This is a genomic window from Nonomuraea sp. NPDC050202 (assembly GCF_040656115.1).
Classification (GTDB): Bacteria; Actinomycetota; Actinomycetes; order Streptosporangiales; family Streptosporangiaceae; genus Nonomuraea.
The window spans coordinates 1-56942 of sequence record NZ_JBFALF010000056.1; the positions used below are offsets into that span (position 1 = coordinate 1).

The 56942-nt window shown below is 68.7% G+C and carries 49 protein-coding genes and 7 pseudogenes (1 of these 56 running past the window's edge); 19 read left to right on the forward strand and 37 right to left on the reverse strand.

Annotation, left to right across the window (positions count from 1 at the left end; genetic code table 11):
• Positions 1–79: 79 nt before the first annotated feature.
• The 9 genes from AB0I79_RS58415 to AB0I79_RS58455 all read right to left on the reverse strand — a co-directional run bounded on the left by AB0I79_RS58415 (position 80) and on the right by AB0I79_RS58455 (position 6038).
• Positions 80–703 (reverse strand): hypothetical protein, encoded by a 624-nt coding sequence (locus AB0I79_RS58415; RefSeq protein ID WP_357893856.1) that lies wholly within the window; start codon positions 701–703, stop codon positions 80–82.
• Positions 704–957: 254 nt separating this feature from the next.
• Positions 958–1278, reverse strand: a complete 321-nt coding sequence (locus AB0I79_RS58420) for a DUF6458 family protein (protein WP_357593738.1) — start codon at positions 1276–1278, stop codon at positions 958–960.
• Positions 1279–1345: 67 nt separating this feature from the next.
• On the reverse strand, positions 1346–1642 hold the full coding sequence (locus AB0I79_RS58425) for a GlsB/YeaQ/YmgE family stress response membrane protein (RefSeq protein WP_357893858.1): 297 nt from the start codon (positions 1640–1642) through the stop codon (positions 1346–1348).
• A 227-nt stretch (positions 1643–1869) separates the two neighbouring features.
• Positions 1870–2841, reverse strand: a complete 972-nt coding sequence (locus AB0I79_RS58430) for a LysR substrate-binding domain-containing protein (protein WP_357893860.1) — start codon at positions 2839–2841, stop codon at positions 1870–1872.
• An 88-nt stretch (positions 2842–2929) separates the two neighbouring features.
• Positions 2930–3127, reverse strand: coding sequence for a hypothetical protein (locus AB0I79_RS58435; protein ID WP_357893862.1), 198 nt, complete (start codon positions 3125–3127; stop codon positions 2930–2932).
• 156 nt (positions 3128–3283) lie between these two features.
• Complete coding sequence (locus tag AB0I79_RS58440; RefSeq protein ID WP_106248606.1) at positions 3284–3457, reverse strand: CsbD family protein; 174 nt, start codon at positions 3455–3457, stop codon at positions 3284–3286.
• Between the two features lie 252 nt (positions 3458–3709).
• Positions 3710–4705 (reverse strand): TerC/Alx family metal homeostasis membrane protein, encoded by a 996-nt coding sequence (locus AB0I79_RS58445; protein WP_357893865.1) that lies wholly within the window; start codon positions 4703–4705, stop codon positions 3710–3712.
• Between the two features lie 3 nt (positions 4706–4708).
• Positions 4709–5707 carry an acyl-CoA desaturase gene (locus AB0I79_RS58450; protein WP_357893867.1) on the reverse strand — a complete coding sequence of 333 codons (999 nt, stop codon included), beginning with the start codon at positions 5705–5707 and terminating at the stop codon, positions 4709–4711.
• A gap of 19 nt (positions 5708–5726) precedes the next feature.
• Positions 5727–6038, reverse strand: coding sequence for a UBP-type zinc finger domain-containing protein (locus tag AB0I79_RS58455; protein WP_245956320.1), 312 nt, complete (start codon positions 6036–6038; stop codon positions 5727–5729).
• A gap of 249 nt (positions 6039–6287) precedes the next feature.
• Between AB0I79_RS58455 and AB0I79_RS58460 the strand changes: the two genes are divergently transcribed.
• Positions 6288–7952 (forward strand): tetratricopeptide repeat protein, encoded by a 1665-nt coding sequence (locus tag AB0I79_RS58460; RefSeq protein ID WP_357893870.1) that lies wholly within the window; start codon positions 6288–6290, stop codon positions 7950–7952.
• Here the strand turns inward: AB0I79_RS58460 and AB0I79_RS58465 are convergent.
• The 5 genes and pseudogenes from AB0I79_RS58465 to AB0I79_RS58485 all read right to left on the reverse strand — a co-directional run bounded on the left by AB0I79_RS58465 (position 7927) and on the right by AB0I79_RS58485 (position 12200).
• Positions 7927–8733, reverse strand: coding sequence for an alpha/beta hydrolase (locus tag AB0I79_RS58465; RefSeq protein WP_357893872.1), 807 nt, complete (start codon positions 8731–8733; stop codon positions 7927–7929). The genes AB0I79_RS58460 and AB0I79_RS58465 overlap by 26 nt on opposite strands.
• A gap of 207 nt (positions 8734–8940) precedes the next feature.
• Complete coding sequence (locus AB0I79_RS58470) at positions 8941–9771, reverse strand: alpha/beta hydrolase (RefSeq protein WP_357893874.1); 831 nt, start codon at positions 9769–9771, stop codon at positions 8941–8943.
• Between the two features lie 256 nt (positions 9772–10027).
• Positions 10028–10753, reverse strand: a complete 726-nt coding sequence (locus AB0I79_RS58475; protein WP_357893876.1) for an alpha/beta hydrolase — start codon at positions 10751–10753, stop codon at positions 10028–10030.
• A 22-nt stretch (positions 10754–10775) separates the two neighbouring features.
• Positions 10776–11714, reverse strand: a complete 939-nt coding sequence (locus AB0I79_RS58480; RefSeq protein ID WP_357893938.1) for an alpha/beta hydrolase — start codon at positions 11712–11714, stop codon at positions 10776–10778.
• Between the two features lie 28 nt (positions 11715–11742).
• Positions 11743–12200, reverse strand: a pseudogene (locus AB0I79_RS58485) (RidA family protein).
• A gap of 610 nt (positions 12201–12810) precedes the next feature.
• Between AB0I79_RS58485 and AB0I79_RS58490 the strand changes: the two are divergent.
• A complete protein-coding gene (locus AB0I79_RS58490; protein ID WP_357893878.1) occupies positions 12811–15588 on the forward strand; it encodes a hypothetical protein in 2778 nt (925 codons plus the stop codon).
• 338 nt (positions 15589–15926) lie between these two features.
• On the opposite strand, the gene AB0I79_RS58495 is transcribed toward AB0I79_RS58490, so the two are convergent.
• The 4 genes and pseudogenes from AB0I79_RS58495 to AB0I79_RS58510 all read right to left on the reverse strand — a co-directional run bounded on the left by AB0I79_RS58495 (position 15927) and on the right by AB0I79_RS58510 (position 20839).
• Positions 15927–16298, reverse strand: coding sequence for a hypothetical protein (locus AB0I79_RS58495; protein WP_357893880.1), 372 nt, complete (start codon positions 16296–16298; stop codon positions 15927–15929).
• 265 nt (positions 16299–16563) lie between these two features.
• Positions 16564–17074: pseudogene (locus AB0I79_RS58500) on the reverse strand (transposase); the annotation flags it as partial.
• Between the two features lie 211 nt (positions 17075–17285).
• The gene (locus AB0I79_RS58505) at positions 17286–19991 is read right to left on the reverse strand and encodes a PQQ-binding-like beta-propeller repeat protein (protein ID WP_357893882.1); all 2706 of its coding nucleotides are present in this window, start codon (positions 19989–19991) and stop codon (positions 17286–17288) included.
• Entirely contained in the window at positions 19985–20839 is an 855-nt protein-coding gene (locus AB0I79_RS58510) for a hypothetical protein (RefSeq protein WP_357893884.1), read from the reverse strand. Before AB0I79_RS58510 ends, AB0I79_RS58505 begins: the two co-directional genes overlap by 7 nt.
• 593 nt (positions 20840–21432) lie before the next feature.
• On the opposite strand from AB0I79_RS58510, the gene AB0I79_RS58515 reads away from it, so the two are divergent.
• Both AB0I79_RS58515 and AB0I79_RS58520 read left to right on the forward strand, forming a co-directional pair.
• On the forward strand, positions 21433–22569 hold the full coding sequence (locus AB0I79_RS58515; RefSeq protein ID WP_357893886.1) for an IS30 family transposase: 1137 nt from the start codon (positions 21433–21435) through the stop codon (positions 22567–22569).
• Between the two features lie 118 nt (positions 22570–22687).
• Positions 22688–24289 carry an IS4 family transposase gene (locus AB0I79_RS58520; RefSeq protein WP_357893888.1) on the forward strand — a complete coding sequence of 534 codons (1602 nt, stop codon included), beginning with the start codon at positions 22688–22690 and terminating at the stop codon, positions 24287–24289.
• A gap of 44 nt (positions 24290–24333) precedes the next feature.
• Here AB0I79_RS58520 and AB0I79_RS58525 read toward each other — a convergent pair.
• Positions 24334–24711: pseudogene (locus AB0I79_RS58525) on the reverse strand (DDE-type integrase/transposase/recombinase); the annotation flags it as partial.
• 393 nt (positions 24712–25104) lie between these two features.
• Here AB0I79_RS58525 and AB0I79_RS58530 point away from each other — a divergent pair.
• The 5 genes from AB0I79_RS58530 (at position 25105) to AB0I79_RS58550 (ending at position 27187) form a co-directional block, all read left to right on the forward strand.
• Entirely contained in the window at positions 25105–25482 is a 378-nt protein-coding gene (locus tag AB0I79_RS58530; RefSeq protein WP_357893890.1) for a hypothetical protein, read from the forward strand.
• A 145-nt stretch (positions 25483–25627) separates the two neighbouring features.
• Complete coding sequence (locus tag AB0I79_RS58535; protein WP_357893892.1) at positions 25628–25981, forward strand: hypothetical protein; 354 nt, start codon at positions 25628–25630, stop codon at positions 25979–25981.
• On the forward strand, positions 25962–26237 hold the full coding sequence (locus AB0I79_RS58540; protein ID WP_357893894.1) for a hypothetical protein: 276 nt from the start codon (positions 25962–25964) through the stop codon (positions 26235–26237). The genes AB0I79_RS58535 and AB0I79_RS58540 overlap by 20 nt, the downstream gene beginning before the upstream one ends.
• A gap of 211 nt (positions 26238–26448) precedes the next feature.
• Positions 26449–26739, forward strand: a complete 291-nt coding sequence (locus AB0I79_RS58545; RefSeq protein ID WP_357893896.1) for a hypothetical protein — start codon at positions 26449–26451, stop codon at positions 26737–26739.
• A gap of 97 nt (positions 26740–26836) precedes the next feature.
• The gene (locus tag AB0I79_RS58550) at positions 26837–27187 is read left to right on the forward strand and encodes a hypothetical protein (protein ID WP_357893898.1); all 351 of its coding nucleotides are present in this window, start codon (positions 26837–26839) and stop codon (positions 27185–27187) included.
• A 172-nt stretch (positions 27188–27359) separates the two neighbouring features.
• Here the strand turns inward: AB0I79_RS58550 and AB0I79_RS58555 are convergent, their stop codons facing one another.
• From AB0I79_RS58555 to AB0I79_RS58570, 4 genes are all read right to left on the reverse strand, one after another.
• A complete protein-coding gene (locus AB0I79_RS58555) occupies positions 27360–28040 on the reverse strand; it encodes a hypothetical protein (RefSeq protein WP_357893900.1) in 681 nt (226 codons plus the stop codon).
• Positions 27974–28393, reverse strand: a complete 420-nt coding sequence (locus AB0I79_RS58560) for a hypothetical protein (RefSeq protein ID WP_357893902.1) — start codon at positions 28391–28393, stop codon at positions 27974–27976. The genes AB0I79_RS58555 and AB0I79_RS58560 overlap by 67 nt, the downstream gene beginning before the upstream one ends.
• A gap of 433 nt (positions 28394–28826) precedes the next feature.
• Positions 28827–28970, reverse strand: a complete 144-nt coding sequence (locus AB0I79_RS58565; protein WP_357893904.1) for a hypothetical protein — start codon at positions 28968–28970, stop codon at positions 28827–28829.
• Positions 28971–29371: 401 nt separating this feature from the next.
• A complete protein-coding gene (locus AB0I79_RS58570; protein ID WP_357893906.1) occupies positions 29372–29800 on the reverse strand; it encodes a hypothetical protein in 429 nt (142 codons plus the stop codon).
• Between AB0I79_RS58570 and AB0I79_RS58575 the strand changes: the two genes are divergently transcribed.
• A complete protein-coding gene (locus AB0I79_RS58575; protein ID WP_357893908.1) occupies positions 29799–30098 on the forward strand; it encodes a DUF4193 domain-containing protein in 300 nt (99 codons plus the stop codon). The two genes, AB0I79_RS58570 and AB0I79_RS58575, sit on opposite strands and share 2 nt — an antisense overlap.
• 304 nt (positions 30099–30402) lie before the next feature.
• Here the strand turns inward: AB0I79_RS58575 and AB0I79_RS58580 are convergent, their stop codons facing one another.
• Complete coding sequence (locus AB0I79_RS58580) at positions 30403–30528, reverse strand: hypothetical protein (RefSeq protein WP_357893910.1); 126 nt, start codon at positions 30526–30528, stop codon at positions 30403–30405.
• 630 nt (positions 30529–31158) lie between these two features.
• A pseudogene (locus tag AB0I79_RS58585) lies at positions 31159–32531 on the reverse strand (IS1380 family transposase).
• Positions 32532–32745: 214 nt separating this feature from the next.
• Between AB0I79_RS58585 and AB0I79_RS58590 the strand changes: the two are divergent.
• Positions 32746–33423 (forward strand): aminoglycoside phosphotransferase family protein, encoded by a 678-nt coding sequence (locus tag AB0I79_RS58590; protein WP_357893912.1) that lies wholly within the window; start codon positions 32746–32748, stop codon positions 33421–33423.
• A 137-nt stretch (positions 33424–33560) separates the two neighbouring features.
• On the opposite strand, the gene fxlM is transcribed toward AB0I79_RS58590, so the two are convergent.
• Positions 33561–34979: a methyltransferase, FxLD system gene (fxlM, locus tag AB0I79_RS58595; protein WP_357893940.1), complete on the reverse strand. Its 1419-nt coding sequence runs from the start codon at positions 34977–34979 to the stop codon at positions 33561–33563.
• Between fxlM and AB0I79_RS58600 the strand changes: the two genes are divergently transcribed.
• The 3 genes and pseudogenes from AB0I79_RS58600 to AB0I79_RS58610 all read left to right on the forward strand — a co-directional run.
• Positions 34876–35382, forward strand: coding sequence for a phosphoribosylaminoimidazolesuccinocarboxamide synthase (locus AB0I79_RS58600; RefSeq protein ID WP_357893914.1), 507 nt, complete (start codon positions 34876–34878; stop codon positions 35380–35382). The genes fxlM and AB0I79_RS58600 overlap by 104 nt on opposite strands.
• Positions 35379–36185, forward strand: coding sequence for a 3'-5' exonuclease (locus AB0I79_RS58605; RefSeq protein ID WP_357893916.1), 807 nt, complete (start codon positions 35379–35381; stop codon positions 36183–36185). The genes AB0I79_RS58600 and AB0I79_RS58605 overlap by 4 nt, the downstream gene beginning before the upstream one ends.
• 6 nt (positions 36186–36191) lie before the next feature.
• Positions 36192–36305, forward strand: a pseudogene (locus AB0I79_RS58610) (disulfide bond formation protein DsbA); the annotation flags it as partial.
• A gap of 528 nt (positions 36306–36833) precedes the next feature.
• Here the strand turns inward: AB0I79_RS58610 and AB0I79_RS58615 are convergent.
• The gene (locus AB0I79_RS58615) at positions 36834–36959 is read right to left on the reverse strand and encodes a hypothetical protein (RefSeq protein ID WP_269433553.1); all 126 of its coding nucleotides are present in this window, start codon (positions 36957–36959) and stop codon (positions 36834–36836) included.
• A gap of 249 nt (positions 36960–37208) precedes the next feature.
• On the opposite strand from AB0I79_RS58615, the gene AB0I79_RS58620 reads away from it, so the two are divergent.
• Together AB0I79_RS58620 and AB0I79_RS58625 are read left to right on the forward strand one after the other, a co-directional pair.
• Entirely contained in the window at positions 37209–37838 is a 630-nt protein-coding gene (locus AB0I79_RS58620) for a class I SAM-dependent methyltransferase (RefSeq protein WP_185110958.1), read from the forward strand.
• A 453-nt stretch (positions 37839–38291) separates the two neighbouring features.
• On the forward strand, positions 38292–38921 hold the full coding sequence (locus AB0I79_RS58625) for a class I SAM-dependent methyltransferase (RefSeq protein WP_185110958.1): 630 nt from the start codon (positions 38292–38294) through the stop codon (positions 38919–38921).
• Between the two features lie 357 nt (positions 38922–39278).
• Here the strand turns inward: AB0I79_RS58625 and AB0I79_RS58630 are convergent, their stop codons facing one another.
• The 10 genes and pseudogenes from AB0I79_RS58630 to AB0I79_RS58675 all read right to left on the reverse strand — a co-directional run bounded on the left by AB0I79_RS58630 (position 39279) and on the right by AB0I79_RS58675 (position 53664).
• On the reverse strand, positions 39279–39767 hold the full coding sequence (locus tag AB0I79_RS58630; protein WP_326628196.1) for a DUF4265 domain-containing protein: 489 nt from the start codon (positions 39765–39767) through the stop codon (positions 39279–39281).
• Positions 39768–39774: 7 nt separating this feature from the next.
• Positions 39775–42279, reverse strand: a complete 2505-nt coding sequence (locus AB0I79_RS58635) for a site-specific integrase (protein WP_357893941.1) — start codon at positions 42277–42279, stop codon at positions 39775–39777.
• Entirely contained in the window at positions 42276–43520 is a 1245-nt protein-coding gene (locus tag AB0I79_RS58640) for a tyrosine-type recombinase/integrase (RefSeq protein WP_357893942.1), read from the reverse strand. Before AB0I79_RS58640 ends, AB0I79_RS58635 begins: the two co-directional genes overlap by 4 nt.
• A 325-nt stretch (positions 43521–43845) precedes the next feature.
• Positions 43846–45153, reverse strand: a pseudogene (locus AB0I79_RS58645) (site-specific integrase); the annotation flags it as partial.
• A 632-nt stretch (positions 45154–45785) separates the two neighbouring features.
• A complete protein-coding gene (locus AB0I79_RS58650; RefSeq protein WP_357893919.1) occupies positions 45786–47075 on the reverse strand; it encodes a tyrosine-type recombinase/integrase in 1290 nt (429 codons plus the stop codon).
• A gap of 9 nt (positions 47076–47084) precedes the next feature.
• Positions 47085–47369, reverse strand: coding sequence for a hypothetical protein (locus tag AB0I79_RS58655; RefSeq protein WP_357893921.1), 285 nt, complete (start codon positions 47367–47369; stop codon positions 47085–47087).
• Between the two features lie 519 nt (positions 47370–47888).
• The gene (locus tag AB0I79_RS58660) at positions 47889–50126 is read right to left on the reverse strand and encodes an alpha/beta fold hydrolase (RefSeq protein WP_357893922.1); all 2238 of its coding nucleotides are present in this window, start codon (positions 50124–50126) and stop codon (positions 47889–47891) included.
• Complete coding sequence (locus AB0I79_RS58665; protein ID WP_357893924.1) at positions 50123–51037, reverse strand: ATP-binding cassette domain-containing protein; 915 nt, start codon at positions 51035–51037, stop codon at positions 50123–50125. Before AB0I79_RS58665 ends, AB0I79_RS58660 begins: the two co-directional genes overlap by 4 nt.
• A 916-nt stretch (positions 51038–51953) precedes the next feature.
• Positions 51954–52340: pseudogene (locus AB0I79_RS58670) on the reverse strand (transposase); the annotation flags it as partial.
• A 382-nt stretch (positions 52341–52722) separates the two neighbouring features.
• Positions 52723–53664: an MBL fold metallo-hydrolase gene (locus AB0I79_RS58675; protein ID WP_357893926.1), complete on the reverse strand. Its 942-nt coding sequence runs from the start codon at positions 53662–53664 to the stop codon at positions 52723–52725.
• A 101-nt stretch (positions 53665–53765) separates the two neighbouring features.
• Between AB0I79_RS58675 and AB0I79_RS58680 the strand changes: the two genes are divergently transcribed.
• The 3 genes from AB0I79_RS58680 to AB0I79_RS58690 form a co-directional block, all read left to right on the forward strand.
• Positions 53766–54707 carry an AraC family transcriptional regulator gene (locus AB0I79_RS58680; RefSeq protein WP_357893928.1) on the forward strand — a complete coding sequence of 314 codons (942 nt, stop codon included), beginning with the start codon at positions 53766–53768 and terminating at the stop codon, positions 54705–54707.
• 804 nt (positions 54708–55511) lie between these two features.
• Positions 55512–55679: a hypothetical protein gene (locus AB0I79_RS58685; protein ID WP_357893930.1), complete on the forward strand. Its 168-nt coding sequence runs from the start codon at positions 55512–55514 to the stop codon at positions 55677–55679.
• 26 nt (positions 55680–55705) lie between these two features.
• Positions 55706–56942 carry the 5' portion of an FAD-dependent oxidoreductase gene (locus AB0I79_RS58690; protein WP_357893932.1) on the forward strand. It continues 179 nt past the right edge of the window, so the window shows 1237 of its 1416 coding nt (coding positions 1–1237); the start codon lies at positions 55706–55708; the stop codon falls past the right edge of the window.

The following is a 56942-nucleotide window of genomic DNA, read 5'->3' on the forward strand; positions in this document are numbered from 1 at the left end:
CCTAGAGAAACGCCCTCCAGGCGCCCACACCCATGTCACCCCAGGCCAGACCCCGAATCCGAGCCTCCAGCCCGCTGAATTACGCGGAACGCAGGTCGGTGAGTGCCGGTTCCTTCTCGCGGGCTTCGGCCGGTTGAGGGTGGTGCTCGTCGCCGTCGTCGAGAAGTTCCTCGAACAGGACGCGGTAGTGCACCATGGCCTGCCGGAGATCCTCGGTGGAGGTTTCACCCGGAGCGACGCGCCTGCTGATCTCGTGGGCTTGGCGGTAGTGGTGCAGGGTACGGCCGTGCACCACCGACAGGTCCGCCAGCTGCTGCTCGAAGTCTTCGGTGGGATATCCACGCTCGGCCATGACGGTGATGACCAGCTCGTCGGCCTCGGTGACGGCGGGACCCGGCGCGTCGACGAACCGCTCCTGGAGCTTGGCCCACTGCTGGGCATAGGCCTGCCGGGAGGCGGGGGCGAGCGGCGTGATGTCGAGGGTGGCGAAGTGTTTCTCCCGGGCGCGCAGTTCCTGCTCGGCCTCGCCGCGGCTGTCTTGTTCGTTCAGGGTGCGTTCGTATTCGGGGCCGAAGCGCCGGCGCAGGCCTTGCCGGCGACGGCGCAGGCCTTGCCGGCGACGGCGCAGCAAGACGTAGCCGATGGCCGACGCCAGGACCACCGCCACGGCGACGGCCACCCAGAGGATGGTCACGATGGACATGTCTGCCTCCTGCAGATGTCGATGCCTTCGCACGGGCCGGTGAGCACGGGGCAAAGGCGGCGGGTTGGAACGTAGGTCGGCGTCGGCGCTCGACGGCCGACGTCGGCCGCGGCACGCCGATACCGATGCCCCGGCCGGTCCGCTGCGGACCTTCGATCGAGACCGCGTGGCGGGCCGCCGCCAGTACGCGGGCGGGCCGTCACGTGCGGCCTCAGACCGGGATGCAGTCACCGTACGGACGTGGCGCTTCCCTTTCAGAGACGACGATCATCCGGAGCCCGGCGGGTACTCTGCCTGCCGTCGTAGCCAGGAAGGTCGACCAGGGTGGGCGGTGGCCGATCGTCGATGCGGCCGTTGACGCGGTCGTCGATGACGTCCTGGCGGCTGCGGACGCTCGACCTGCTCCAGCGTGACCTGGTGCGCAGCAGCAGGGGCAGCAGCAGCCCGGCGGCGCCGCCGAGCATCAGGATGACGCCAACGATGCGCAGGTCGAAGCCGCCCACCGAGCCGTCCGCCAGGGCGAAGGCGAGGATGGCGCCGACGACGATGACCACGATGGCCACGGCGACGGGCATCACCCATCACCCCCGCCGCGCCAGGCGCGTGAGCTCTGGGATGGGTTGCCGGGCGTGCTGGGCGGGATCATCGGCGGCCGGCCCAGCGGCCGGTTCTACGGCCGGTGCGCCGGCCGGTGATGAGGTTGTAGGCGAGCAGCAGGACGGCCGCGCCGACGATGGCGCAGAGCCAGGTGGACAGGTTGAAGAAGCCCTGGATGCCGGAGACGTGGAACACCTGGGTGGCCACGAAGCCGCCCAGCAGCGCGCCGGCGATGCCGAGTACGAGGGTGATGATCAGACCTTGCGAGTCTTTACCGGGGACCAGCATTCTGGCCAGCAGTCCGGCGACCAGTCCGAGGATGATCCAAGCGATGATGCCCATGGCCGTACTCCCTGTGGCGGTGCATCGATGTCTGCGCGGGATCGGTCTTCCGGACCGGTCGAAGCAGGGGGCCGGCCGCCGACCGATTGCCGGCGCCGACGGTCACACTTGTTCGTCTCCAGCCGACACCCGCGCGTGCCGTACCGAAACAGGCGATCCGGGAAGGATCCATCTCCAGAACCGATCACCAGGTTTTCGCGGTGCGCACAGCGGTCAGAGCGCGTGCATCAGACGGCCTCGTCGCTGTGGCTGGCGGCTGTCGGGACGTCTTCGCCGGGTGCTGGTTCGGTGGGCGGGGCGGCGGGTTCCAGCCAGCCAAGCCGCTCGGCGAGCTGTCGGGCGCTGTTGATGACGGTGGCGATGTGGGGCGAGGGGTTGGCGTCGTGCCACAACAGTGACCAGGGATAGTGCGTGGCAGGTTCGATCAGGGGCCGCCAGGTGGTGCCCGGCCGGTTGGAGGTGCGGAAGGAGGAGGGGACGCAGTGCACGCAGCGGTGCTGCAGGACCAGGTCGGCGGCGGCCCGGGTGCTCTCCACGGTGCCCTCATAGATGGCGGGCGCGAACCCTGCCGAGCGGCACAGCGCGATAACGAACTGGTTGAGCTCCGGCGTCTGCGACTCCTCGCCGAGCAGCAGGAGTTCGTCGGCCAGGGCGGTCACGGGCACGCCGTCGAGGTCGGCGAAGCGGTGGTCGTCGGGCACCAGCACGCCGAGCGGATCGAGCCTGACCAGCTTGGAGGTCACCTCGGCCGGGGTTTGGGAGGCGTGTCCGATGGCGATGTCCAGGCGGCCGTCGGCCAGTTGCCGGTACTGCTCGGGGGTGCCCGCTTCGACCTGATGAATGGTGATATCGGGATGGGTGTGCTGGAGTTCGCGCAGGATCTGCGGCATGGTGTCGTAGCCGGCGTCGATGATGCCGGCGCGCAGCGTGGGCACCGACGCGGCAGCGTTACGTGCGGCCTGCACGGCCCTGCTGACGTGGTCGAGGATCTGGCGCGCCTCGATGAGGAAGGCGGCGCCCGCGGGGGTCAGATCGACGTGGTGGGTGCTGCGATCCAGCAGCCGCACCCCCACCTCGCGTTCCAGCCGCTGGACCTGCTGGCTCAGCGCGGACTGCACGATGTGCTCACGGGCCGCAGCCCGGCCGAAATGCAACTCCTCGGCCAGGGTCACGAAATAGCGCAACTGCCGTAACTCCATGCCCGCCAACCCTCCCTAACCGGGCGGCGCCGATATGAACCGTCTTCCTGCACTGTAGACCCTCGCACGGCTTTGACTGCCCCTGCGCTTACTTGCTGGGCTGGGGAGTCTGGCAGGCGATCTTCGGGTTCATGCCGAGGTAGTTGAGTGGGCCTGCCAGGATCGTCACCGCGATGGTGGCCACCTGATTGCAGTTGTCCACCGGTCCTGTGTAGTAGTTGCGCTGGCCCGCGGCGACGGCGCCGGCGATCAGCCACAGGATCAGCACTACTGATGCGATGCGCATCGGTCCTACCTCCATCTTCGTCATTGCGCGGGAGTGGCGGAGACGATGGGGTCGTCGGGCGGGATCGCCGGGCGGGGTGCATCGTGGAGTTCGCCGGCGTCCGGGCGGGATCCAGCTCGGGACCTGGACCCACCAGGAGGTCTGCCGAAGAGGGGATCAGCGCTTGAAGGCGTCCCTGGCCTTCCGGCCGGCCTGCTTCAGATTGCCTGCGACCCGATCGCTCTTGCCCGCGATCTGCTGGCGCCGGTTGCCGGAGACGCGGCCGAAGCGCTGCCTGGCCCAGCCCTTGAGGACCTGGACCTTGTTGCTGATTTCCCAACGCAGACTCATCGCGATTTCCCTTCACCGCTCCGCATCCCGTACGCCCGACCTGCCGGGCAGACGGTTGATCCGTATGCCCGTCTGCCATGACTTCGTGCAGCAGGCGGATACTCCGCCGCGGTCAGGCGGCTTGGAGCTCCAGTGTCCGCCCCGGCCTGATCGGGGGAAACGAGCAATGGCGGCGCCGGTCATCACCAGAACCGATGAGCGCGGGCCGTACCAGAGCATCGAGGGGTCGCGATCTTGGAATGTCTTTCTTGCCTACGGCACGGGCTGTGCAGGTGGCTGGATGCCGGATGCCGGGCCGTCCGGGTCTTGCCTTCTCGTGCGCCGGGACGCGGCCAGGCTGGCGATCGTGGTCGTGGCCAGAACCGTGACGATCACTGTCAGCGACAGCCACAGCGGGATCTGCGGCACGTTCGGGAAGCTGTCGTGGGCTGCTTGGGCGATGAGTTTGACCCCGATGAAGGCCAGGATGAGCGCCAGCCCGTGGGAGAGGTAGACCAGCCGGTCGAGCAGGCCGCCGAGCAGGAAGTACAGCTGGCGCAGCCCCATCAGGGCGAAGGCGTTGGCGGTGAAGATCAGGTAAGGCTCTTGGGTCAGGCCGAAGATGGCCGGAAAGGAGTCCAGAGCGAACATCACATCGCACAGCGCGATGGCCACGATGACCATCGCCATCGGGGTGAGCAGCCGCCGACCCGCCACCCGGACCGTCCATGCGCCGCCGTGATAGTCGGGGGTGGTAGGCAGTATCCGCGCGGCCAGGCGCAACACCGGATTGCGAGCGATGTCGGGCTGAACTCCACGATGGCGGACAAGCTGCACCGCAGTGAAGATCAGAAAAGCGCCGAACACGTAGAAGGTGGCGGAGAAGCGGTCAATGGCGGCGGCTCCGGCCAGGATGAACAACCCGCGCAGGACGAGCGCGGCGGCGATGCCGATGAGCAGCACGCGGGCCTGCTGGGAGGCCGGTACGGCGAAGGCCGTCATGACGACCCCGAAGACGAACAGGTTGTCGACCGACAGGCTGTATTCGGTGAGGTAGCCGGCGAAGAACTGCACCGCCAGGTCCATACCGGCGACCAGTCCCAGTCCGATGCCGAAGCCGATGGCCAGGGTGAGGTAGACGCCCACCCACACGCCGGCCTGCAGAGGGCTGGGGCGACGGCCGCGCCCGGCCACCAGGTCGGCGACGATCACCACAGCCACCGCCACACCGGTGAGCAGCCATCCCAGCGGTGACACCGCAAGAGACATCGGTCAGTCTCCGGCAAGGACGCGGGCCTGCTGGGGGTGGTCGGCTCGGCGGCGCTGGCGGTCGGCGTCGGGCCAGTGCACGTCGCCGGCCCAGCCCAGCCGCTCGAACAGGCGGATCACGGCGGCGGACGGGTCGAGCTGGCCTCGGTCGAGGCCGTGGCGGGCGCAGCTGGGTTCGCTGTGGTGGCCGTTGTGCCAGCTCTCGCCGAACGACAGCAAGGCCAGCGGCCACACGTTGGTGGAGCGGTCGTGGCGGCGGGTCTTGAACGGCCTGCTGCCGATCACGTGGCACAGGGAATTGACGCTCCAGGTGACGTGCTGCAGCAGCGCGACGCGGATCAAGCCGGCCCACAGGAACGCGGTCAACCCGCCGTACAGGGTGCCGGTGATCGCCCAACCGGCCAGGAACGGCAACGCCAGCGACAGCGCACACAACGCGGGAAAAGCGCGGGCCACCCGGACCATGGCCGGATCGGCCAGCAGGTCCGGGGCATAGCGCTCGGCCGAGGTCTGGTCGTCGGTGAACAACCAGCCCAGGTGCGCATGGGCAAGCCCCCGAAGCTGCCCGCGCAGGCCGGTGCCATACCGGTAGGGCGAGTGCGGATCGCCCGGCCGATCAGTGAAGGCGTGATGGCGGCGATGCACCGCCACCCAGTCGATCACGTTGCCCTGAAAACCCATCGACCCGGCGATCGCGAGCACCACGCGCAACCATGGCCGCGCGGCGAAGGAGCCATGAGTGAGCAGCCGATGGAACCCGACCGTCACCCCCAGCCCGGTCACCACATACAAGCCCGCAGCCAGCAGCAGATCGGTGAGCGCGACTCCCTGTCCCCACGCCAGGACGATCGCGACACCGAGCGCGAAGAACGGCAGGATCACGATCGCCGCCGTCAGCCCCACCTGAGCTCTGCCGGCCGGAGGGTGCTCCTTTGCCCCGGGAAATGAGGATGCGCCGTCATAGTCCAGCCGATCTTTCACCGGCCGTTCGAAAATGGTCATGATGTCTCTTCTGTCGTGTCTATACGGTTCGCCGGTGCACATAGCACCAGCGCCAGGTCGAGCCTGGGTCCAGGACGGCGACCACCGGGTGGTCGGTCTCCCGGTAGTGGGCGCGGGCATGACTCCCGCGCGAATCGTCGCTGCAGGCCACCCACCCGCAGGTCAGGCACACCAGCAACCGCGTCCAGGTCTGGCCGAGGGCCAGACATTCCTTGCATTCGGGCAACCCGGGCTCCACGGCCGGGAGCAGGTCGATGTGATCGCAACGCGGCGCCTGACCGTTCAGACCGGCACGCGCGGTCACGTTCATTCCTTCGGCGTCCAGGGTCATCACGACCCCCTCACGGTGACAGCGACGCAAGCTGCGCCGGCTGATCAGTCCCCAGTCAAGGTGCTCAGCGAGCCGGTGGAAACGCCCAATCCCAGCAAGTCTCATCACCTGCGGCGATAGCGAGCCTGCGGGCGCGTTGCCGACGCGCCATATCTGACACGAGCCGGCTCGATCCCGCGTTTCCGCAGACCGCCACCAAGCGATGGACCGGGATCCCGGCGTACTTCGCGGACTTCCTCGCTGATCATCTTGGACAACGCGGCGCACGAGAGCCAGGTGCGCCCGCTGCTGCCCTCGGCCGGTCCCGTGATGACGCTGATCACCAGCCGCCGGCCACTGGCCGGGCTGGAGGGCGTGCACCGGCTCCCGCTGGCGCACCTGGCCGACGAGGAGGCCGCCGTGCTCCTACGCTCGATCGTGGGCGCCGAACGTGCCGAGGCCGATCCTGACGGAGTGGCGCGGGTGGCGAGTCTGTGCGGGAACCTGCCGCTGGCGCTGCGCATCGCCGGGAACCGGTTGCAGAGCAGGCCCGGCTGGACGGCAGGGCACCTGGCCGAGCGACTCGGCGACGAGGGACGGCGGGTGGAGTCCCTGGCCGCGGGCGACCTTTCCGTGGCCGCCGCCTTCGCCTTGTCGTACCGGCAGCTTTCCCTGCCCGCGCGGCAGAGCTTCCGTCGCCTGGCGCTGGCCGCGGCCCCGGATTTCGGGGTGCCGATGACGGCGGTCCTCACCGAACTGGGCCTGGCCAACGCCGAGGACGCCCTGGAGGAACTGGTCGACCTCGGCCTGCTGCAGTCGCCGTACCCCGGCCGATACCGCTTCCACGACCTGGTGCGGCTGTTCGCCCGTTCCCGGCTGTCGCAGGAGGAGCCGATCGAGGACCAGCGGATGGCGCGACGGCGGATGGACGACTGGCTGCTGGAGGTCGCGACGGTCGCCGGACGCTGGTTCGAGCCCGACTACGGGGCGCCGCCGCCGGACTGGAGCTCGCTGGTCGAGCTGGACGACCAGCAGCAGGCCCGGGAGTGGCTCATGGCGGAGGGCGAGGCGTGGTTCGCGGCGCTGCGCGCCGTGGCCCGCCTCGGCGAGCACGCCCGGGTGATCGAGGTCGCCGAGGCGATGCACTGGTTCTCGGACCAGTGGATGCACTGGGGGCACTGGCCCGAGGTGTTCGGCCTGTCCTCGGCCGCCGCCCGCGCGATGGGCGACCGCGCGCAGGAGGCCGTCCATCTCAACTACCTGTCGTGGGCGCAGACCTACTGCCTGGCGAGGTACGGCGAAGCCGAGGCGACCGCCCTGCGCGCTCGCGACCTGGCCCGCGAGACCGGCGACGTGCGCCAGCAAGGCTGGTCGCTGGTCTACGCGACCTGGGCGCTGTGGGGCCGCGACGCTCGGGTGAGCGACGAGACGGCGCTCGGCTACACCCGGCAGGCGGCGGAGTTCTTGTTGGAGGCCGGGGACAGGGAGGGCTACGCCCAGGCGATGCTCGGTGTGGGGCACTGCCTGAACCGGCTGGGGCGCGTGGAGGAGGCCGTCCGGCACAACCTGGCGCTGGCGGATCGGCTGCGCGATCCCGCCTTCGGCGGCTCTCCGGACCTCGTCGGCCAGGCGCTGGCGATGGTGCTGGACCAGGTGGGTGACGGCTACCGGGCGCTCGGACGCTGGCAGGAGGCCGCCGACCATTACCGCGAGGCGCTGCGGGAGATGCGCGTCCCGATCGGCCGGGCCGTGGCGTACTCGCTGACCAAACTGGGCCACACGCTGGTCCAGTTGGAAGAGGTGGAGGCGGCCCGTGAGGCGTTGCACGAGGCGCTAGAGCTGTACAAGGCCGCCGGCGACACCGGCCGGGCGGCCCGGGTGCTCAAGGAGCTCGACGCGTTGGCGCCCCTCACGGATCCACAAAGCGCTGGATGAACGTCAGGGCAGTGCCGCAGACCTCGCGCCACCCGCTGTCGACGGTCAGCGAGTGGCCGCGGCCGGGCAGCTCGACGATCTCGGTCAGGTGCTGCTCGTTGCGGGCCTGGACCTTGTAGGAGTCGTGGACGGCGGCCCAGGGGACGATGAGGTCCCTTTCCCCGGAGATGAGCAGCAGCGGACCCCGGTCCTTCGCGGCGACGTCGGGCTCCGGCTCGCTCCACGGGGCGAAGGCCGCGCCGGACGTCTGAAGCGGTGGCACGCCCGGTGCGGGCACGGCGAACATCTCATACAGTCGCCCGGCCTCCTCCTCGCCGACGGCGTTGGCGAAGGCGTGGCGGAACTGCTCGTAGGTGAGCGGGATCGCGCCGCTGACGTCGGCCGGACCGGCCGGGGCGCGTGGCGGGGAGAGCGGTAGCGGCAGCACCCCGTGGAAGGGTGCCGGGCCGATGGCCACGCTGGCGCTGGCGAGGCCGCGCCCGGCGATGATCTGCGCCAGCAGGCCGCCGGTGGAATGGCCGACGACGGCGGGCTTGTGCTCCAGTCCGCCGATCAGTCCCGCGAAGTGGTCGGCCACCTCGCCGGCCGTCCAACCGGCGGCCCTGGATGGGGACCCGGCGGGCCAGGCCGGGATGACGGGCGCGAATCCCGCCTCGTCGAACACGCCGGCCCAGCGCTCCCAGCTCGTGGGCAGCAGCCACGGGCCGTGGAGGAACACGACGGGGATCGGGCCGATGGCGTTGGCATGGCGTACCTGGGCGAGGTCGGAGGTGGAGGGCATGAATCCGTCCTGGGATCGGGGAGTCGGTCCGTACAGGAGTGGCTGTCCCGTACGGACCGAGGGCAGGTTCAGCTCGTGGCGTGGGCCCGGCGGAGCGCGCCGATGGCCGGCTCGATCATCGACTCGGCCGCGTGGGTCTCGCCTAGTGCGTAGAGCCTGACGAAGCGTGGATGATCCCCTGGTGGCGCATTGCGGTGATGGGTGGGATCAGCGCGTGGCGCGCGCGGCCTTGTCGATGAACCCGGCGGTCTTGTGCGGCCGGGATACCGACACCGCGTGCGAGGCCTCGACCTCGACCGTCGATGCGTGCGCACGCCGCGCCATCCACCGCTGGGCGGCCGGCGGGATGTTCTTGTCGCCGGTGGCGATCAACGACCAGGTCGGGATGGTCTTCCAGGCCGCGGCCGTCGCCTTCTCCTCCAGCGCCGCAACCGCGACCGGCCGCTGGGCGGCCGCCATCGTCGCAGCCTGGCGAGCCGGGACGTCGGCGGCGAACTGCTTGCGGAACTTGTCCTGCTTGATCGTCAGCTCGACCCCCGTACCCCCACCCGGCAGCCGGTAGGTCCACTGCTGCGTGTTCGGCCCGAGCGTGCTGCCGGGGTACTTGTTCGACAGGGCCAGCGCGCTCTCACCCTTGTCCGGCAGAAACGCCGCGATGTAGACCAGCGCCTTGACCGAGGAGTTACCCACGGCGGCCTTGCTGATCACCGCGCCGCCGTAGGAGTGGCCGACCAGGACCACCGGCCCCTTGACGTTCTTGAGCACACTCTTGAGATAGGCGGCGTCCCCTGTCAGGCCGCGCAGCGGGTTCGCCGTCGCAAGCACTGGATAGCCGTCCCGCCTCAACTCCATGATCACGTCGTTCCAGCTGGAGGCGTCGGCGAACGCCCCGTGCACCAGCACGATCGTCGGCTTCGACCGGGTCGCCGCCTCGGCCTGCGCGGGCAAGGGCGCCACCAGCAGCGCGCCAACAGCGGTGGCCAGCCCGACGGTGAGCGTGGCCTTGTGCCGCATCCGGTGAACTGCGAAAGTGGTCATGATCTTCTCCTTTAGAGTGATTCAGCTCGGCGGGACTCCGAGCCACAGCCGCGACGCCAGCGCCGCGGCAGGACACAAAGATTTGACGCGCACTGGCCCTGCTCTCCGCTGGACAAGCAGGGCTGGTCAGCAGGGCTGGTCAGCAGGGCTGGTCAGGCAGCCGGACTACTGAAACGGCGCTGGCGGCGCCGATGGCACTGATGGCGCTGATGGCGCTGATGGCGCCGCCGAGGGAATCGCCGTACCCCGGCTGAGGTCAGCTGATTGTCTTCGCCGCGGCGATGATCACGGCTGCCACGGCCTCGGGCTCCGAGGCCGGGATGGCGTGCGAGGCGCCGGGCAGTTCGACGCTCTGGCGTGAGCCGGCGCGCTCGGCCATGAAGCGGTGCGCGGCCAGCGGGATGTTGCGGTCCAGCTCCGGATAGACGAACCAGGACGGAATCGTCTTCCACGCCGGTTCGCCGGAGCCCTCGTTCAGCGCGACCGTGTTCAACGGCCGCTGAGCCGCGGCGTCGAGCGCGGCGAGCTCAGCTGGGATGTCGGCGGCGAACTGCTGGTGGAACAGCTCCTGCCGGATGTACAGGTCGACGCTTCCGTCGGGCAGCGGCACCTCGGTCAGGGTCTGTCCGAGCGTGCCGCCGGGGAACTTGCCGGACAGCTCCCCGATGCTCTCGCCGGCCTCGGGCGCGAACGCGGCAACATAGACCAGAGCCTTGATGTGGTCGTGGCCGACGGCGGCGTTGGAGGCGACCGCGCCGCCGTAGGAGTGCCCGACGAGCACGACCGGCCCGCTGACCGTGGCCAGGACTGCGGAGACGACGGCGGCGTCACCGGACAGGCTGCGCAGCGGGTTGCCTGCGGCGATGACCGGGTAGCCGTGCGCGTGCAGGCGCTGGATGACGCCGCTCCAGCTGGCGGACTCGGCGAACGCGCCGTGGATGAGCACGATGGTCGGCTGGGCCGTACCGGCTGTGAATGTCATGATCGTTTCTCTCTGGTCGGGTTCAGCGGCTGGACAGGACGGTCGACAGGAAGTCGACGGCTTGGCGGATCGCGCCTTCGGCCGCCTGGGTGCCGCGCAAGGCGTTGAGCATCACGAAGTCGTGAATGGCGCCCTGGTATCGCACGGCGGTAACCGGAACGCCCGCGGTGCGCAGCTTGTTCGCGTAGGCCTCGCCCTCGTCGCGCAGCACGTCCGCCTCAGCGGTGATGACCAGCGCGGGCGGTAGTCCGGCGAGGTCCTCGGTGGTGGCCCGCAGCGGCGAGGCGGTGATCTCGGCGCGCTGGGCCGGGGCGGTGGTGTACTGGTCCCAGAACCACTGCATCGCGTCGCGGCGCAGGAAATAGCCCTCGGCGAACTGGTGGTAGGAGCCGGTGTCGAAGGCGGCGTCGGTGACGGGGTAGAACAGCGCCTGCCCGAGCAGCGGCACATCGCCGCGCTGCTTGGCAGTCAGGGTCAGCGCGATGGCCATGTTCCCGCCGACCGAGTCACCGGCCACGGCGATCCGCGAGGCGTCCAGCCCGTGCTCGGCACCGTGCCGCACCACCCACTGGGCGGCGGCGTAGTTCTCGTCGATCGCGGCCGGGTACCTCGCCTCGGGGGAAAGGCTGTAGTTGGAGAAGACGACAGCGGCGCCGACACCGGCGGCGAGTTCGCGGGCGAGCCGGTCATGGGTGTGGTCGTTGCCGAACACCCAGCCCGCGCCGTGCACGTAAAGGATCACCGGCAGCGGTCCGGCGACGCCTTCCGGCCGGAAGATCGTCACAGCGGGATCGTCGACGGTCTGCCGTGTGGTGCCGGGCACGGCGACCTCGGGGCTCTGGACCTCGTCGACGACCTTGCGGCCCTCGACCGGGCCCAGGTCGAACAGGTACGGCGGGTTCGCGGTCGCCTCGACGAACGCTTGCGCGGCGGGTTCAAGTACCGGTTTGTCCATGGTGATGCTCATTTCCCTTGTGGTTGACGTTGCCTCAGACGGCGATCTGGACGAGCAGCTCGACCTCGACAGGGCTGTCCAGCGGCAGCACCGCCACCCCGACCGCCGAGCGGACGTGCACCCCGGCCTTGCCGAATACCTCGTGCAGGAATGCCGAGGCGCCGTCGACGACCTGGGCCTGACCGGTGAACGACGGCTCCGAGGCGACGAACCCGGTCACCTTCACCACCCGGACCACCGCGTCGAGGCCGACGAGCGCGTCGACGGCGGCCAAGGCGTTGACGGCGGCGCGGGCCAGATCGGCGGCCTGCTCCACCCCGATGCCGGCGCCGACCTTGCCGATCGCCGGCAGTACCCCGCCGATGAACGGCAACTGCCCGGAGGTGTGGACGTGATCACCCGTACGGATGCCGGCACGTACCCGCCGACCGGGGCCGCGACGCGCGGCAGGGTGATGCCCAGCTCCGCGAGCCGGCCGGTCCAGATGCCCATGGTGTGTCCTGTTCTGCGGCGTGCTTCCCGGATCGGTCACCGGGAGGCTGCGTCCATCACAGCGTGCGCGGACGATGCGGAACAGGCAGAACCACGTGCAGAACCACTCTTGCGTGCGGTCCCGCCGGTGCCCGGCCGAGCAGTGGGGCCCGGTCGTGCCGCATCCGCTCAGCCTGCCCGGTGTCGCCAATCGCCTCGCACACCGCGGCCGCAGCCTCCAACACCGCACCTGATCGTTGATGTCGTTGTTCTTCTGTGGAGCGGTCGCACGCCGTCATGGGGGTCCGGTGTTTACGGCGGTCGTCGTGTGGGCTTGCGGGGGCAGGAGTGGCGGCTGGTGTGATCTTCCGCCTTGCCGGTCAAGCCAGGTCTCGGGGCGCGACCGCTTTCTACCCGGGGACCTGCGGTTTCGGTCCGAGCGGGAGAGGTGGTGCGGGCGCTGCTGGTCGTGGCCGGGCAGGAGTTGAGAAGTATGGGGCGGTCCGCAATGAAAGGGGGTGCTCGCTCTGTTTGTTTCGGTCTGACCTGACATGTGGTGCTCATTGTGAGTATTGGCGCGCTCTCTTAGCGTCAACGGCGTGGGCCCTTCAGGGCCTGGCCAGGAGGCGACATGGGGTTTCTGCGGGAGAAGACCACGGGCTTCACAGGGTTCATCCCGACACGGGAGGGCGCCTGGTGGAAGACGATGTGCCTGCGGGGCGACCGGGTCGCGCAGGTCGACCAGAAAACGTTGGTGTGGGAGGGGCCGCTGGCACAGGTCCACAACGGGGCGCTGGACCTGCCCGAACCGTTCGCCAGCTGTAGCGAGGCGGCGCTGGACCTGCGGACGCCGTCCACCATCACGCGGCATGTCTTCTTCGCCGGGGACCGGTGCCTGGACTGGCAGTGGGGCGTCGGAGAAAAGTACGAGGGGCCGGTCACCGGCCTGCCCGACTTCGGGAACCACCTCCCGCCCGCCTACCGCAACGACGTCGATGTGGCGATGCAGCTGCCGGGCAACCCGTGGATCACCATGCTGATCAAAGGTGACCGGTGCGCGCTGATCACCTGGGGGCTCCAGGGTGGCGTCTCCTACGAAGGACCCCTGAGCGGGCTGCGGGAAGCCGGCTGGAAGAAGCTGCCCGCACACATGAGCGGCGACTTCGACCAGGCCCTGCTCCTCCCCACAACGGGCACCTACCAGACCATCTTCATCAAGGGCGAGCAGGCGATGTGGTTCGACTGGGACGCCGGCCCCAAGGTCGTCGGCACCTACGCCCAGGTGATGGCCGGGCTCGGCGCCCTGCCCACCGACTACCGAAAGCTGCGCCTGTCGCCCGCCGGGCGTTTCTCCGGCACCCTCGACGATGTCCGGGTCGAGCTGCGCATCGATCTGGAGGGCGAGCTGCCGGTGGTGTCGGGAGACACCTTCACCATCTCCAAGGGCGAGTACCTCAACTCCTTCGTCCTGGACGGCACCGAGCCCGTCACGCTGCCCGCCACCATCACCGGCGTCGCGACGTTCGCTCTCCCCACCGAGGAGCCGCTGATCTCGGTGGCGGTGGACGCGCTCGCTCCCGGCGGCGTCGCCACCTTCACCCGCAGCGGGCAGGACGGCACCTATCCCGACGTCTTCACCTGCTCGTACGTCTCCCGGTTCCTGCGGACCGTCGACTGGGAGGTCGACTACGTGGCCGGCACCCGGCCGCCCGTTCAGTACGCCACCACCACCAACCCCCGCCCGCCCGGCCTGGCCAAAAAAATCATCACCGTCCAGTCGGCCTACGCCGACGTCGGAATCGAGGTCCGCGCCTCCGGCATCGTCAACGAGATCTCCATCGAGGAGGCGGACACGAACCTGGAGCCGAAGGCGGAGTCGGAGCCGGACACGGAGCCGGAGCTGATGTGGTCGAATGCCGAACTGCACGCCGCGATGGTCAAGCACTTCAGCGGCCACCAAGACAGGCGGCAGTGGAAACTGTGGCACTTCATCACCACCCGTCACGCCGACAAAGACGGCACCCGGGGCATCATGTTCGACTTCGAGGGCGACTACCAGCGCCAAGGGGTGGCGACGTTCTACACCGACCTGGTGGAACAGGGGTTCGCCGGGACGCACAAGGAACTGCGCACCTACGTTCACGAAATCGGCCACGCCCTCAACCTGCTGCACAGCTTCGACAAGGCCACGGCCGTCCCCCCGCAGCCGCTCGGGCCGCGCAACGGCTTCGGCGATCTGTCGTGGATGAACTACCCCCACTATTACCTGGACCCCGACGGCACAGAGGACTGGGACCCACGAGACCCCGAAAAGCGAGAGGGCTGGGACCCGGAGGAAAGCGAAGAAGCCTTCTGGAACGTCTTCCCCTACCGGTTCTCCGACAACGAGCGGCGCCACCTGCGCCACGGCTTCTACCTCAACGTGGTCATGGGCGGCAGCAAGTCGAAGGCCGGGGCCGCCGATCGCCCCTTCCTGGAGCGGTTCGATCCGCCACCGGCGAGCCGATCGGGATTACGGCTGGAGCTGTCGGGACGCGAGTCCTTCTCCCACGGCGAGCCCGTCGTGGCCGAGATCAAGCTGTTCCTGGACGACAGCACCTCCCAGGCCCAGGCCTTCCCCAGCCTCAGCCCCTCCAGCGACACCCTGACCATCCTGGTCACCGACCCGGCCGGGGCGATCCGCCCCTTCCTGCCGATCGCCCGGCGCTGCGACGGCCCGGACCGCCGCATCACCCTGGACGCCGAGACCCCCGCCCTCTACGACAGCGCCTACCTGGGATACGGCGCCGGGGGCCTCACCTTCTCCGAGCCCGGCACCTACCGGCTGCGCGCCCTGTACCGGGCACCTGACGGCTCCACCGTCACCTCCCCCGAACTCACCATCGAGATCGCCCCGCCGGTCGACGCCGACGACCAAAGAGCCGGTGACCTGCTGAGGGGCTCACAGCAAGGCACGCTGCTGGCCCTGCTGGGTTCGGACGCCCCGCAGCTGGCCGAGGGCAACGCCGCCCTGGATGAGCTCATCGCCGACCACCCCGAGCATCCGCTGGCGGTGTACGCGCTGATGGTCAAGGGCACCAACGCCGGACGCCACTTCCAGACCCTCACCGACGACGGCGCCATCGGTGTGCGGCCCGCCGACACCGACACCAGCATCGCCCAGCTCGGCACGGTCGTGGACACCACCCTCGACCCCGGCACCGACGCCGGAGTCGACAACATCACCCTGAACGCCACCATGCGCCGCCTGGCCCGCGCCCACGCCCGCGCCGGAGACCTCGACCAGGCCGACGCCGTCCTGGACCAGCTCGTGGAGGCCTTCCGCGACAAGAACGTCCCGGCGCCGGTCCTGGCCACCATCGCCGAACAAGCCGAAACCACCCGCACGCAGCTCCACGACCAGCCCTGACAGCCCCCGCACACGCCGCACACCACGCCCCCGGCGTCCCTCACCAAGGACCGGGGACGTGGTGTCGCTCCACCGTCGAAACCCACTCCGATCCTCCCCGAAAGCCGCTGTGAGTGCTCTTTCCGGCCCACCTGTCGGGCTGTACGCCGGCGATGAAGGAGGTCACGCACTCGACGCGGACGGCCTTGGAGGTGATTTCTTGCGTGAAAGACGGACCCACATTCCCGTCTGGCTGGGCCCCACTTCGCGATCTTCGTCGGTCCCGGTTCGCGTGGAAAGTGGCCCCACTTAACGATCGTGCACGCCATGATCACGCATGAGTTTTGGCCCCACCCGCGTCACGGCGGTCGTGGGGATCCGCTTGTGTGATTTCTGGAGGTGCGGACCGGCTCAGTGCGGCGCATGCCGAAGGATGGGCCCTCTGGTGACCAGTGGAAACGCAGCCGAGCGTAGCGGCGCCGAGCCGTGTCGGCGGAGATGCCCAGCCCTGCGCCGATCTGAGCCCAGCTCGCCCCGGCCTGCCGGTCGGACAACACCGCCAACCTCACGGCTTCCGCCGCCAACTCCGCCAGCTCGCGCACCGCGCGGCTGTGCAGGCCAGGCCCCAGTTCCCTCGCCATCGACAAGTCGCCGGCCAGGATTGTCACCGCGGTGGCTTGCGCCTTGGCCTCCTCCAGCGTCCAGGCCAGCGCGGCCCTCAGCATGCTCACCGCATGAAGACGGCGGCGCTCTCGATAGGCCGCCTGGCGGCAAGCAGGTGAGCACCACCGCCGCCGCCCCGGCGTTATCTGACCGCACCGGCAGGTGTCACTCATATGCGACTGTTTCCCCGTATAAGAGTGACGATGCCGTCGGCGCGAATGGCTCTCGATTCGTAGGCATGCGCCGGTCTTGTCCTCCCAGCCGTCTGTGGACTCCGGGGACTGCCGTCCCCGAACCCCGGCATGGCGTGTGCCTCGCCTGTAAGTTCCGGCGGTAAATGGCCGCTTGAGGGTCGAGCGGCCGGTTCTGCCACTCGGCCATCCCGTCCAGCACCTTGTCGGTGATGGTGGAGATGGTCTCCTTGGACACCTGCGCGCCGTAGACCTCGGCCAGGTGGGCGGAGATCTCGCCGGTGGTCAGGCCCTTGGCCGCCAGCGAGATGACCATCTCATCGACCCCCGGACAGGCGCCGTTGCCGCTTGCGCACGACCTTCGGCTCGAAGCTGCCGTCCCGATCGCGCGGAACGCTGATCTCCACCGGGCCGACGTCGGTGATGACGGTCTTGGAGCGGGCGCCGTTGCGGCTGTTGCCCGTCTCACTGGCACCGCGCTGGTGCTTGTCGTAGCCGAGATGGTCGGTGATCTCGCCTTCCAGCGCGGACTCCAGCACCAGCTTGGTCAGCTGGCCCAGCAGCCCGTTCTCGCCCACCAGCTCTACGCCTTCAGCGCGAGCCTGGTCGACCAGCCGGGCCACCAACTCCCGGTCCGACTCCTTGGCCTTGATGTCCTTGGGCTGCCCGCGCGCCACGCCGGCGTCCTCCAGGTCGATCTCCGTCGATGCCTGGATCACAGTACTCATCAGGTGCGTTCTCCTTGATCAGGAGTTACACCAGTGACCGTACAGCCCCTTGCGTATTCGCAGGTCCAGCCACATCAACACAGCCGCCGAACTCCAGCGGAGTGAGAAGAACCCGCGACGCTACAGAGACAGGCACTTAGGGGTGCAGAGCGTAGACGTTGCCGCCGCCGCCCGTGTAGAGAAGGCTGTTGGCGTGGGTGAGGGCGTTCCCGCTGATGGCGTCGTTTCCCAGCGCGTCGCCGGTGTTCATGCGCCATCTCCGCGCGCCGGTGGCGCCGTCCAGGGCGTGGACGACGCCACCGTCGGTCGAGACGTACACGACGCCCCGGTGCACGACGGGACCCAGGATGATGTCGTCGCCCATCGGCGCGCTCCACCGTTCCGCGCCGGTGGCGGTGTCAAGGGCGCTGATGATGCCGGCGGAGGTGACCACGTAGAGGCGGTCCTGGCCGACGGTCAGGCCGAGGGCCGGTTCGATGACGCTGGTCGGGGCGGACCATCGTTTCCTGCCGGTACGGGCCTCGAGCGCGTGCACTTCGTAGTCGGCGCTTCTGACGTAGACGGTGGCGCCGGCGGGCAGCGGGGCGAAGGTGAGAGCGGCGCCGAGCCGCGTGCTCCACCGTTGCGCGCCGGTGGCGGTGTCCAGGGCGCGAACCCGGCGGTCGGCGCCCGCGACGTAGACGGCTTTCCCTGCCGGGGTGACCCAGGGGCTGGCGCGCTCGTCGGCTCCCGTCCGCACACTCCATCGCGTGCGGCCGGTGGCGAGATCCAGCGCGTGCACGGCGCCCGCGTAGTCGTCTATGTAGACGGTGCCGCCGGCTTGCCTGGGACGGGACCAGGCACAACTGCCGCCTGTGCGGAACCGCCATAGCCGTCGACCGGTAGTGGCGTGCAGGCCGATGATGTCGCTGCCGGCGCAGAGGATGACGCGTCCCCGCGTCGCGAGGAAGTGAAACCCCAGGTCAGGTGACGGGTCAGGGGAGTACCGCCACCGCGAGCGGCCTGTGCGGGTGTCCAAGGCGTGCAGGGTGGTGCGTGAGTCTCCGGCGTACACCAGGTCGCCGGCGGACTGCAGCGGCCCGGACACGTAGTCGCTGATCGCCCGGCTCCACCGCAGCCGGCCGGAGAAAGCGTCCATGGCGTAGACCCGGCCGCCGCCGGCGGCGTAGACGGCGTCGCCGCTCACCGTTGGCGCGCCCTGCAGGTGGCCGTCGGTGGGGGAGCTCCAGCGCAGATGCGGAGGAGGAGTGGGAGCGGGGCGGGCAAGCCGGTACCGGGCCAGTAATTGGTCCCGGACCAGCGGGGCCAGGAGCCGCAGGGCCGAGCGCGAGGTGGAGACGAGCCGGACGATGACCGGGCCCGCGTTGACGACGGTCTCGGGCGCGCCGCTGCTGCCGGTGGCGGTGGGGCGGAGGTAGTCGAGCAGGTACGGGTCCTCCGTGGTCGCATCATAGGCCAACGTCTGCTTGATGCCGGTCGTCTCGATCGCGTAGATCCGCCGTGCGGTCGCGTTGGAGGAGGAGACCCACTCCACCGCGAGGGAGACAACGGGGGCGTCGTCGGTGGGCGGGATCCAGTCGCACTGGGCGGGATGTGGCAGGCGTTGGCCGAATCGAGTCGGCGTCGCGGGGCTGGGTGTGTAGCCGTCCGCGATGGGGCGCAGGTCGGCGGCGCTCAGCAGGCCGCACGCGTCCGGCCAGGCGTCAAGAGGGACACCGTCGAACAGCTCGCGCCCGGTCGGGATCCCGTAGGTCAGGATGTAGGCGGCGATACGGCCCGTGCCGAGCAGCACGAAGGCCTTGCCGGGGGCGGTTCCTACGAGGGTGGTGGTGCCGGAGGGCACGTCGAGCGGCAGCGAGCGCAGGCGTCTCGTGTCCATGTCGAGGGAGGTCAGGAACGCGGGCAGCGACTGGATGGACATGTCGAAGCCCTCGGGCTCGCCGTTCAGGTAGAGCGGCTCGCTCCATTGGCTGCCCCCTGCCGAGCCGGCGGCACGCGGTGCCTCGCGCGGGATGGGCAGCCGGCGTCCGTCCGGCGCGTAGAACGCGTCGCCGGCCGCGGCGTATCCGTCGCCGCTGACGGTGAGATCGAGCGAGTACGCGTCCCCGATCTGACGCGGGTTCGGGAAGGTGAGGGCGGGCGAAGGCATCGTGCGACGCCATTCGGTCCGCAGCGTGGACGGGTCCACCGAGGAGAGGCGCATCCGGTTGCCCGCGCAGTAGTCGAGCAGCAGCAGCATCGAGCGGGCGCCCGCCGCGGTCAGGTCGCAGTGCCGCTCGTGGACCGTCCTGGCCCCGGCAGTGCCCGAGCGCGGGTCCAGGGACAGCAGGGTCAGCGGCTCGAACTGTCGTTCCACGATCACGATGCCGCGTTCGGTCACCACGACCCGGGGCCCGGAGTAGTGGCCGGTGCCGGGGACGCGCTCCTGGCTGAGGAGATTGACGGCCCGTCGCCACAACGTCGCGCCCGTAGCCGCGTCGAACGCCTGTAACCGCTGCTCGCCGTCGTCCTGCTTGCCCGTGAGCACGACGACGGTGCCGGACGTCACCCACACCCCGGCGACGGGGGCGCTGGACATGTGCTGGATGCGGACGAGCCTGCCGGTGCGGGCGTCGTGGACACGTACGCTGTGGTCGCCGGTCGCCATGGCCAGCACCTGCTCGGAGGCGCCGTGAAGCAGAATGTCGAACTCGGAGTTCATGCCTCCGGCATCGCCATCGGCGGGGGCCGACCACGCCATCCGCCATTGGACGGGGGCGAGCCTGTCGCCGGGGGCGTCGGCGGCGGTGCCGAGCAGGAGCGCCACCGTCATCAGGACGGTGGCGGCCCGCGCGATCAGCACTTTTCCGCGGCCGTGCAGGCCGGGTCGGGGGTTATCCGCGACCACAAGCCGCCTCCCGATCTGCGGTATTCGGTGCGGTAGGAGTCGGCGGGGCCCGTCAGCCGGAACGGCGTGCCGCCCGGCCCGTTGATCACGATCTCCTCGGAGCGGCCCCCGGTCAGCACCGTGGCCACCAGATCGAACTCGTAATACGCCTTCGCGCCGACGATCGACAGGCTGAGCGTGACGACCTCGTCGCGTTTCAGGTCGATCTGCTTCTTCGTGAAGTACGCGGTGCTCGGGTCCTCCTTGGTGGTGAAGCGGACCGGCCGCCGGTCGAGGTCGGCCACGAGTTCCACCGTGCCGGTCTCCCCGGCGCTGCCCGGCACCAGAAGTGCGCCGTCGGAAGGGGCCGCGCGGGTGAGCACCCGCGGTTCGATGTCGATGATGCGCAGGCTGCTGCGGTTGCCCACCAGGACGACGGTGGCCGTCATGTCCCCGATCGTGGCCACGTGGTGGCGGGCCAGCATGGCGGCCAGGGCAGTGTCGCTCGCCGCCTTGCCCAGCAGGATCGCCCGGTCCCGGGCGTCGGTCACCGGCTCCCTGAGCACCAGCGGGCGCTCGTCGAGCTCGACCTCCACATGCCCGACCGTCAGCGGCGGCTTGCCGCCGATCTGGTCGACGGCGTCGGTCCCGCTCGCGGTGTACCAGGCGGTGAACACCACGCCGACCGCCGCGATGAGCACAGCGCTGGCCACCCCGGCCACCCACGTGCGCGCGGCCTTCCAGGCTCCCGGGCCCGGCTCCGGCGGATCACCGCCTTTGGCCTGGCTGCTGCTGCCCTTCTTGCGCTGGCGAACCCTGGCCATGACCGCCTTCCGATGACCGTCGAACGGGCGAATCTTGACCGTGCACCCACCAATATGCCCGCCTGCCACCCGCCGCGCACCAGAAAGGCTCTTTTGTTCAGATGCGACTGAGGGCCCACGGAGATTCCGGACAGCCGTCTTGTGGGAGTAGCCCATGCGGCTGTTGGGTTGAAAGGGGCTCGTTGAGTACTTCCAGGGGTGGCCGGTAGCCGAGCGCGGAGTGCAGGCGCCGGTGGTCGTAGAACCCTTCGATGTAGCGGATGACCTGCCGTTCGGCCTTGGCTCGGGTGGTGAAGACGAAACGGTGCAGCCACCATGTCCAAGATCAGGGGTCAAGCCCCAAAGCCGACGGTGGTCAACGTATGGCTCGCGTGGTGTCCTTGCCTGCTGGACCGCTGACCACATCGCCGTCGTGGACGGCGCCGTGGCACAGATTCCGGTTCCCGGACCGCCCACCGGTCGCCGCTACTGCCGGCCGCCCGCTCCTGCGGCCTACTTGGATTCGACAGAGCCGATATCGAGCTTGAGTTCTAAGGGTGGTTGCGAATGTCGCAGAAAGGGACATTCGTATGCCTCGCTGGGCTCACAACAAGATGCCGACGGTCACCAAGAAGCGCTACTTCGAGCTGTTGCGGCAGAGCTACAAGGGTGCAGCGGCGGCTCGCGTTGTCGGCGTGTCGACCAGCTGTGGATCGCTGTGGTTCCTCGATGCTGGCGGGATGCTCGTTCCTGATCCGGGTCCTGTCTCGCCGCGCTTTCTCACCCAGGACGACCGCATCGCCATCGCCGATGGGGTGCAGGCCAAGCAGAGCGTCAAACAGATCGCAGCCGCCATCGGCAAGACCTTCCAGAGCGTGTATCGGGAGATCAAACGCAACAGCAAGCCCGATGGCCGCTACCAGCCCTGGTGGGCTCATAACCAGGCGCTGTTGCGCAGAAAACGACCCAACACGGAGCGGATCCGCGCCAGCCGGCCGTTGCGCGCCCTGGTACGCGAGAAGTTGAGCGACAAGTGGTCGCCGCGGCAGATCTCGCGCTTCCTGCAGCGCACCTACCCCGCCCAGCGGGACATGCGGGCCTGTCCGGAGACGATCTACCGGGCTCTGTTCGCCGGCCTGCTCGGCCGCAAGCCGGGCAAGCTGCGCACCGGCCGGACCCGCCGCAAGCCTCACCGCCGCGGCGTCCCGCATCTCAACAAGATCAAGAATATGACGTTGCTCGCCCAACGGCCGCTCGAAGTCAACGAACGCCGCACCCTGGGGCACTGGGAAGGCGATCTCATCATCGGCCGTGGACAGGGCTCGGCCATCGGCACGCTGGTCGAGCGCGTCACCCGCTACATCCGGCTCATCCACCTGCCCCACGGCTGGAAAGCCCCTCAGGTACGCAACACGCTGATCACTCAAACCGCTGACTTTCCTGAGGCGCTACGCCAGAGCCTGACCTGGGACCAGGGACGGGAGATGACCCTGCATGAGGACATCGCCGCTCTGACCGGCTTCTGGATCTACTTCTGCGACCCGCATTCGCCCTGGCAGCGCGGCACCAACGAGAACGCCAACGGCCTGCTGCGGCAGTACTTCCCCAAGGGCAGCGACCTGTCCCCGCACACCGCCCGTGACCTGCGACAGGTCGCCCAAGAGCTGAACCGGCGACCCCGCCTCGTCCTTGGCGACCGCACTCCGGTCGAAGCCATGAGAACGGGGGCTCGCCCAAGGCCAGGTAATTAAGAGGATTCGGTTCTTGTCAATCGGCTGAGACGTGCAACGGGACTCCTGTAGATCAGATGTCGGCGAAGATCATCTGAAGAGTGGAGTCCCGTTGCGGGATCAGTTTGTCATCCCCCGGATGGTGCGGGTGGCCGCGGGAATGTTCGCGCCGGGCCATTTGGGAGAGCTCACCCAGGTGGTGCCGTTCGAGTTGATGGATGCGGTGCTGGTGGAGACGGGCCGGGTGCAGCACCGGCTCCGGGAGCTTCCCTCGCGGGTCGGGGTGTACTTCCTGCTGGCGATGTGCCTGTTCCCGGAGGTCGGCTACCGGCTGGTCTGGGACAAGATGACCAGTGCGCTGGCCGGGCTGCCCGCGGTTGCTTCGCCGACCGCCAAGGCGTTACGCGACCTGCGCCGCCGGGTGGGCGCTGCGCCGATGCGGGCGCTGTTCGAGGTGGTGTGCGGCCCGCTGGCGCAGCCGGGGACACCGGGGGTGCGGTTCGGCCGCTACCGGACGGTCTCCTTCGACGGCTGCAGCTCATTGAAGGTGCCCGATACCGGCCGGAACCAGGCCTGGCTCGATCGACTGGCCCATGGCGGCTATCCCCAGCTGGAGCTGATGACCCTGGTGGAAACCGGCACCCGGGCGCTGATCGGCGCCGTCTTCGGGCCTACCGCCACGGGCGAGACCGAGTATGCGAAGCGGCTGCTGCACCTGCTGAGGCCGGACATGCTGGTGCTGTGGGACAAGGGCTTCGACGGCAACGACTTCCTCGCCGCGGTGACGGGCACCGGAGCCCAGATCCTGGGCCGGCTGCGCAGCAACCGCCGCGCGCCGATCCTGTCCCACTTGGCCGACGGCTCCCATCTGTCCGTGATCGGCACGGTCAATCTGCGCATCATCGACGCGCAGATCACCGTGACCTGCGCCGACGGCACCGTCTTCACCGGCTCCTACCGGCTGGCCACCACCTTGACCGACGCCCGCCGCTACCCGGCCGACGCCCTGGTCAGCCTCTACCACCAGCGGTGGGAACACGAATCGGCGTACTACGCCCTGCGCCACACCCTCCTGCGCGGGCGAGTCCTGCGCTCCGGCGACCCGGGCGGCCTGCAGCAGGAGATGTGGGCGCTGCTTACGCTCTACCAGCTGCTACGCACCGTCATGGTCGACGCCGCTGAATCCCGGCCGGGTACCGACCCGGACCGCTGCTCCTTCACCATCGCCCTGCAAAGCGCCCGCGACCAGGTGATCCAAGCCGCCGGCGTGACATGCGACGACACGCCCCCAGGCGCCGGAGTCATCGCCCGCGCCATCCTGGCCGGACTACTCCCGGCACGGCGCCTGCGGGTGAGCACCCGGAAGGTCAAATCGCCCGTCTCCCGCTACAAAGAGCGGCTCGACGACGGCCGGCCCGATCACAGCCGCACCGTCACCGGCCTGGTCATCACCCTCTTGCAACCCGTGCCCACGCCACCTGCCGTCTCCCGGGACGAGCGGCCCCTCGCCGCAGCCGAGCGCCGCAGACAACAACAGGTCCTGGCCCTGCTCCACCAAGACCCCGACCGCTCCTGGCCGGCCCAGGACATCGCCCGCCACCTCGGCGACGTCACCCTCAACACCATGTACCGACAACTGTCCCGCTGGGCCAGCAACCACCTCATCCGCAAGATCGGGCCAGGCACCTACACTGCCCAACCAGATTCCTCAGTGCCCTTGCCAGCAGCCCAAAAGCCTTAACTACCTGGCCTTGGGGGCTCGCCCCGAAGTGTGGACACCGGTCGCTATACGGCGAGCAGCACCCTATCGACAGTCTGCTGCTCGTAGTCGATGGGGCTGAGGTAGCCGAGGGTGGAATGCCTCCGTCGGGTGTTGTAGCGGGTGATCCACTTGAAGACGGCCAGACGGGCCTCACGGGCCGAGGATCAGCGCTTGGCGCCCTGCAGCGTCTCGCGTTCGAGGCTGGCGTTGATGGACTGGCGCACCCCGAGCTCGGCGCAGACTTTTGCGAACTCGGCCGAGGTGTACTGGGCCCCGTGATCGGCATGAAAGATCACGCCGTCCAGACTGCCCCGTGTCGCGGCGGCCACTCGCAGCGCGTCGGTCACCAACTCGGTGCGCATGTGATCGGCGATCGACCAGCCCGCCAGCCGATCTGCGCCGGCTGGCTGAGGGACCTGCCGAGCGTCCAGGTGCCCTCGATCCACATCTCGGTACGCCCGGGGTCGCGGGTGTGGCCGAAGTAGTAGTGGCCGGCGTAGCCGCCGTCGAGCTGATGCAGATCGATCTTCGACGGGTACAGCCCCTGGCCCTGGCTGTCCTGGCGAAGGTGAAGGCGAAGCCGCCCTGACTCGCCCCCGTGGTGCCGCAGCGCGGGGTGGACGTCCCGCCGGGCAGGTCGTCGATCACCAGGGAACCGGAGGGCAACCCGCTCGTGCCGCACACCGGCGGGTAGGCGGTACCGTTGGCCTGATAGGCGTAGCCGGGGTCGAAGCGCCGATGGGAAGATCAACCTGCACAACCTGGGCTCCGGTGCGGCCGAGATCTCGGTCGAAATGATCGGCTACTACACCGCAGCCGAACGCGGCTTCCTCCTGCGAGGAGTCGTCCCGGTTTCGGTCGCCGAAGGCATGACGATCGCCGCCGGCGGGACCCAGGTGCTGCGGCCGTCCGGTGTGGAAGGCATTCCCTCCTCCGGCGTCACCGCACTCGGCCTCGCCCTCACCGCCCGGGGCGCCGCGAACGGCACCATCGAAGTAGTTTCGCCGGACGAGGCTGCCGGGGTGCGGGCGGTGGCGTACGCGGCCGACAAGGACACGGCCGGCTTCGTCACCGCCGCCTTGCGTCCTGACGGAAGCATTGTGCTGAAGAACACCGGCACCACCCAGGCGGCCCTCTCGGCGACCGTCTACGCCTACTTCGAAACCGGATAAACGCAGCATGTAACGCGCTCGCTTATCTCACGACTAAGGACTTGCCGATTATTAACTCGCAGGGGGGACCACGCCAGCCCTGATCACTGCCGGATCCAGGTGACTAGCGGTACCGTGGAGTACGTATCCAGGCTAGGAGGTCGAGGTGTCCACCCCTCATCACGATGGCGAGGCGTTGATTCCTCGTCCAGCGCTGACGACGGCTGCTTTGCGGACCGCAGTGGCGCAGATTGCGCCGGCCTACCTTGGCCAGTTCGTCGAGCATCTGGATCAGGCGACCGAGCAGGCCGCGCGGCAGAGCACCGTGGCACCTCTGCAGGCCTTCCTGACGCAGTGGGGCGAGTTCGTGGCGATCCACCGCTATCCCGAGCGAGCGGCCCGCCTGGGTGAGCTGGAGCGACAGGTCGCTGCTGCCACCGATCGGAAATCAGCGTCGCTGCTGTTGGCCGAGATCAGGCAGATCACCGAAGCCGCCGCCCGTGACGCCGCCGGTGAGTGATGGCTGGGGTTGGGAGTACGACCCGGATGAAGAACAGGTAGCCGCCGGACTGCCCGACCTGGTGACCGCAGAGGTCGAGCGGCTGGCCGGCCAGCTCGTCGCCCTGGGAAGAGATGCAGCTGACGTAGGCCGAGGCCCGCTGCACGGGGGCGGGCTACGGACGCTTGACCTGTTCGGCGGGCGAGGCTTCCTGCACTTCATCGTCGCCGAGCATCTTCAGCTAGTACTGATTGTTCGCGTCACCTGGCTGGATTGAAAGGCTCGTCGCGCAAGGCGCCGCTTCGCTCTCCTCTACGGCGTGGCCCCGGGCCCGTCGGCGCCCTGGGCGATGAACTCGTCCAGGTTCGACAACGCCACGTTGCTCAGCAGTGGGCTGCCAGCGGATGTCTCCTGGCGGACGGCAGGGCCAGCGGACGGGGTCGTGTCAGGCGCATTCCCGCAGGTTCCGCCGGACGGCGGGAATGACGATGGAGCGGTTCCTGGCCGATCCGTGGGTGCGGCCGCTGCCCCCGCTCGGACCGTGCCAGGTCGCGGCCTGCAGTCGCCGGTCCGAGAGCGAACATGGCTACTGTCCTACCCACTATGTCCGGTGGCGCGCCACCGTGACCGCCGACCCTGACACCGATGAATACCGCTGGCGGCTCACCTGTCCGGCAGTCTCCGAGGGCGGCCAGGTCAGCCTGCGTGGGCTGGCGTCGCTGGTGGTGGTGCAACTTCTGGCCGGGATCCAGCACCGTGCCTGTAAGTTCCGGCGGTAAATGGCCGGGATCTCCAGTGCTATTTGGCCGGACGTGATCTCGTGGCGGACACGAGTACGGCCCCGCCGCGGCGGGGCCGTACTCGTCGATATGGGTGGTGGGTCGCGAGTTCGAGGCGGGAGCCTCACATGACGCCGATGATCAGGTTCTCGCGGGCGGCTTCGACGACTTCCTTGGTCACGGTGCTCAGCTGGTTGATTTCCAGGACGCGTTCGATCTGGTCGACGAACATCTGGCCCGCCAGCACCCGATGGCCACGCCCGCCCCGCCCAAGAAACGCTCCCGCGCCGCGCGAGCAGCGCAACTCACGGCAGGCAAGACTCCCCTCCCGCAGGACGACATCGGGGACCGCCTGTTCCTATACGCCCGCGAACTGGAGTCCCTCGTCGCCGGCGGGAAGCTGGTCCGGCTGCTGATGCGCGCCCGTCTCACCTCCGCCGAGACATGAGGGGTGCACGATTAGTCCTGCGCAGGTCACGCACGGTTATCGCACCGGCGGCGTGCAGCAACACGAAACCATCTGCGCCTTGCGGGACCTGCCCGCAAGGCCGGACCGAGGCCGCCACGGAGGCCGCCCAGCAGCGGCTCCGCGAGTGCACCCCCGTCCTCAACCGGCAACCTCACTCCACGGGCGATGCGCCCTCGATGACGTGCGCGGGGTCGAGGTCGGTGCGCGGCCGGAGGTAGCGGCAAGGGTGCCGGTGCCGAAGTCCCTCCCGAGCGGTGTCCACCAACGCCTCAACGACCAACTCGGGGCGGACCTGCGTGTAGCTGATGGGGTCACGTTCACCGTACGGACTCGACGCCCATCCCGGCGGCAGAGGAGCCGGCCACGGATGCTCCCCGGCCGCGGGGGTGAGCAGTGGCGCGATGTCGGTGGCGGCCTGCGCGGTGAGCTGGGTGGTGCGGCCGACGACGCGGAGCCGCCCCGTCTGGTCGTAGCGGCCGAGGATGAGCCCGCTCGGCCGCCCGGGGTGACCGGTGTAGCCGCCGACGACCGCATCGGCGCTCGTTCTCCGTTTCAGCTTGTACCAGCCGCGGGCTCCGCACCTGTAGGTGGAGCGGGTCGGCTTGATGACCAAGCCCTCCGCTCCGGCGACGTGCATCGTGTCGTACCAGGTGCGGGCCTCGGCTTCGTCGGTCGTCTGCAGGCCCAAGGCGAGCACGCCGGCGGCCGGGATCGTCTCGAACAGCTCCTCCAGGAGGACGCGGCGCTCAACCAGGGGCAGGCCCGTCACGTCCCGGCCGCGCAGACGGAGCACGTCGAACGCCGCGAGGTGAACCGGCTCGGTCCTCGCCATGGCGGCCGCCCGGCAATATTGCGGCGGTGCAGCGCGCCGAAGTCGAGGCGGCCGGACGGCCCCCATCGGACGATCTCGCCGTCGAATACAGACCCTGCGAGGATGTGCTCGAAAACCGACCAGACCACCTCGGGAAAGACCTCGTTCAGGCGGGCGCCGCGCCGGGACTGGAGATGGACACCCCGGTCGTCGTCCACCCGCGCGAGAGCCCGGAAGCCGCCCAACTGAGGCTCAAAACAGAGACTGCCCGGCCGACCCGCCGGGAAGTCGTCCACCGGCCGCGCCAGCATCGGCTCGATCAGGCCACGCAACCGTGTGCGGGCGTGTCTGCGCTGGCCGGAAGGGATGGCCATGCGCCGGTTGTATCGGCCGCCAGAATAAGACAAAACCCATAAAAGGTAGATAACGCCCAAGAGATGCCCTAACGGGATATGCCATGCTGGCGCGGCGACCATCCCCGCACCCGAGCACGCCACCGCCGTCGAGAGTTACACCCGCACCGGCGGCCTGCCGTAACACGAGACCACCCCCGCCCTGCTGGAACTGCCCGCCGGCCAGGCCCAACCCACGAAGGACGCACCCGAGCAGCGGCTGGCCGCGTTCACCCCCGACCTCAACCAACAGTTCCACGCCGAAGGAACAGCGTCAGAACAAGCCCAGGCCGTCAATAGCGCGCCGGAGCTTCACCGGACGCACCTTCGCCACCGTCACGCTGACACCGAGACGTTCGGCGATCAGCTCCCATGACCGGCCGCGCGCCCGCGCCACCTCGATGATGTCCAGCTCCTACTCCAGCAGCCGCCGCCGGGCGCCAGACACCAGCAGCAGCGCGTCATCGACATCCTCGGGCGCCGGGCGCGGCACGTAGTCCTCGCCTTCCGGCTGCCGGACCGCGTCCACCACGCCCGCCACGCCCTCCACGCCCTCCACGCCCTCCAACAGAGGTACCCCGACACTCCCGAACTGCTCGACCATCCCCCTTCACAACCGCGCTGCCGTACTTCGGGGCGAGCCGCTTGCGAGCCTCCTCAACCTCACTGAATCGAGACACTGGCGGCACTCCATCACGCTGAACAAACGATCCGCCCATCCTCGCGCATCCGGCGGCGGCGCGACCGGTGAACGCTCAGCAGTCCCGCCACTCCGGCCAGAACCCCGGCAACCGGTCGTGCGAAGCCCGGCCAGCGCGCGATCAAGAACGCGGGAACAGAGGGGGCGGACAGCCGCTGAAGGCTGGCGCTGGTCCGATATGAGCGTGCATGTAGATCTCGCCATCCGCGAGCCTGGACCCTGGGGCTCCAGGCAGGCGTCGCCGGTCCGCCGGACAGACCTTAGAAGTCATCGTTGATGGACTGTACGGGCGAAGCCCGTTCCTCTTTGCTCGTCATGATCGCAGACGATGTGACTGACACCGCCCCCTTTACGTTGTAGATCAATTCGGTCGCCCCTGGCGCAGTTCCTTGGCCTTCGGCCTGGACGGCACGGGCGCCGAGCGCGGCCACGCCGACGACGGCGAGCCTGACGGGTGTCGGCTCACACCCGGTGCGCGAGGCCTGCGCGTCGGCGAGGCCGCTCTCGCCGACGCCCGTGATGGCCGGCCAGCCTGCCCGACGCGAAGGCCTGCCGTGTCTGTTCATAACCGTTGGGAAGCCGATGGTCCGGTGTGGATTGGCGCAGGCGACGAAGGGGAATCTCCGGCGGATCGGACACACCACCAGCGGCCCCCGCGCCGACACGTAGATGAGGCGGAAAGACACCATGGCGACCGACTACGACAGCCCTCGCAAGACCGACGACGACCCGGCGCAGGACAGTCTCGCCGAGCTCCAGGCCCACCGCGCCGCCGCCTCCTCCGCCAGCATCGACATCGACGAGACCGACCTGGCCGAGTCGCTCGAACTGCCGGGCGCGGACCTGTCGGACGAGGCGCTGTCCGTACGGGTCATCCCGCCTCAGGCGGACGAGTTCACCTGCTCGCGCTGCTTCCTGGTGCACCACCGTAGCCAGCGCGCGCCCGGGCGAGACGATCAGCACATCTGCCTGGAGTGCGCCGCCTGAGCGAGACGCCGAGCGCTGTTGGTGCCGGGGGGATGGACCCATCTTCCTGGATCTGCCCACCGCTCCTTGCGGCAGCCGAGACATCCGGGCTGGGCTTCTCCCGGGCCAACGGGCCGTCGCAGGCCGCTGGTGTCCTGCGGGAGTAGGCGGAGCCGAAGGAAGGCGTGAACCAGTGCACGAGCGGCGGCAGCTCCGGACCCGGTCGCCCCGCGACCGTCGCATCTCTCCACGTCCCTGCGGCGGGTGACGCACAGTAGGCGCTCGCCCCGGCCGTCCCCAGCCACCCGGCTACGCCACGTGACCGTCAGGCGGGCTCCTCGCCGCCGGCGTCGTCGACCTCTCGCAGGTCGGCCAGGTCCACGGTCCCCTGCAGCTCGTGCAGTTGGTAGTAGCCCGGCACGTCGATCGCATGCCCGGCCGGTACCGTCACCTTGTACAGACCTCGCCGAGCTGGCGTTCGGCTCTCGCATCCGGGCGAACAGCCAATGCGTGCTGCCCGCGGTGAGCTTGACCGGCTCGACCCGCAGGCCGTCAGCCCTCACCAGGTACCGGCCCATCACCGGGCCCAACCGATCGCGTTGCCCACGCATGCGACGATACGCCTGACGCCTCGCGGGACCAGGGGGTGGCGACCAGCCAGGGGCAGCCCCGGAGCGCGATAATCCTTGCTTACGGGAGGTGTACCGGCGCTTTTGGGCCGGTTAGCCGGGGTAGAAGCGGATCGTACGACGGGTTCAGCGTGCGGCTGGACTGCTCTTCCGTAGTGAGACGGCCGCTTCGCCACCTACCAGTGCGGAGCGGCCTTTCGGTCCCCTGCGCGACACCGGCGTGATGCGTGGCTGCCGATCTGCCATTCACCGCGGCACACCCGCCTCACCAGTGGCCCGAAGCGACGCAGAAGGCGCAGTAGGGCGGGCCGGGAGACGGGGCCGGCTGCGGTGTGTCCAGTCTCACAGCCTCGCTGTGGTCAGCGTTGGTGCCCGGCTGTCGCGCCGGGTGGGCGGGGTTCCACGGGCCCGCAGGTGTCCCTTTCCTGGTCGTGGGGGCGGTTTGGTGGTGGTCAGGTTGGTGCCGGCAGGGCGTGCAGGCGGGCCAGGGCGGTGGTGATCTGGTGGGCCCAGGGCCATCGCGTCGGGATGCCCAGGTGCAGGCGGCGGCCGCCGTGCACCAGTCGGCCGGCCACGGCGAGCAGGCGCAGTCGCAGGCGTTTGGGCTCGTAGTGGCGGGCGTCGGTGTCGTGCAGGGCGAGCAGTTGCATCCACGCAAGCAGTTCGCAGGCCAGGGCGACGATCTCGAGCCAGATCTGGTTCTGGGCGAAGTCGTGCAGGGGCAGGTTGCGCAGGCCGGTGTCCTTGGCGGCGCGGATGCGGTCTTCGGCGCGGGCCCGGCGGCGGTGGCGCAGTTCCAGGTCGGCGAGCTGGCCGCCGGGGGTGCCGGTGACGAAGCAGGTGAAGCGGTGCCCGTCCAGATCGGTGAAGCGCAGCTGGGCACCGGGGTGCGGGCGTTCCTTGCGGGCGATGACGCGCATGTCCGTGGGCCAGCCGGACAGCTCCAGCAGGCCGGTGAGTTCGGCGACCCAGGCGCCGGGCCGGGGCCGGCGGTCGGCGTTGTAGGCGGGGGTCCAGGCGGTGGCCGGGAGCTTGCCGATGGCGGCGGCGATGTCGTCGGTGATGGTGAATCCGGTGGAGTACTTCAGCCATCGTCCGGGGTGGGTGAGCCAGGTGAGAACTCTCGAGTGCCGCCGCCGGAGTCGGTGCGGATCAAGACGTTGTGCCGCTGGTGCTTGGGCAGCTGGGCGAGGGCGAGCCGGGTGGTCTCGATGTGGTCGGCGGCGGTGTTGGAGCCGGCGTTGCCGGGCCGCAGCAGCAGGGCCAGGGGCTCGCCGCCGTCGCCGGTGTGGTCGGCGAAGGCGGTCATCGGGTGGAAGCCGTAGCTTTTCTTCCAGGTCGGGGCCGCGTGTTGCTTGTCGGAGTGGGAGATGACGATGGTGGCGTCGAGGTCGACGATCACCGGTTGGCCGTCGGTTCCGGGCGCGTGAGCGCCGGCCAGGTGCCAGGCGCGCCGGCGGGCGGTGGCGCGGACGGCGCGGATGGCCTTCAGCGCGCGGGCCTCATCGGCGGCGAGCCGGTCGATCAGGCGTGAGACGGTCGGGTCGGAGGCGACGGGGCCGAACAGTTCGGGCTGGGAGCGCAGCAGGGCGATGTCGGCCAGGCAGTCTCCGCCGAGTGCGAGGGTGAGGGCCAGGTCGGTGATGATCTTTGCGGGGTCGTGGACGGCGCGGCTGGGCCGCCACCGCGCCAGCTGCTGCGATAGGTCCTTGTTCAGTCCGGTGATGCGCAGCGTCTGAGCCAGCAGCAGACCGCCGGCGTGGGAGACCAGCCCGCGGCCGTCGGCAGACACGGTGATCTTGCGGTTTGGGGCGGTAGAGTTCACTCGGAAAGTGCCTTCTGATGTGGGTTGGACGGGGCCTTAGACAAGTCCGAACCTCCCAGCTCAAGGGCACTTTTCTTATGTGAATGATCAGGTCGGCTCAAATTCGCCGTGAAAGCCGCAGGCTAAACTCGATATTCATCAAGCCCTTAGCGGGTTGTCCGTTCCTCTCATCTACGAGGGGCCTTGCCCCGGCGGACAGGTAGGTGCCGCCTACGTGCGCTGGCCCGACGGCCATCGATCCGTTCTGACCCGCGGCCCCAACGTGAGCCATCTGTTGTCTCTGGCCCGGGCCGTCGGCATCCCAACACCTGAGTACGAACTGGTTCACCCCCCGATCGTCGTCCAGGAACTGCTCCCCGGCACCATCGCACGCGTTCCCACGGCGGAGACCATCCAGTGCATGATCGAGATCAACCAGCGGTGCCGCGGAGTGCTCGCAGGGCGTGCGGACCTGCCTGCACTCCGGCTCTATCTACGTCAGGACGGACCCGGCTTTTGCCTGCACGGTTCGCTGCGCTCCTATGACAGCCGAACCCGTCATCTGCCCGATCAGATTGAGGAGATCGGCCACGCGTTCCCCGACACCCTTGAGGGCGACGACCTGGTCCACACCGACTTCCACCCGGAAAACGTGTTGGTGGACGAGAACGGAATCGTCACCGGCGTGATCGACTGGGACGGGGCCGTCCGCGGCAACGCAGACTTCGACCTCTTCACGCTCCGCTTCGATCTAGCCCATCGGGCCCCTGACTTGCAAGTTGGCGTCCCCGACGCCGTAGCTCTGGTCTGCTGGGTGCACATGAGCCTGCGCATGGTGGATTGGGCGATCCGCCACTTCGCCGCCCCCGACGTCACGATGTGGTTGGACATAGCCCAGAGGCTCAGACCCTGAACGGGAAGGGCATCTCATGGGGCTCACAACGTCCGTGTATGAATGGGCGCTGTGCAGGTCGATCCCAGCTAACGTTCACAGCCGCCAACACGAATCACAGGCACAGCGTCACGCTGCCGGTTGCGCGGGTGCTGTGCTCAGTCCCAGGCCAGGATCAGCTGTGTGTGCCGCTTGCCGAAGATCTTGCCCTTCTGCGGCGGGGACACCACGGCGTCAGCCGGATAGAGCAGGAAGGCCGGCTCCGCGCGGCTGCGCCATCCGGCGTCCCAGGCAAGGACGTGCCGGCGCAGCTCCTCGGCAAGCGTGGGCCCGGCTGGGCCGTGTCCATGGGCACCGAACTCCAACCGGCGCTCGCCACCGCTCTCCACGTGCCCGTCCGCGTCCCGCAGGGTGAGGTAGGCGAAACTGTCCGAGGTGATCAAGACGGGGCACGACCAGCGCAGGGCGAGGTCGACCAGGCCGTAGCCGCCGCGTTCGCGGTTGGCCCAGATCATGCCGAACCGGTCGTCGGTGGCCGCCAGGTACAGGTGCATCGAGTCGAAGGATTCGCCGCGGCCGACCGTGACGCCGGTCCACAGCTCGCTCCGCTCGCCGGTCAGCGCCCGGTCCAGGGCGGCGACGTCCAGGGCGGGGCCGCTCTCGCGGGTCAGCCGCACGGCGCCACCGGACAGTTCGGCCTCCTGGTCCTGAAATGCGCCAGCGCCTTGGACGGCGACGAAGCCACAAACCGTTGCATCCAGGGCAGTGAGATGGTCGCCGTCGACGACAAAGGTGAAGGATCGGGTCACGGTGCGAAACCGTAGCGGGACCACCAGCCGTCCGGCCGGTGCCAGCAGGTCTGCCCACGGCACATCCCAGACGCCGGCGGTGACCACGATGGCATCGAACCCGCCCTCCGGCGCGTGGTCGTGCGCCACATGCTCGGCATCGCCGAGCACCACCCGGACGTGCCCGTAGCCGGTCTCGGCCAGGAAGCGTGCCGCGCGTTCGGTCACGAACGGGTCGATGTCCACCGACACGACGAGCCCATCAGGTCCGACGAGCTCCGCGATGAGCGCCGCGTTGCAACCACCACTGCCGACCTCGAGGACCTTGGCGCCTGGGCGCAGGGCGGCGCTTTCCAGCATGGCGGCCTGCAGCCAGGGCGCGCTCACCGAGCTCATCGCCCGACCGGCGGCATCGCGCTTGGTGACGACCACATCGTTGACCGCGTACGCCGCCTCCGGTGAGGCCTCCGGCGCGAACCGCTCGCGCGGGACCGCGGCGAAGGCCTCCCGCACGGCACCGGAGGTGATCCAGCCCTGTTCGAGCAGGGTGGACACCATCGCGGTCCGTAGCTGTTCGGGCGTCTGAGCTGGTGCGATGTCGGTGCTCATCGGCCTACGGTATCTCCGCGCCTGGCACGGCGGCGCGTGAACCAGCCGGTAGGTCGAAAGCGCGATCCAAGAGCTGGTGTGGCGCGTGGTGCCAACGGGAACGCTTCGTGCAGCGCCGTCTCTGCTCACGCACGCGCGGGACGGCGCTGCGCACTTCCAGGCGATACACGACACCGCCATCAAGGTCAACGAGGTACTGACCGGGCACGCCGCCAAGGTCGGGCTGAGCCACTGCGACGGCAAGGCCGAGTTCCTGCTGTCGAGCGATGCGCGCCTCGTGCTGGCCGACAGCCCGGGCACACCCGACGAAAGCCGCCTGATGTACAACGGCGGGCACTGCGGCAAGCAGGTCCTGCGGAACTGGTACGTGGCCAACGGGCTCGACATTCCAACCCGCCAGCTGATCGCCGACGGAGTGCCCCGGAGCCAGTGGCCTCAGCCGGCGCCCCTCCCGCCCGAGTTTCTGCCGGCGATGTCGGACCTCTACCGATCTCTGAGCGAGACCTGGACCGGCGAGCGCCGCTGGAACGCGCCGGACCTGCACGCCGCCACACGGGCGGTCAGCGACCTCATGGGTCAATGACGGCACACGACGACCAGCATTCAGGCATGCTCCTCGATATGGCGGGCGTGGGCCGACACCGCCACGCCCCCTGGGAGAACGGTGGACACATGGGCGGTTTGACCGGCGACCCCGCCTTCGCGGCGACGACGTTCGTGGTCATCGACTTCGAGGCCACAACCCCCACGGGCTATCCGGCCCAGCCGATCGAGGTCGCCGCTCTCGCACTCCGCTACGAGACCGGCGCCTGGACGACGGCCGGCAGGCCGTTCTCCTCGCTCATCAGGCCGCCCGCGTTCGCCCCCGTCACACCGGCCGTCACGGCCCAGACGAGATTGACCGCAGAGCAGGTGGGGCAGGCTCCCAGCCCGGCCGAGGCGCTGGGGTCACTCGATCGGCGATTCGCCGTGGGCAAGCAGTACCTGCTGGTCGCTCAACACGCCGCCACCGAGGCCAACCTCATTCACCACCAACGTGAGCACTGCCCGGCGCTGGCCCGCATTGACCTCCTGGACACGATTCCGCTGGCCCGATACCTCTTCCCTGGTCTGCCCAACTACCGGCTCGATACGCTGCTGGCGCACTTCTCCATCAAGCATCCGCCGGATCGCCACCGAGCCTTCGCCGACGTCGAGGTCACCGCCGAGGTGTTCATCCGGTTGGTCGGCGCCGCGGACGAGCATGCTGAGTTCAGCGATCTCGCGGCTCTGGTGAAGATCGCGGGACGTACCGCCAAGTGCAACATGCCCGCCCAGGGCGAGCTGTTCGATGTCCACCCCGCCAGCGAGGGAGGCATGGCTAACCGGTCTGAGACAGGACGGTAACCCATCATGATCAAACAACAGCCGGACCGCGAGCAGGTCCCGTTCTGGTTCGATCCGCTGTGCCCCTGGGCGTGGGTGACCTCACGCTGGCTCCTGGAGGTCGAACAGGTCCGGCCGGTGTCGTGCTCGCAGCTGGGACGGTTCCTGATCACCCGTGAGAGCCACCGGGATGTCGTTCCAGGGGGATGGCACGCCCGGCTCCGATCCCTAACGTCTCTGAAGCCGTGGAAGACACTGCGGAAACGTGATCGAAAAGATCGCGAATCATCGGCTACCGCTCGTTCAGCTCAGTAGCGACTTTATGCCACATCTGATCTGTCCAACATGCCGAACGGACCCCTAGATACTGCGCGTCAAGTAGCCAGCGACCCTACTTGAAGTACTTGATGCACGACCGAGAACCACCAGAGATAAGATCACCGGCGTTTGCGGCTGATCGCGGCTCGCGGGTAGGTCAGGCCGAGGTGCGCGGCCGGCGGATTGTTGAGGTAGTCACCCCAGATGCAGCCCGTGGAGTGGGGGCAGGTCTCCAGCCACGTGTTGCAGTGCCGGCACAGCAGGCCTTCTCCGAACTACCAGTGCGATCTTCCTCGTTGAGGTCGAGATGCACCGGGGTCGTCCGTCTGCCGGGTTCTGAGAGAGGGGCGGTCAGAGGGTGCTGGACCGCCCGGCGATCTGGTTGAAGGTGGGCAGGCCCAGGTGGATCACAGAAGGCTTGAGTGCGGCATCGAGCTGAGTCAGCTTCTCCTCGGCGCCCGCCAGGCTGATCTCCAAGCCCTCGACCTCGCCGAGCCAGCCTTCACGCTGAGCTTCGGCGATCCGATCAAACAGGTTGTCGCGGATCTCGATCAGGCGGTCACGCTGGGACGGTTCAGGCCGGAGGAGCGAACATCGGACGCAAGCTTCTCTGAACCAACGAGAGTGTGCCCTGTGATCAGGTGACGGGACGATCAGTCCTGAAGGGGAGGTCCGGTGTGGGGCCGGAGAACGGGCGCGAACGGCGCGGGTGTTAGTTTCCTTCCCGTGTTAAAACACCAGGACGAGACCAGGGCGGCCTACGACGGGGTCGTCGAGCTGTACGCGTCGATGTTTGCTAATCGGTTGGAGACGCAGCCGTTCGCGCGGAACATGATCGGCACCTTCGCCGAGCTCGTGCGTGGCACGGGGAACCTGCGTGCAGCCGACGTCGGGTGCGGACCCGGGCATCTGACAGCCATGCTGCACGACTTGGGGCTGGACTCCTTCGGGCTCGACCTCTCCCCGGCTATGGTCGCCCACGCCCGGCGGGCCCATCCGACGCTGCGGTTCGACGAAGCGCGAATGGAGGCCCTGCCGATCGAGGACGGCGCGCTCGGCGGAGTGCTGGCCCACTACTCGATGATCCATACCCCACCTGGAGAATTGCCCGCGCTGCTCGCCGAACAGGTGCGTGTCCTGACGCCAGGGGGCCTGCTCCTGGTGTCCTTCTTCGGGACCGAGGGACCGGAGCCGGTCCGCTTCGACCACAAGGTGGCGCCCGCCTATAGCTGGCCGGCGGAGCAGTTTGCCGAGTTGCTGACCGGGGCCGGACTCGTCACGGTTGCTCGGTTGCTCCACGACCCAGCGTCCGAGCGGGGCTTCCTCGACACCCATTTGCTGGCCCGCCGCCCGTAGAGCGTGGCCCGTGGCCTGGGTCGGGGTGGTGTAGATCATCCGCGTGGATGAGCTCGGCTAACTTGAAGGTCCTCTTGCCGTACTGATTCGTGTCGCGATCTGGCTGAAGCGGGGCATGCCGAGATCAACCACTTGGCGTTGACGGACTTGCTCTGCATCGAGCTGGGCGAGCTTCTCCTCTGCGCTGGCGAGGCTGACTTGGAGTCCTTCGATCTCACCGAGCCATCCCTCCTGTTCAGCTTCGGTGATTCGGGCGATCAAGTTGTCGCGGATCTCGGCAAGCCGTGCCCGTTGGGCCGGGTCAGGTCGGAGGAGCGAGCATCTGACACAAGCTTCTCTGAACCAACGAGAGTGTGCCCTGTGATCAGGTGACGGGACGATCAGTCCTGAAGGGGAGGTCCGGTGTGGGGCCGGAGAACGGGTGCGAATGGCGCGGGTGTTAGTTTCCTTCCCGTGTTAAAACACCAGGACGAGACCAGGGCGGCCTACGACGGGGTCGTCGAGCTGTACGCGTCGATGTTTGCTAATCGGTTGGAGACGCAGCCGTTCGCGCGGAACATGATCGGCACCTTCGCCGAGCTCGTGCGTGGCACGGGGAACCTGCGTGCAGCCGACGTCGGGTGCGGACCCGGGCATCTGACAGCCATGCTGCACGACTTGGGGCTGGACTCCTTCGGGCTCGACCTCTCCCCGGCTATGGTCGCCCACGCCCGGCGGGCCCATCCGACGCTGCGGTTCGACGAAGCGCGAATGGAGGCCCTGCCGATCGAGGACGGCGCGCTCGGCGGAGTGCTGGCCCACTACTCGATGATCCATACCCCACCTGGAGAATTGCCCGCGCTGCTCGCCGAACAGGTGCGTGTCCTGACGCCAGGGGGCCTGCTCCTGGTGTCCTTCTTCGGGACCGAGGGACCGGAGCCGGTCCGCTTCGACCACAAGGTGGCGCCCGCCTATAGCTGGCCGGCGGAGCAGTTTGCCGAGTTGCTGACCGGGGCCGGACTCGTCACGGTTGCTCGGTTGCTCCACGACCCAGCGTCCGAGCGGGGCTTCCTCGACACCCATTTGCTGGCCCGCCGCCCGTAGAGCGTGGCCCGTGGCCTGGGTCGGGGTGGTGTAGATCATCCGCGTGGATGAGCTCGGCTAACTTGAAGGTCCTCTTGCCGTACTGATTCGTGTCGCGATCTGGCTGAAGCGGGGCATGCCGAGATCAACCACTTGGCGTTGACGGACTTGCTCTGCATCGAGCTGGGCGAGCTTCTCCTCTGCGCTGGCGAGGCTGACTTGGAGTCCTTCGATCCCACCGAGCCATCCCTCCTGTTCAGCTTCGGTGATTCGGGCGATCAAGTTGTCGCGGATCTCGGCAAGCCGCGCCCGTTGGGCCGGGTCAGGTCGGAGGAGCGAGCATCTGACACAAGCTTCTCTGAACTTGCGGAGGTGACCTCAGTCTGGGTCCGTGGCATGCCACCCGGCGGTGACGCACCCTTCTTCCCAGTGCCACCATCCCTTGGCCTCGCCGTGTTCCAGCAGCTTGCGGATCCGGCGAAGGTCCGCGGACGGTGGGACATCCAGCGCGACCATCCTGAACTGCTCGATACCCTCGCCCGTGGTGCCGAGTCGATGAAAGGTCTCCAGCACGGTCTGCCGTGCAGCCTCTGACCCACCGTCCTTCAGCACGATTAGCCGAATGGTGCAGTTGTTCGATGCCCGAACCGTCTCTCCGGCCCACCACAGGCCGTCCTCGTCGACCTGCACTCTGATGATGTCGTCGCTCGCGACTCCTCGGACGAACCACGGGGTGTTGTCGAGGCGGACGGTTCCATCGCCCAGGTCCACCGCCCACAGGCTTTCGACGCTTGCGGGCGGCCAGCCGTCCTCGTCCACCTCCATTCGGAAGTGGAGCTTCACATGGTCGTCGCCGATGTTGGTCACCGCGCCATCATTCCTGGCAGTCGGCAGGATCGGAAGCGTCAACATCACGAGCACGGATCTGATCGGGAGACGGTGTTCCGAGGAACACCGTCGGTGAGCTGCGGTCGTGCCGGGCGTTGAGCTGGACGAGCTTGTCCTCGGCGCCGGCGAGGCTGACGCGGAGCCCTTCGACCTCGCCGAGCCAGCCTTCACGTTCGGCCTCGGCGATGCGGGCGATGAGGTTGTCCCGGATCTCCTCGAGGCGGGGGCGTTGCGCAGGGTCTGGCCTGAGGAGTGAACATCTGACACAAGCGTGCTCATGAACACAAGGGGTTGAGAATGCGCGGCCGCAGGTACCGACCGACACCTTGCGCTTCTCGAAGTGCGCCAGGAAGGCGTCCCACTCCTCGTCAGTGGGGGTCCGGTATTCTTCGCTGGGACGGGTGGCCCGGCGGCGGGCGATGAACGCCCTGTGTGCCTCGATCGTCTCGGCCGGGTAGACGGCCTTGTAGCCCATCGTCGTATCAATGTTCTTGTGGCCGCAGATCACTTGGGCGATGTGCGGCGGCAGGCCGTTCATGATGGCGTCGGTGACGAAGATTCTCCTGAAGTCGTGCGGAGAGATCGTGAGTGGTGTGCCGCTGGCGTCGGTGAGCCCGGTGCACGCGATCGCGCCGATCAGCAGCGTGCGCAGGAATGTAGGGGTGAAGGCCCGATGCTCGGTGCCGATCTGCCGCTGGAACAGCAGTGGCATCGGCGGGTTCCAGACCTTCTCGCGGACGTCGTAGAACGGCGCCAGCGGGATTGCTCCAGCCGAGCCGCGCAGTCGGCGGACGACGGAGGACAAGACGTCCGCCAGTTCTGGGCTGACCAGCAAGAGCCGCTCGGTGTCGGTCTTCGAAGGGGCGATCTGTAGCAGCGGCACGACCTCCCCGGTCGTCGGCAGCCGGTATTCGGTGATGCTGTGGTGACTCAGCTCCAGGAGTTCCTCGTTGCGGATGCCGGTCAGGCGCAGAACCTCGACGGCGGCGAACGCCCAGAATGCTTCTTCCTCCTCGAAGGACAGGTTCCGTCGACGCCCGGTGAAGGTCTCCTCGGCCCAGGTGAGGTGCCCTGCGGCCTTAGTCGTGACGGCTCGGCGCAGCAATCCCTCGGTGCCAGGGATCACCGCCCCGGGCTCGGTGGCCTGTGCGGACCGGAGCAGCTCGGCGGCCGTGAGCCTGCGACGGTTGGCAGTGTTGACCAGGACGGGAAGCACGGGAAGACGCTCTCGGGTGCGCTGATCCATCCGTGCCTTGCGGTGCTTGCGTTCCTTGACCTTGCGGATCTCGTCGTCGCTGATCGGGCAGCGAACCACCCACGGTCCCCAGCGACCCGGTTCCTCCGCGGCCCAGTGGGCGAGGTCGAGGTAGAACGCCCGGACCCGCATCAACTCGTCCTTGGCATTCAGCCGGGGGCTAGTGATCTCGATCGCGGCCCCGTCGGGACCGGTGGTGGTGCGCCGCTTGGTGCTCAAGTCTTCCTTCCAGGCGCGGGCCAGCGTCGGTGGTAACAGCAACGTGTCGATGCCCGGTGAGAGCGCTTCGATCCGCGCCCAGAACAGCCCCGCCAGAGTCCGTGAGACCGCGTCCAAGCTGGCGAAGTCCAGCGACGGCTGCCGCTCGCGAAGGTATTCCACCAGCAGGTCCCGAATCGGGCGGCACCGGATCGGATAGCGGTCCACGAGCTCTTCGATGCTCAGCTGGCCCAGGGCCTGGCCGAACGCCCGGATCGTGGCCGGGGCGTCGTCGGAGAAGACGCCCATCGTCCGCAGCCGCAGGTAGAAGTCGACCTTGTGCTGACCGCCGCGGACGTGGACCCGGCGTTGGGTGTCGAACAGTTCCACGCAGTCTCCGACGGTGATGTCCCGGATCAGCCCGCCCTTGCAGGCCAGGATGCTCGCGATCCGGGTCGCGGCGATCTGGGCGTCCTTGCTGGAATGCGGCTGCGCGGCGGCCATGTGCGCCAGTTGGCCGAACCCGTCGGGGTCGCGGGCCTCGGCCATGATCGTGGCCAGATGCCGATGGGTTCGAGTGAGCATCCACGGCAGGCTGGGACGAATCACATCACCGCCGACCAGCACGAGCAGCCCGGTCGACAGGTCGGTGCTGACGTACGACGCCTGCGGCCCGGCCTGCGAGTTCAGGAAACGCAGCGGGAGCTGCGTCCAATCCACGCCGGGAAGGTCTTTGGCGCCGCTGACGGTCCACCGCTCCTGCCAACTGTCTCCCGGCAGGCTCGACAGCCAGTCCAACACCTTCATCACTCCGCGCCGACGACCGGCCCGGGTGGCCTTGGCCACCGGCAGAAACGGCGCCGTGGTGAGCCGGCGCAGCACGTCCTCAGCCGATTCTCCAGTCGCTGGCCACCACACTTCGGCAGCCCGAGACGGGAACCGCTCCCGCAGCACGCTGTTCCGCGCCCGAGCCTGCTCGGCGGTCGCGTTCGCGGCCTGTAGCGGCTGACGCGTCGAGTGCTTCTTGGTGATGGTCATGACGACCGCCCGAACAGGACGTCCAGCGCCTCGGGATCGTAGCCCGGCGCCGGAGGCGGCGGCACGGGTTCGGCGTTCCGGCCGCTCTGGCGGGCGTGATGGGCCAGCACCTGGGCGACGACCTCGTCCTGACGCGGGGCGAGGTAGACCTCGGTGGTGGTCAGGTGAGCATGGCCCAGGACCCACTGCACATCGGTCAACGTCAACTGCGGATCGCAAACCATTCGGCCGGCGGCGGAATGTCGAAGGTCGTGCAAAGTCCAGTCCGCGCCGAAAGTGGCGTTGACCCGCTCGAACATGCGGTGGGCGCCGTGATAGGTCAGCGGCCGGACCGGACGCCGCAGGGTCCACCACACCGGCTGCGCCTTGCCCCGCGGTATCAGCCCGTGCATTTCCTGCTGGTAGAGCCGTAGCCACACGAACGCGTCCGCCGACGCCGGCACCTGCTGCCGGGCCCGGGAGCCCTTTCGGACAACGCTGATCAGCTGCTGGCCTGGATCGACATCGCACTGGCGGATGCCGATCAACTCCGAGGCCCGGACCCCGCTGGAGACCCAGAACGCGATCAGGGCCCGGTCTCGGTTCGACGGCAGCGCAGCGAACAGCGTGTTGAACCATTCGTCCGGGATCGAGCGCGGGATGCGCCGTGGGACGCTGGGCCTGTAGCGACCCGTCTTCTCCGGCACCCAGGCGTCCATCGGGTTGTGGTGCGCGTGCACGCGGCCGGAGCGACGCGCCAGGTCCAGCGGAAACGGGTTGAGCAGCGGCCCGGAGCCTGCATCGCGATGCAGATCGTAAAACCGCCGCAGCACCGTCTCGCTGTGAACGACGGTCGAAGGGGCATAGCCCGGTCCTAACGTCGGCTTCCCGGTCACCGGATTCGGAGTTCCCGCGACCCGCGCCGATCGCCGCGCCCCAGCAGTCGCCCTGGGCTTGACCGAGCCTTGGATCCAGCAGCTGAAGTCCCGCGCCTCCACACGCGTCGCCCGATCCCAGGCCACGTCGACGGCGTGCAGGAACCGCCACCACCGCAGCAGATCCATGCCATAGGAGCGAACGGTTGCCGCCGCCTTCCCGGCCGCCAGCAGCTCCTGGAAGAAGACCGCGGCCGGCTCCACGGGCACGCCACCGGCGTCGATCAATCGATAGGGCTCGTACCGGTCGCCGGTCTCCATCAGCCGACCCGATCGAGCGACCACCAATCTCGATAGATCCCGCCCGGGAAGACGCTCGTCCATCATGACCGCAGACCGTACTGCCCAAGAACCGAACCCGTGCTCTGAACTGCACAATCCCCGTGGTTCGTTCAGTCAACGGGGCGTGCTCGTGGATGCACGACGTTCCGAAGGCCCGAGCGCAGGTTCCCAGAGAGAGCTTGCGCTTCTCGAAGTGGGCGAGGAAGGCGTCCCACTCCTCGTTCGTCGGGGTCCGGTATTCCTCGCTGGGACGAAGCGATCGTCGACGGGCGATGAATGCGCGGTGCGCTTCGATGGCGTCTGCCGGGTAGATGGCGTTGTAGCCCATCGTGGTGTTGATGTCGGAGTGACCGGCCAGGACCTGTGCGATATGGGGCGGCAGGCCGCTGCGGATTGCGTCGGTGATGAAGATTCTTCGGAAGTCGTGAGGAGCGAAGTCGAGGGGCTCGCCCGCGGAGTCGGTGAGCCCGGTTCGTTTCAGGACCTCGTTAAGACCATCGCGGATCATTTGGCGGGACACCGGCGTGCGCTGGCCTCCGTATGTCCACTGGAACAGCAGCGGCATCGGCGGGTTCCAGATCTTCTCCGCAACGTCGTAGATGGGCAGCATCGGGATCGCGCCTGTTCGAGGGTCACGGACGCGGGCGATGACCGTGCTCAGGACGTCGGCCAGCTCTGGGCTGACAAGGAGAAGCCGTTCCTCGTCTGTTTTCGAGGGAGCGACCTGAAGCAGAGGCACTATGTCACCGCTGGTGGGCAGCTTGTATTGGATCAAGGCGTGATGGCTGGCCTCCAGCATCTCCTCGATCCGGACACCGGTGTGCTGCAGGAATTCGATCGTGGCCCAGGCCCAGAATGCCCGCTCCTCGAGCAGCCCCAGATGAATGCGTCGGCCGGACTCGTCGTAGGCCCGGAACGGAGTCGACGAGTCCTTCTTCTGGCGCGTGTAGGTCCTGCCTCTGAACATGAACTGGCCGCCGAGTGGGGCGACTCGGAGGGCGTCCATCCCCTCCTGGGCCTCCGTCCAATTCGCCCTGGCGGCACGGACAACGGTGGACAGCGCGGGCAGTCGTTCGCGGGTGCGCTGGTCCATCTTCGCCTTGCGGCGCTTCTCGTGCTTGGAGGTACTGGCATCGGCGGCGCTGACCGGGCAAGGAGCAACCCACGGGCCCCAGCGTTCTGGTTCCTCGACGGCCCAGTGGGCCAGGTCGAGGTAGAGGGCTCGCACTCCGAGCATGAGGCTGCCGTAGTTGGCGCGCTCCGATATTGCCTCGTGGACTGTGCCATCGGGCAGCCGGCGGCGCGTGACTTTCGTCCGGCTGGCCTGCTTCCATGCGCTGACGACCTCGGACGGCAGCCGGAGTGTGTCGATGCCGGGCTGAATGCGCTCAATCTGCAGCCAGAAGTTCCTCACGAGCGTCCGTGACGCGTCCTCCAAGGACGTGTAGTCCATGGTGGGCTGGCGTTCCTTGAGGTACTCGACCAGCAGGTCCCGGATCGGCTTGGACTGCGGCTGGTAGCGGTCGACGAGCTGCTCGACCGAGACTTGGCCGGACGTTCGGTGCAGGAGCCTCAGTGACACGGGTGCGTCGGGCGGCAGGTGACCCAGGCTCTTCACCCAGGAGTAGAACAGGCTTTGTCCGCCCGACGTGGCCCGTTGAGCTCGATGCTCCTCCATGTACTCAATGGCGTCTCCGACATTGATGTCGGCCAAGCCACCTCCCTTGGCGATGACTAGCTTGACCAGCACGTTCTTGGCGAGAATGCCGAGATGGGAGGACCATGCCTCTGGGCCCACCAACTCCTGAAGGCGGGCGAAGCCATCAGGGTCACGGTGCCGGGTGATGATGGCACGCAGATTGGTCGAGGTCCGGGTGAGCTGCCAGCGGAGCGATGGCCGGAGCACGTCGGCGCAGACCAGGGCGAACAGGCCGGTGTTGAGGATGCCGTTCGCATTCGCCGCGTTGTAGCCGACCCAGGTCGCGTTGAGCTCGTTCCACTGTGCCCCGGTGCCACTCGCCGCGGGAGATGCGTTCCAGCGTTGCTGCCAGGTGTCGCCCGGCTGCTTCAGGAGCCAGTGCAGAATGAGTGTTGCGCCCCGGCGCCGGTAGAAGTGGGTGCTCTCGCTCGCGGCCCGTAGCGGAGGTCGGTTCAGCCGGGCGACGACCTCGTCATAGGAATGGCTGGTGGCAGTCCAGTCGTCCTCGTAAGGCCGCGGCGGGAAACGTTTCTTGGCGGCCCGGAGGGCCTCGCCGGCGAGCGGCTGAGCGTCTCGGATGGCGGTCGAAGCGACCAAGGTCTCAGTGCTCGTCACCACGAGTTCCCGAAGAGAGTCTTCATCGAGTCGGAGTTGTAGCCAGGAGCCGGCGGCGCCGGTGGCCGGTCGCGCTGCTCGGCCCGGCGTGCATGATGGGCGCGGACGCGTTCGATTACCTCGTCCTGACTGGCCGGAAGGTAGAGCTGTGTGGTCGTCAGATGTGCGTGACCGAGGACCCATTGGACGTCGGTCAGAGGCATGTTGGGGTCGCGGGCGAGTCGGTAGGACGCGGTGTGGCGTAGATCGTGGAGCGTCCAGTTCGCTCCAAGAAGATCGTTGGTCCGGTTGAACATCGCCCGCGCCGCGTCGTAGTTCAGCGGACGCCACGGCCGCCTCAGCGTCCACCACAACGGCAGGTTCTTGCCGTGCGGGACGCCGTCTCGCCGGGCCTCCTCCTGGTAGAGCCGTAGCCAGACGAAGGCGTCGGTTGAGCAGGGAAGCTGCTGGTAGGCCCGGGTTCCCTTCCGAATCACGCCGACCAACTGCTGACCGGGAAGGGCATCACGCTGCCGACTGGTAAGGAGCTCTTCGGCGCGGGCAGCGTTGGAAACCCAGAAAGCCAGCAAAGCGCGGTCCCTGTTGTGGCGGAGGGCGGCGAAGAGTGCATTGAACATCTCGTCGGGGATGCGCCGGGGTGCACGCTTCGGGATGACCGGCCGGTAGCGGCCTGCCCGTTCTGACTTAAAGGGCTGGTCAGGCTTGTGGTGGGCGTTCGCGCGGCTGCTGCGACGGGAACGGACAAGCGGAAACGGGTTGATGATTGGCCCGGTGCCCTCGTCCAGGTGGAAGTCGTAGAACGTGCGCAGCACGGTTTCGCAGTGTGCCCGAGTCCTCGCGGCGTACTGCGGGCCGGGCGAGGCCTTGCCCGTGATGGCGTTCGGCGTACCGGGGATCTTCTTCCTCGTCATCCGCGGCTTCGGCGCCGTCTTCTCGGAGTAGCCGGCGTTCCGGTGTCTCCAGTGCAGGCGCTGCGGCTTGTTCGCGATCTGCATCCACCGGGTGAAGTCTCGTGCATCCGCACGAGTAGCCCGGTTCCACTCGATGTCGAGCGCCCACAGGAACCGCCACCAACGCAGCAGGTCCATGCCGTATGACCGGACCGTGGAGGCGGATTTGCCCTCTGCCTGCAGCTCGGCGAAGAAGGCCCGGACGGGGCCGACGACAATGCCACCCTGGTCGACTATCTGGTACGGCGCCCACTGATCGCCGGTCTTTTGTAGCCAGCCCAACTCGGGCAGGACGAACGTCGCCAAGTCCCGCTCGGGGACATCACCTTGAAGCATCCCGAGAAGCTAGCGGAGAAACGCGTTGACCTGCAAGAACACATGAGTTAGTTCGGTCAACGGGCCGCGGACCTGGAGACTGACCGGGTCGTGGTCGACGAACACGCCGATGGTGCTGTGGCACGCGTGGCAGGCAGGGCCCTGGGCCGCGATCAGCGCACTGATGATCGCGTCCAGAGCCGGCCCCTGGAACGGCGGCCATCGCGCGCTGTCTTGTTCGACAGGGCATCGCTCGCGTCGTCTGACAAGAGCAGGGTCGGCCTCGGAATCGAGGGCAAGCACCGCCCAGCGCACGGTCCTGCTGCCGCACAGGCCCTCCTCCGGCCGGATGCCCGGGGGTGGGTTGACCCGACAGTGCTGTCCATCCGCGCTCCACCACTTGCACCATTGCTCGTGCGGCAGGGCCGGGGACGGCGGCTTCTTCAGTCCTCGCCACGCCCGAGCGCAGAGGTATCGCGTGCCAAGGCGCAGGTGGTAGGGCCGTCGTCGCCGAGCACCGCGATCGCAGGGGTGACCGCGGCGCATCCGATGAGAACTCCGGGGAAGACCATTCCCAGGAACATCCAGTCCTTCCTGTCACCCCCGTCGTCCACAAGTCTCGAGGAAGGCGGGAGGCCGACCCGGCGGAACCATGGAGGGGTCTGTGGGATCGGCCTCCCGCTGTTGTCCGGTCAGCGGTCCGTGCACGGCGTCCATGGCCGTGCCGGACTCGACAGCGTCGTACCTGTTCCTGGCGAACTGCCCGCAACGAGCGCGCGATTTTGTGGATCGTCCGCACGGGGACGGTGGCAATCGGTGCCAGCACTTTCCGGATCAGGGCCCGGCCGGGCGGCACACCGCGCCGGCCGGAGGCAGGCTGAGGCTGGTGAGATAGCGGTTGACGTGAGCGATGATGCAGGAGTTGCCGGAGTTGTAGAGGCCGTGGCCGTTCCCCTGGTACTGGATCGCGCCCGAGCCGGGGACGTGCCGCACGATGCCCGCCGAATTGCCGAAGTCCGTCAGGGAGCCGACGCCCAGGTAGGGCGGCAACCTCTTGGCGGGCAGCGGCGCGGGCGGGTTGGTCGCGGGGACCGGCCAGCCGACGCAGCCGAGCGAATGCCACAGCTCGGTCCCGGCGAGGTTCGGCAGCAGACGCTCGCCCTCGCGTCGCTTGTCCCGGTACTCCTCATAGTCCCGGAAGCCGAGGCCGTCCAGGCAGTGGGTCATGTTCATCCCGATGAACGAGGGAACCTTGAGGCTCTTCGTGCTCTGCCGGACATAGTCGGCGAACCCCGAGGCGTCACCGCCGGCGGCCCGCGCGATCGCGTCGGCGAGCTGCCTCCAGCGGGGGTACTCAGGCGCGGAGCCCGGTTGGATGACGCTGGGGGCGGCAGCCTCCTTGATGTCGAACCCGCTGTAGGCGATGCGCGGCAAGGCGCCCCTGACCGGCACCGGGTCACGGTCGGCCCGCGCCACCAGCGCCCGCCAGACCTCGCCCACGTCCTGGCCGTGCAGCGCGCAGGCGGTGTCGGCCGCGCACCAGGCGGCGAAGCGCGTGAAGGCCTCCTCATGAGCCAGCCTGCCCTGCGCGCGATCCGCCCATGGGTCGACGGAGCCGTCGAACACCATCGCGCGCACCCGGCCCGGGAACAGCCGAGAGTAGTCGATCCCGGGCCTGCCACCGTAGGAGTTGGCGACGAAGCTCAGCTGCTCCTCCCCTAGCGCGGCGCGAATCGCCTCCATGTCCCGCGCCACGGAGGCCGAGTCCATATGGTCGAAGAACTCGGGGTCGGCGGCGCGGCACCGCTCGGCCGCCGCCCGGTTACGCCTGCCCAGCTCGACGAATTCCGCTCGGGTATCGGGCCAGGTGATCCAGGGGCCGGAGACGAGGCAGTCGTAGGGCAACACGCCCTTGTCGATGGTGTTGCGGGGCTCGACGCTGACCACGTCGAACCGTGCGCGCAGCTCGGCGAAGCTGCCCGCGCTCGTGCTCAGGGCCGCCACACCGGAGCCGCCCGGCCCGCCCGGGATCGCGAACACCGTGCCGATTCGGCGCTGGGCGCCGGTGGTCGGCAGCAGGCCGACGGTCAGCTCGATCTTCCGCCCGGACGGCTCTGCCCAGTTCAGGGGCACCGTGATCGAGGCGCAGCGCATCTCCTTGACCAGGTCCTGGTCCGCGCAGTCGGCCCAGGCCAGGGCCGAGGGGCCCGCGCCGGGCGAAGCGGCCACGGGCACCGCCGGGACAACGACGGCCACGGCCGCGCCGATCGCCAACGCTTTGATCCGGCGTCCGGCCGGGGCGATCACCGTGGCGCCCGCCGTCAGCGCGGCGGCCACGTACCCGAAAAGCAGTCCCGCCGCCAGGGCGGGCGGCAGGTTGCCGCCGCCGACGCCCGCGATCTGCAGCGGCAGGTTCTCGATCATGAACGAGCCGGCCTGCGCGCGCAGCGGCATGGGCAGCGTCTTGGCAACCACCGGCAGCACCACGATGATCACCGTCAGCACAACCAGCGCGCCGGGGGTGGACCGGACGGCGGCCCCCACGCCGAGCCCGATCAGCGCGACCGCGGCCATCGACAGCCCGGCGGCGATCATAGAGGTGAGCACGCCCGGCTGCGACAACGACGTGCCCAGCGTCACCCCACCGCGCAGCAGTTGCCCGGCACGGTCGCCGAGCACCGCCATCGAGGCGGCGTGCATGGCGAAGGCCAGCACCTGGCCCGCCACCAGCGTGACTGCGGCCAGCCCCGGCACCTTGGCCAGCAGCAGCACCTGCCGCCGCGGCACCGCGACCAGACTCGTCTGGATCATCTTGGTGCTGTACTCGGAGGTGATCGTCAGGGCGCCCAGCACGGCGAAGACGAAGTAGGCGACCGCGATGCCGTTGCCGATGCCGTCACCGTTGGTGGGGAAGGCCAGTCTCTCGTCCGCCGTCTGATTGTCGAAACCGCGGCCGATCATGAACGCGATCCCGGCGCAGGCGCCGACGGCCGCCACCGAGCAGGCCAACAGGTAGAGGTTCGAGCGGAGCGAGCGCAGCTTCAGCCACTCCGAGGCGATCACGTCAATCATTGCGCGGCCTCCTGCGCGGTCCTGTACTCGGTGCTGTCCCCCGTGAGCCGCATGAATGCCTCCTCCAGCGACGCGCCGCGCGGCGACAGCTCGGCCAGCGTGATTCCCGCCGCCAGCGCCAGTGCGCCGATTTCGGCCGCAGCCAGGTCGCGCACAGACAGGGCGCCGTCGTCCCGGGCTGTCACCGTCGCGCCGTGGCCGCGCAGGACGGAGGTGAGCCGCTCGGGATGAGGCGTGCGGACGAGTACGTCGCCCTGGAAGTATCCGGCCAGGGCGTCCATGGCGGTGCCGGCGATCAGCCGGCCCCGCCCGATGATGAGCACGTGGTCGGCGGTGAGCGCCAGCTCGTTCATCAGGTGGCTGGACAGCAGCACGGTACGGCCCTCGCCGGCGAGCGTGCGCAGCAGGTGGCGCAGCCAGCGGATGCCCTCCGGGTCCAGGCCGTTGAGCGGTTCGTCGAGCATCAGCGCCGCCGGGTCACCGAGCAGCGCCGCCGCGATGCCCAGCCGCTGCTTCATCCCCAGCGAGAACCCGCCGATCCGCCGATCCGCGACGCCGGCCAGGCCGACCTGCTCCAGCACCGCGGCCACCCGGCCGGCGCCGATGCCGTTGCTACGGGCCAGCCAGGCGAGGTGGGCGCGGGCGCTGCGGCCGCCGTGCACCGCCCCGGCATCCAGCAGCGCGCCCATCGTGCGTAGGGGGCGGCGCAGCGACACGTACGCGCGCCCGCCCACCAGGGCCTCCCCCGCCGCGGGGCTCTCCAGCCCGAGCACGGCCCGCATGGTCGTGGACTTTCCGGCGCCGTTCGGACCCAGGAATCCGGTCACCAGGCCCGGTTCCACCGTGAAAGTCAGGTCGTCCACGACGACCGTGCGGCCGTACCGCATGGTCAGGGCCCGCACTTCGATCACAACTTCCCCCTGTTGATGGGACTCGGAATTCAGGTGTCGTGATCAGCCTGCTGGCCGCGAAGGCGGGTCTCCATGGGTCTCAGCCCACCGGAGCGGGTAGGCATTTCCCACCTGGAGGGTGGGGCCAGCCCCACCCCCGCAGGTGCGGCGGCAGGGCAGACTGCACCATGTGAGGCGGACATGACCCGCGCCGGGTGGCGCCAGGAGCGAGGCCGGGCACTGGCTTGCGGCCCAAGCGCTGAGCATGGCGGCCGTGCTGCGGGACCCCGGGCTGGCGCGCTCACGCGGCTGGTGCCGGTGGTGGTGGGTGCCGCCCTGGCGCCGGTCTCCGGTGGCCAACCCGTCGTCCGTGCTTACTCCAACGCCGCCTGGGATCCTTGATCGACGAAACCTCACCCGGTGGCGCCCCATATGACTCACGTACTCCGACCCGGAATCCCAGGTAGCCGGCTCGTGAACCCAGACCGACGGGCGGCAGGAGCGCATTTCGCGCCCTCGCACAGGATGGAGACGGTGATGCGGCTGAGGACGGCGAGCGCGCCGTTGCGACCTTGAGGAGCTGGAAGCTGCCGACCAAGGCTGCGCTGTTGCTCGCGTCCTGCCACGCCCTCGCCCATTGTTGCGTCATCCCCTTGACATGAACGACATGGTCACGACGCGATAAAACTGGCGCGTCCCGGTGTGGGCGGCGATACCGTTCGAGGATGCGGCGGTGTGGGGAATGCGGCCACTGGGAACCCGCCGGAGCGCCTCACTGCAAGCGATGCGCCGGTAGCGTCGACGGGATCGTCGAATCCGGATGGCGCGAGTTCGTCACGCAGGAGTTCGGCACACTGGCCGCCCTGGACGAGCTCGACGTCGCCGAGATGGTGATCGACGAGCCCAACAGGCATCTATCGCGGGTGGTGGACGCCGCCTACGACCGGCTCACCTGCACCGAGTGTGGCGGCAGGCTGAGTCGGGGTCCGGCCGGCTGCACTACCTGCGACCTGGCGAACGGGTTCCGGTATGTTGCCGTCGAGATCGACCGGCCCGGTGTCCCGCCAGGCAACGAGTTCTTGATCTTGCCGGTTTTCTCCTTGTGCATGGTGCGTTCGCGGGCGCGTTTGTCCTCGATGTTGATGATGGCCAGCCAGAGCAGTTTGACCACGGCGTCGTCGCCGGGGAAGTGCCCGCGGGCCTTGGTGACCTTGCGCAGTTGGTAGTTCAGGGACTCGATGCTGTTGGTGGTGTAGAGCAGCTTGCGGACCGCCGGGGAGAAGGCGAAGAACGGGGTGAAGCGGTCCCAGGCCGTTTCGAACACGCGGCCCATGATGGGCGTGGCGGCGGCAGCGAGCAGGCTCGAGGTGATGACCCAGGTCGCGTTGCCCGGCTTGGTGCCCAGCAGGTGTGGCAGGTCTTTCAGTACTGGGATGAGCAGGGTCTGCATCACCGAGACCACGACGCCCACGAAGGCAAGCACCGGGACGAGGGCTCCGCTCGCTCTGGCTGCGGGTCGGTCGCTCGACGTGTACGTCATGTGGGACGGCCTCCAGGCCGGGGGCGGGTGGTTCCGTACGGAATGCCGGATCCACCCGGCTCGGCCCGTGGATTCCCACAGGCTGAGCCAAGTGGCGACGGTCGCGCCGTCCGCCGAGGCGTTGAGGGCCTCGCGCTCGCGGGCGGTGAGCGGGGCGGGCCATGGCTCACTCGGAGGCGGATGCACTCTTCGTCGGGCCGGCTGTTGCCCATGGGCCGAGGGCGAATCCATCACTGTTCCGTCGGACTTCCAGGGCGCCTGCACCGCCGAAGTGTGCAGGGACGAGCACCTCCTGTTCGTCGGCCGCCCGCCCGAGAATCCGCCGGCGGCTGGCCACCGCTTGTTCCGGGGCCAGGCAGGCGTTGCTGTTGAGGCAGGGGTCGAGGATCTGCACAGGGCTGTGCAGCAGATCTCCGACGAAGACCGCCCGGTCCCCGCGGGAGGCGAGTCGCAGCACCGACGAGCCGGGAGTGTGGCCGGGCGCGGACTCCAGGGTGAGGTGTTCGTCGATGCGGTGGTTGCCGTCCCACAGGACGGCCTGTCCGGCCTGGTGGATGGGCGCGATGCTGTCTTCGTAGATCAGGCGGTCGGCCTCTTGCGCGCCGTTGCCGTACGCGTTGTCCGGGCCGTAGTGGAAGTCGTCGGCGGCGGGAATGAGGTACTGGGCGTTGGGGAACGCCGGTACCCACTGCCCGTCCGCGTCGACGGTGTTCCAGCCGACGTGATCGACGTGCAGGTGGGTGTTGACCACAACGTCGACATCCTGCGGGCGAACTCCGGCCCTCGCCAGGATGCCGAGGAAATCACTCCGGGCCTGGTGGAACGGCCCCATGCCTGGCCGTTCACGCCCGTTGCCCGCTCCGGTGTCCACCAGGACGGTCCGCCCGCCGCTGCGCAGCACCCAGCTCTGCAGAGCAAGCACCGCCAAGTCGCTGTCCGGCTGCCAGTGGTCCGGCGTCAGCCAGTTTTCGTTGTCCTTCCACACATCGGCACCGGTTCCCGGGAACATGCCGGAGGTGGGCAGGAATGGTTTGTGCCACTCAACGACTCGGATGACCTCGACATCCCCCAGCATCATGCTCTGCACACGCTCGTTCTCGTTCGTCATGTGCTCGACCTTAAGAAAGATCGAACGATCCTCTCAATGCGCAACCACCTCAAAAAGATACGAATCCGTCTCATGCCTTATATGACAGCTATATTGGGCGGATGGATGTGGTGAGTGACGCGATCTCCGCCGTTCACCTCGGGCACCCGTGGTTCCACCGGATGCGGACGAGCGGGAGCTGGTGCACGCGGCTGGATGCGTACGACGGCGCGGGCTTCCACGTCGTACTGAAGGGCAACTGCTGGCTCCTGACCGACGGTGGCGCCTCGGTGTCCCTCAGCGTGGGTGACGCGGTGCTGCTGCCTCATGGCACGGGCCACGTGATCGCCAACTCTCCCCTCGATGCGGCGGTCGCGGCGCGGAAGGCGGTGCCGTTCGAGCAGTGGCTCGGGGAGACGGGGCCGCGAGCCCGGCCCGACCGTGACGGGACGGAGATGCTCTGCGGCAGATACTGGCTCGATTGCAGCCGCATGCACCCGCTGATGACGGAGCTGCCCGAGATCGTCCACCTTCCCAGCCGCGTGGGCGCCCACCTCGAACTCCGTGCCGCGATCGATCTGCTCGCCGGTGAGCTGGACGAAATACGGCCCGGCTCCTGCGTGGCGCTCCCGAACCTGCTCGACCTCCTCTTCGTCTACATGATCCGCGCATGGATGAACGAGACCACCAGCGGAGCCTGGCCCATCGCACTGGGCGACCCGGTGACGGCCGCCGCCCTGCGGGCGATGCACTCGCAACCGGCCGCGCCGTGGAGCATCGACCGCCTGGCCGCAGAGGCGGGCGTCTCCCGCCCCACGCTGGCGCGCCGGTTCACCACCCTGGTCGGCCGCCCGCCGATGGCGTACCTCACCTGGTGGCGCGTGATCCTGGCCGCCACCCTGCTGCGCGACACCAAGGAAACCCTGGCCACCATCGCCGACCGCGTCGGCTACGGCAGCCCGTACGCGCTCTCCCACGCTTTCCAGAGGGAGTTCGGCACCACACCGGGGCGGTATCGAGAGGCCACGAGCCGACGTGGGACGTCCGACGACTCCCCGCCCTGATGTGGTTCCCTGGGCCAAGGGCGCGCGCTGGGGCCACACCCTGGAAGTCGACCACCGCCAGCACCTCGAAACCGCTGCCACAGTTCCCTCCCTTTCCTGCATGGATCACCTGCGGAAGGCTGCCCAGGAGCCCCGGCATGACGGCGCAGGCCGGAAAGCAGCCACAAGGTGTCAAGGTGGCCTACGTCGGCGCCGCGATGAGCCTGAACTACTCGGCCGAGATGATGCGCGGCGCGGCCTACGCGGGCCGCGAGGCGGGAGTCGAGGTCCAGGTCGTCGCCCCGCCAGGCCCGGACGGTCCGGCCCAGGTCGACCTCTTCCGCGAGCTGCCCGCCACCGCCGAGGACGGCATCGCCGTCATGACGCTGAACCCCGGCCCGTTCCCGCAACCGATCGCCGAGGCGGTCGCCGCCCGCGCATCTCCGAGTCGTTGGCCTCGACCTTGCCGACGTCCGTCTTTCAGCCCCACAAGGGCGAACTACGCATCCGCGGCAAGGACGGTTGACCGAACGGAGGGCTCATCCGCCGGATCGAGAGGGTCCTGTCTGCGAAGACCACCTCCACGCACCTGGCGACGCTGCGCGAGGGCGGGGTGCTCACCTCCCGGCGCGAGTGGAAGACCGTCTACTACCGGGCCAACCCCGACGGGGCGCGGTGGGCGATGGCCCTGCTGCCGGTGGTTGCGGCTGACGGTCCGGGCTTGGCAGCACATGTCAGCTTAGGCGCTCATCTAATTTGACGACTCTCTAATCAGTGGTTCAGAATCTGAGCTGTTTAGATGAGCTTCTATGTAGGAGGTGCGCGATGCGCGCTCTGCTCACCCGCCTGCGCCGCCCCGCCGCCATCTCGGGTGACGTCTCGGGCTTCACCTTCAACGAGGCGACCGCGGAGGTGTGCGACCGCACCTGCCGCGCGGAGGCCGCCATCGACCGCGCCCGCACCTCCGTCTTGTCGTCCCTGTCCTTCCGCTGACCCTCGCGCCCTTCTGGAGAGCCGTCATGAGTGACCGTTGCTGCGGCACCGTTGCCGTCGAGATCGAGCAGTTCGCCACCCCTCAGCAGGCCGCCTCAGGGCAGACGGGCAACCTGCCCGTCGTCGTGATCGGCGCCGGCCCGGTCGGCCTGGCCGCCGCCGCGCACCTGGCCGAGCGCGGCATCGACTTCACGGTCCTGGAGGCCGGTGACCGCGTCGCCGCCTCGGTGGCGCAGTGGGGCCATGTGCGGGTGTTCAGCCCGTACCGGTACAACATCGACGCCGCCGCCCGCCGCCTGCTGGAGGCCGACGGCTGGAGCGCCCCCGACCCCGACTGGCTGCCGACCGGCGCCGAGCTCATCGACGACTACCTCGCCCCGCTGGCCAAACTGTTCGGCGACAAGGTACGGCTCGGCGCCAAGGTGAGCGCGATCAGCCGCCTCGGCTACGACCGCGTCCGCACCGCCGGCCGCGACCAGGCCCCGTTCCTGATCCGCCTGGCCGACGGCACCGAACTGCAGGCCCGCGCGATCATCGACGCCTCCGGCACCTACACCAGCCCGAACGTGCTCGGCGCCAGCGGCCTGCCTGCCCACGGCGAGCACGAGGTGTTCATCGACCACGCCCTGCCCGACGTGCTCGGCGCCGACCGCGACCGCTACGAGGGCAAGCGCGTGCTGGTCGTCGGCGCCGGCCACTCGGCCGCCACCACCCTGCTCGCCCTGGCCGAACTGGAGAACACCCCGATCACCTGGGCGATCCGCGCCGGCAACGCCACCCGCACCTACGGCGGCGGCGAGGCCGACGCGCTGCCGGCCCGCGGCGCGCTCGGCACCCGGCTGCGCGCCCACGTCACCTCCGGCCGCATCCAGCTCCTGACCGGCTTCTTCACCCACCGCGTCCACACCACCAACGAAGGCGTCGAGGTGATCAGCCGCGACCCCTCCGGCCACGAACAGACCGTCACCGTGGACCGCATCGTGTCGGCCACCGGCTACCGCCCCGACCACTCCATCGCCGCCGAACTCCGCCTCGACCTCGACCCGATGCTCGGCTCCCCCCGCGCCCTGGCACCGCTGATCGACCCCAACCAGCACTCCTGCGGCACCGTCCCCGCCCACGGCGCCGACGAACTCGCCCACCCCGAGCCCGGCTACTACGCGGTCGGCGTCAAGAGCTACGGCCGCGCACCGACGTTCCTCATGGCCACCGGCTACGAGCAGGTCCGCTCGGTCGTGGCAGCGATCGCCGGAGACTGGGAGG

Bases quoted from the DNA above. Each gene is read 5' to 3' on its own strand.
- AB0I79_RS58455 (WP_245956320.1), bottom strand. From the start codon at position 6,038: ATGACCCTGGACGCCGAAGGAATGAACGTGACCGCGCGTGCCGGTCTG.
- AB0I79_RS58680 (WP_357893928.1), top strand. From the start codon at position 53,766: ATGGATGTGGTGAGTGACGCGATCTCCGCCGTTCACCTCGGGCACCCG.
- AB0I79_RS58440 (WP_106248606.1), bottom strand. From the start codon at position 3,457: ATGAGTCTGCGTTGGGAAATCAGCAACAAGGTCCAGGTCCTCAAGGGC.
- AB0I79_RS58575 (WP_357893908.1), top strand. From the start codon at position 29,799: ATGGCGACCGACTACGACAGCCCTCGCAAGACCGACGACGACCCGGCG.
- AB0I79_RS58510 (WP_357893884.1), bottom strand. From the start codon at position 20,839: ATGGCCAGGGTTCGCCAGCGCAAGAAGGGCAGCAGCAGCCAGGCCAAA.
- fxlM (WP_357893940.1), bottom strand. From the start codon at position 34,979: ATGGCGGTGTCGTGTATCGCCTGGAAGTGCGCAGCGCCGTCCCGCGCG.
- AB0I79_RS58560 (WP_357893902.1), bottom strand. From the start codon at position 28,393: ATGGCCATCCCTTCCGGCCAGCGCAGACACGCCCGCACACGGTTGCGT.
- AB0I79_RS58685 (WP_357893930.1), top strand. From the start codon at position 55,512: ATGCGCGCTCTGCTCACCCGCCTGCGCCGCCCCGCCGCCATCTCGGGT.
- AB0I79_RS58555 (WP_357893900.1), bottom strand. From the start codon at position 28,040: ATGGCGAGGACCGAGCCGGTTCACCTCGCGGCGTTCGACGTGCTCCGT.
- AB0I79_RS58530 (WP_357893890.1), top strand. From the start codon at position 25,105: ATGATCGGCTACTACACCGCAGCCGAACGCGGCTTCCTCCTGCGAGGA.
- AB0I79_RS58430 (WP_357893860.1), bottom strand. From the start codon at position 2,841: ATGGAGTTACGGCAGTTGCGCTATTTCGTGACCCTGGCCGAGGAGTTG.
- AB0I79_RS58650 (WP_357893919.1), bottom strand. From the start codon at position 47,075: ATGCTTCAAGGTGATGTCCCCGAGCGGGACTTGGCGACGTTCGTCCTG.
- AB0I79_RS58465 (WP_357893872.1), bottom strand. From the start codon at position 8,733: ATGCCCTCCACCTCCGACCTCGCCCAGGTACGCCATGCCAACGCCATC.
- AB0I79_RS58450 (WP_357893867.1), bottom strand. From the start codon at position 5,707: ATGACCATTTTCGAACGGCCGGTGAAAGATCGGCTGGACTATGACGGC.
- AB0I79_RS58635 (WP_357893941.1), bottom strand. From the start codon at position 42,279: ATGACCATCACCAAGAAGCACTCGACGCGTCAGCCGCTACAGGCCGCG.
- AB0I79_RS58640 (WP_357893942.1), bottom strand. From the start codon at position 43,520: ATGATGGACGAGCGTCTTCCCGGGCGGGATCTATCGAGATTGGTGGTC.
- AB0I79_RS58445 (WP_357893865.1), bottom strand. From the start codon at position 4,705: ATGTCTCTTGCGGTGTCACCGCTGGGATGGCTGCTCACCGGTGTGGCG.
- AB0I79_RS58545 (WP_357893896.1), top strand. From the start codon at position 26,449: ATGGAGCGGTTCCTGGCCGATCCGTGGGTGCGGCCGCTGCCCCCGCTC.
- AB0I79_RS58470 (WP_357893874.1), bottom strand. From the start codon at position 9,771: ATGACCACTTTCGCAGTTCACCGGATGCGGCACAAGGCCACGCTCACC.
- AB0I79_RS58415 (WP_357893856.1), bottom strand. From the start codon at position 703: ATGTCCATCGTGACCATCCTCTGGGTGGCCGTCGCCGTGGCGGTGGTC.
- AB0I79_RS58515 (WP_357893886.1), top strand. From the start codon at position 21,433: ATGCCGACGGTCACCAAGAAGCGCTACTTCGAGCTGTTGCGGCAGAGC.
- AB0I79_RS58660 (WP_357893922.1), bottom strand. From the start codon at position 50,126: ATGATTGACGTGATCGCCTCGGAGTGGCTGAAGCTGCGCTCGCTCCGC.
- AB0I79_RS58420 (WP_357593738.1), bottom strand. From the start codon at position 1,278: ATGCCCGTCGCCGTGGCCATCGTGGTCATCGTCGTCGGCGCCATCCTC.
- AB0I79_RS58675 (WP_357893926.1), bottom strand. From the start codon at position 53,664: ATGACGAACGAGAACGAGCGTGTGCAGAGCATGATGCTGGGGGATGTC.
- AB0I79_RS58490 (WP_357893878.1), top strand. From the start codon at position 12,811: ATGGGGTTTCTGCGGGAGAAGACCACGGGCTTCACAGGGTTCATCCCG.
- AB0I79_RS58475 (WP_357893876.1), bottom strand. From the start codon at position 10,753: ATGACATTCACAGCCGGTACGGCCCAGCCGACCATCGTGCTCATCCAC.
- AB0I79_RS58570 (WP_357893906.1), bottom strand. From the start codon at position 29,800: ATGGTGTCTTTCCGCCTCATCTACGTGTCGGCGCGGGGGCCGCTGGTG.
- AB0I79_RS58435 (WP_357893862.1), bottom strand. From the start codon at position 3,127: ATGCGCATCGCATCAGTAGTGCTGATCCTGTGGCTGATCGCCGGCGCC.
- AB0I79_RS58425 (WP_357893858.1), bottom strand. From the start codon at position 1,642: ATGGGCATCATCGCTTGGATCATCCTCGGACTGGTCGCCGGACTGCTG.
- AB0I79_RS58605 (WP_357893916.1), top strand. From the start codon at position 35,379: ATGACGGCACACGACGACCAGCATTCAGGCATGCTCCTCGATATGGCG.
- AB0I79_RS58520 (WP_357893888.1), top strand. From the start codon at position 22,688: ATGGTGCGGGTGGCCGCGGGAATGTTCGCGCCGGGCCATTTGGGAGAG.